General features: G+C 60.6%; 49 protein-coding genes, 1 pseudogene and 2 riboswitches (2 of these 52 only partly in view). Of the genes and pseudogenes, 10 read left to right on the top strand and 40 right to left on the bottom strand.

Annotated features, from left to right (window positions below):
- The 17 genes and pseudogenes from FN060_RS17690 to cobA all read right to left on the bottom strand — a co-directional run.
- Positions 1-789, bottom strand: partial view of a hypothetical protein gene (locus FN060_RS17690; protein ID WP_142589233.1) — the start only. Its footprint begins 2,304 nt before the window's first position; 789 of the gene's 3,093 nt are visible here — the first part of the coding sequence; its start codon is at positions 787-789; its stop codon lies beyond the left edge, outside the window.
- 23 nt (positions 790-812) lie between these two features.
- A complete protein-coding gene (locus FN060_RS17685) occupies positions 813-2,141 on the bottom strand; it encodes a nucleotide sugar dehydrogenase (protein WP_142589232.1) in 1,329 nt (442 codons plus the stop codon).
- A gap of 79 nt (positions 2,142-2,220) precedes the next feature.
- The gene (locus FN060_RS17680; protein WP_142589572.1) at positions 2,221-3,351 is read right to left on the bottom strand and encodes a DegT/DnrJ/EryC1/StrS family aminotransferase; all 1,131 of its coding nucleotides are present in this window, start codon (positions 3,349-3,351) and stop codon (positions 2,221-2,223) included.
- A gap of 11 nt (positions 3,352-3,362) precedes the next feature.
- Entirely contained in the window at positions 3,363-3,947 is a 585-nt protein-coding gene (locus FN060_RS17675) for an acyltransferase (protein ID WP_142589231.1), read from the bottom strand.
- Positions 3,940-4,893 (bottom strand): Gfo/Idh/MocA family protein, encoded by a 954-nt coding sequence (locus tag FN060_RS17670; protein ID WP_183949788.1) that lies wholly within the window; start codon positions 4,891-4,893, stop codon positions 3,940-3,942. Before FN060_RS17670 ends, FN060_RS17675 begins: the two co-directional genes overlap by 8 nt.
- 91 nt (positions 4,894-4,984) lie before the next feature.
- A complete protein-coding gene (locus tag FN060_RS17665) occupies positions 4,985-6,316 on the bottom strand; it encodes an oligosaccharide flippase family protein (protein WP_142589229.1) in 1,332 nt (443 codons plus the stop codon).
- 5 nt (positions 6,317-6,321) lie between these two features.
- Positions 6,322-7,320, bottom strand: coding sequence for a glycosyltransferase family 2 protein (locus tag FN060_RS17660; protein WP_142589228.1), 999 nt, complete (start codon positions 7,318-7,320; stop codon positions 6,322-6,324).
- A 134-nt stretch (positions 7,321-7,454) separates the two neighbouring features.
- Complete coding sequence (locus FN060_RS17655; RefSeq protein ID WP_142589227.1) at positions 7,455-8,630, bottom strand: DegT/DnrJ/EryC1/StrS family aminotransferase; 1,176 nt, start codon at positions 8,628-8,630, stop codon at positions 7,455-7,457.
- Positions 8,631-8,633: 3 nt separating this feature from the next.
- On the bottom strand, positions 8,634-9,266 hold the full coding sequence (locus FN060_RS17650; RefSeq protein ID WP_142589226.1) for an acetyltransferase: 633 nt from the start codon (positions 9,264-9,266) through the stop codon (positions 8,634-8,636).
- On the bottom strand, positions 9,266-11,431 hold the full coding sequence (locus FN060_RS23415; RefSeq protein ID WP_280514338.1) for a sugar transferase: 2,166 nt from the start codon (positions 11,429-11,431) through the stop codon (positions 9,266-9,268). Before FN060_RS23415 ends, FN060_RS17650 begins: the two co-directional genes overlap by 1 nt.
- On the bottom strand, positions 11,431-13,725 hold the full coding sequence (locus FN060_RS17640) for an ArnT family glycosyltransferase (protein ID WP_142589225.1): 2,295 nt from the start codon (positions 13,723-13,725) through the stop codon (positions 11,431-11,433). Before FN060_RS17640 ends, FN060_RS23415 begins: the two co-directional genes overlap by 1 nt.
- A gap of 285 nt (positions 13,726-14,010) precedes the next feature.
- Positions 14,011-15,924 (bottom strand): polysaccharide biosynthesis protein, encoded by a 1,914-nt coding sequence (locus FN060_RS17635; protein WP_142589224.1) that lies wholly within the window; start codon positions 15,922-15,924, stop codon positions 14,011-14,013.
- 1,440 nt (positions 15,925-17,364) lie between these two features.
- A pseudogene (locus tag FN060_RS17630) lies at positions 17,365-17,775 on the bottom strand (protein NO VEIN domain-containing protein); the annotation flags it as partial.
- A 420-nt stretch (positions 17,776-18,195) separates the two neighbouring features.
- Positions 18,196-18,510, bottom strand: a complete 315-nt coding sequence (locus FN060_RS17625; protein WP_142589222.1) for a hypothetical protein — start codon at positions 18,508-18,510, stop codon at positions 18,196-18,198.
- A 231-nt stretch (positions 18,511-18,741) separates the two neighbouring features.
- Entirely contained in the window at positions 18,742-19,461 is a 720-nt protein-coding gene (locus tag FN060_RS17620; protein ID WP_244665869.1) for an SNF2-related protein, read from the bottom strand.
- A 775-nt stretch (positions 19,462-20,236) separates the two neighbouring features.
- Positions 20,237-21,559, bottom strand: coding sequence for a cobyrinic acid a,c-diamide synthase CobB (locus FN060_RS17615; RefSeq protein ID WP_142589220.1), 1,323 nt, complete (start codon positions 21,557-21,559; stop codon positions 20,237-20,239).
- Positions 21,556-22,347, bottom strand: coding sequence for a uroporphyrinogen-III C-methyltransferase (cobA, locus tag FN060_RS17610; RefSeq protein WP_142589219.1), 792 nt, complete (start codon positions 22,345-22,347; stop codon positions 21,556-21,558). The genes FN060_RS17615 and cobA overlap by 4 nt, the downstream gene beginning before the upstream one ends.
- Positions 22,348-22,400: 53 nt before the next feature.
- On the opposite strand from cobA, the gene FN060_RS17605 reads away from it, so the two are divergent.
- Complete coding sequence (locus FN060_RS17605) at positions 22,401-23,510, top strand: cobalt-precorrin-5B (C(1))-methyltransferase (RefSeq protein ID WP_142589218.1); 1,110 nt, start codon at positions 22,401-22,403, stop codon at positions 23,508-23,510.
- Here FN060_RS17605 and cobM read toward each other — a convergent pair.
- Genes cobM through cbiE form a run of 3 tightly spaced genes read right to left on the bottom strand, consistent with a single transcriptional unit; the run spans position 23,486 to position 25,916 of the window.
- The gene (gene cobM / locus FN060_RS17600; RefSeq protein WP_142589217.1) at positions 23,486-24,268 is read right to left on the bottom strand and encodes a precorrin-4 C(11)-methyltransferase; all 783 of its coding nucleotides are present in this window, start codon (positions 24,266-24,268) and stop codon (positions 23,486-23,488) included. The genes FN060_RS17605 and cobM overlap by 25 nt on opposite strands.
- Complete coding sequence (locus FN060_RS17595) at positions 24,265-24,651, bottom strand: cobalamin biosynthesis protein (protein WP_183949784.1); 387 nt, start codon at positions 24,649-24,651, stop codon at positions 24,265-24,267. The genes cobM and FN060_RS17595 overlap by 4 nt, the downstream gene beginning before the upstream one ends.
- Positions 24,648-25,916, bottom strand: a complete 1,269-nt coding sequence (cbiE, locus tag FN060_RS17590; protein ID WP_142589215.1) for a precorrin-6y C5,15-methyltransferase (decarboxylating) subunit CbiE — start codon at positions 25,914-25,916, stop codon at positions 24,648-24,650. The genes FN060_RS17595 and cbiE overlap by 4 nt, the downstream gene beginning before the upstream one ends.
- On the opposite strand from cbiE, the gene FN060_RS17585 reads away from it, so the two are divergent.
- The gene (locus tag FN060_RS17585) at positions 25,903-26,670 is read left to right on the top strand and encodes a cobalt-precorrin-6A reductase (RefSeq protein ID WP_142589214.1); all 768 of its coding nucleotides are present in this window, start codon (positions 25,903-25,905) and stop codon (positions 26,668-26,670) included. The genes cbiE and FN060_RS17585 overlap by 14 nt on opposite strands.
- Here FN060_RS17585 and FN060_RS17580 read toward each other — a convergent pair.
- Genes FN060_RS17580 through FN060_RS17550 form a run of 7 tightly spaced genes read right to left on the bottom strand, consistent with a single transcriptional unit; the run spans position 26,634 to position 34,826 of the window.
- Entirely contained in the window at positions 26,634-27,398 is a 765-nt protein-coding gene (locus FN060_RS17580; RefSeq protein WP_142589213.1) for a precorrin-3B C(17)-methyltransferase, read from the bottom strand. The genes FN060_RS17585 and FN060_RS17580 overlap by 37 nt on opposite strands.
- On the bottom strand, positions 27,395-28,132 hold the full coding sequence (locus FN060_RS17575; RefSeq protein WP_142589212.1) for a precorrin-2 C(20)-methyltransferase: 738 nt from the start codon (positions 28,130-28,132) through the stop codon (positions 27,395-27,397). Before FN060_RS17575 ends, FN060_RS17580 begins: the two co-directional genes overlap by 4 nt.
- Complete coding sequence (locus tag FN060_RS17570) at positions 28,129-28,758, bottom strand: precorrin-8X methylmutase (RefSeq protein WP_142589211.1); 630 nt, start codon at positions 28,756-28,758, stop codon at positions 28,129-28,131. Before FN060_RS17570 ends, FN060_RS17575 begins: the two co-directional genes overlap by 4 nt.
- The gene (cobG, locus tag FN060_RS17565; RefSeq protein WP_142589210.1) at positions 28,755-30,068 is read right to left on the bottom strand and encodes a precorrin-3B synthase; all 1,314 of its coding nucleotides are present in this window, start codon (positions 30,066-30,068) and stop codon (positions 28,755-28,757) included. Before cobG ends, FN060_RS17570 begins: the two co-directional genes overlap by 4 nt.
- Complete coding sequence (gene cobN, locus FN060_RS17560) at positions 30,065-33,388, bottom strand: cobaltochelatase subunit CobN (RefSeq protein ID WP_142589209.1); 3,324 nt, start codon at positions 33,386-33,388, stop codon at positions 30,065-30,067. Before cobN ends, cobG begins: the two co-directional genes overlap by 4 nt.
- A gap of 11 nt (positions 33,389-33,399) precedes the next feature.
- The gene (cobW, locus tag FN060_RS17555) at positions 33,400-34,437 is read right to left on the bottom strand and encodes a cobalamin biosynthesis protein CobW (protein WP_142589208.1); all 1,038 of its coding nucleotides are present in this window, start codon (positions 34,435-34,437) and stop codon (positions 33,400-33,402) included.
- Positions 34,434-34,826, bottom strand: a complete 393-nt coding sequence (locus FN060_RS17550) for a DUF1636 family protein (protein ID WP_172973542.1) — start codon at positions 34,824-34,826, stop codon at positions 34,434-34,436. The genes cobW and FN060_RS17550 overlap by 4 nt, the downstream gene beginning before the upstream one ends.
- Before the next feature lie 100 nt (positions 34,827-34,926).
- A riboswitch (cobalamin riboswitch) is annotated at positions 34,927-35,130 on the bottom strand.
- Positions 35,131-35,189: 59 nt separating this feature from the next.
- A riboswitch (cobalamin riboswitch) is annotated at positions 35,190-35,380 on the top strand.
- A gap of 36 nt (positions 35,381-35,416) precedes the next feature.
- Here FN060_RS17550 and FN060_RS17545 point away from each other — a divergent pair.
- Genes FN060_RS17545 through FN060_RS17530 form a run of 4 tightly spaced genes read left to right on the top strand, consistent with a single transcriptional unit; the run spans position 35,417 to position 38,421 of the window.
- Complete coding sequence (locus FN060_RS17545; RefSeq protein WP_142589206.1) at positions 35,417-35,593, top strand: CbtB domain-containing protein; 177 nt, start codon at positions 35,417-35,419, stop codon at positions 35,591-35,593.
- A gap of 11 nt (positions 35,594-35,604) precedes the next feature.
- On the top strand, positions 35,605-36,351 hold the full coding sequence (locus FN060_RS17540; RefSeq protein WP_142589205.1) for a CbtA family protein: 747 nt from the start codon (positions 35,605-35,607) through the stop codon (positions 36,349-36,351).
- Entirely contained in the window at positions 36,348-36,962 is a 615-nt protein-coding gene (gene cobO / locus FN060_RS17535; RefSeq protein ID WP_142589204.1) for a cob(I)yrinic acid a,c-diamide adenosyltransferase, read from the top strand. Before FN060_RS17540 ends, cobO begins: the two co-directional genes overlap by 4 nt.
- A 1-nt stretch (position 36,963) precedes the next feature.
- Positions 36,964-38,421, top strand: a complete 1,458-nt coding sequence (locus tag FN060_RS17530) for a cobyric acid synthase (RefSeq protein ID WP_142589203.1) — start codon at positions 36,964-36,966, stop codon at positions 38,419-38,421.
- On the opposite strand, the gene cbiB is transcribed toward FN060_RS17530, so the two are convergent.
- The gene (gene cbiB, locus FN060_RS17525; RefSeq protein ID WP_142589202.1) at positions 38,405-39,373 is read right to left on the bottom strand and encodes an adenosylcobinamide-phosphate synthase CbiB; all 969 of its coding nucleotides are present in this window, start codon (positions 39,371-39,373) and stop codon (positions 38,405-38,407) included. The genes FN060_RS17530 and cbiB overlap by 17 nt on opposite strands.
- Before the next feature lie 25 nt (positions 39,374-39,398).
- Here cbiB and cobD point away from each other — a divergent pair, with 25 nt between their 5' ends.
- Entirely contained in the window at positions 39,399-40,400 is a 1,002-nt protein-coding gene (cobD, locus tag FN060_RS17520) for a threonine-phosphate decarboxylase CobD (RefSeq protein ID WP_244665844.1), read from the top strand.
- Here the strand turns inward: cobD and FN060_RS17515 are convergent.
- The 3 genes from FN060_RS17515 to FN060_RS17505 are packed head-to-tail and all read right to left on the bottom strand — an operon-like array spanning position 40,390 to position 44,278.
- Positions 40,390-41,391: a P1 family peptidase gene (locus FN060_RS17515; protein WP_142589200.1), complete on the bottom strand. Its 1,002-nt coding sequence runs from the start codon at positions 41,389-41,391 to the stop codon at positions 40,390-40,392. The genes cobD and FN060_RS17515 overlap by 11 nt on opposite strands.
- A 3-nt stretch (positions 41,392-41,394) precedes the next feature.
- Positions 41,395-42,936, bottom strand: coding sequence for an L-piperidine-6-carboxylate dehydrogenase (gene amaB / locus FN060_RS17510; RefSeq protein WP_142589199.1), 1,542 nt, complete (start codon positions 42,934-42,936; stop codon positions 41,395-41,397).
- A gap of 58 nt (positions 42,937-42,994) precedes the next feature.
- Complete coding sequence (locus FN060_RS17505; RefSeq protein ID WP_142589198.1) at positions 42,995-44,278, bottom strand: NAD(P)/FAD-dependent oxidoreductase; 1,284 nt, start codon at positions 44,276-44,278, stop codon at positions 42,995-42,997.
- 97 nt (positions 44,279-44,375) lie between these two features.
- Between FN060_RS17505 and FN060_RS17500 the strand changes: the two genes are divergently transcribed.
- Both FN060_RS17500 and FN060_RS17495 read left to right on the top strand, forming a co-directional pair.
- The gene (locus FN060_RS17500) at positions 44,376-45,275 is read left to right on the top strand and encodes a LysR family transcriptional regulator (protein WP_142589197.1); all 900 of its coding nucleotides are present in this window, start codon (positions 44,376-44,378) and stop codon (positions 45,273-45,275) included.
- 84 nt (positions 45,276-45,359) lie between these two features.
- On the top strand, positions 45,360-45,596 hold the full coding sequence (locus tag FN060_RS17495) for an Lrp/AsnC ligand binding domain-containing protein (RefSeq protein ID WP_142589196.1): 237 nt from the start codon (positions 45,360-45,362) through the stop codon (positions 45,594-45,596).
- A 51-nt stretch (positions 45,597-45,647) separates the two neighbouring features.
- Here FN060_RS17495 and FN060_RS17490 read toward each other — a convergent pair whose 3' ends face one another.
- The 4 genes from FN060_RS17490 to epmA form a co-directional block, all read right to left on the bottom strand.
- Positions 45,648-45,845 carry a hypothetical protein gene (locus FN060_RS17490; RefSeq protein WP_142589195.1) on the bottom strand — a complete coding sequence of 66 codons (198 nt, stop codon included), beginning with the start codon at positions 45,843-45,845 and terminating at the stop codon, positions 45,648-45,650.
- Positions 45,846-46,285: 440 nt separating this feature from the next.
- Positions 46,286-47,170 (bottom strand): formyltetrahydrofolate deformylase, encoded by an 885-nt coding sequence (purU, locus tag FN060_RS17485; RefSeq protein WP_142589194.1) that lies wholly within the window; start codon positions 47,168-47,170, stop codon positions 46,286-46,288.
- Between the two features lie 340 nt (positions 47,171-47,510).
- Positions 47,511-48,560 (bottom strand): lysine-2,3-aminomutase-like protein, encoded by a 1,050-nt coding sequence (locus FN060_RS17480; protein WP_142589193.1) that lies wholly within the window; start codon positions 48,558-48,560, stop codon positions 47,511-47,513.
- On the bottom strand, positions 48,557-49,627 hold the full coding sequence (gene epmA, locus FN060_RS17475) for an EF-P lysine aminoacylase EpmA (protein ID WP_142589192.1): 1,071 nt from the start codon (positions 49,625-49,627) through the stop codon (positions 48,557-48,559). The genes FN060_RS17480 and epmA overlap by 4 nt, the downstream gene beginning before the upstream one ends.
- Before the next feature lie 173 nt (positions 49,628-49,800).
- Between epmA and efp the strand changes: the two genes are divergently transcribed.
- Positions 49,801-50,370: an elongation factor P gene (efp, locus tag FN060_RS17470; RefSeq protein WP_142589191.1), complete on the top strand. Its 570-nt coding sequence runs from the start codon at positions 49,801-49,803 to the stop codon at positions 50,368-50,370.
- 76 nt (positions 50,371-50,446) lie between these two features.
- Here the strand turns inward: efp and FN060_RS17465 are convergent, their stop codons facing one another.
- The 5 genes from FN060_RS17465 to FN060_RS17445 all read right to left on the bottom strand — a co-directional run.
- Positions 50,447-51,898 carry an efflux transporter outer membrane subunit gene (locus FN060_RS17465; RefSeq protein WP_142589190.1) on the bottom strand — a complete coding sequence of 484 codons (1,452 nt, stop codon included), beginning with the start codon at positions 51,896-51,898 and terminating at the stop codon, positions 50,447-50,449.
- A 116-nt stretch (positions 51,899-52,014) separates the two neighbouring features.
- Positions 52,015-55,125 carry an efflux RND transporter permease subunit gene (locus FN060_RS17460; protein ID WP_142589189.1) on the bottom strand — a complete coding sequence of 1,037 codons (3,111 nt, stop codon included), beginning with the start codon at positions 55,123-55,125 and terminating at the stop codon, positions 52,015-52,017.
- Positions 55,126-55,177: 52 nt separating this feature from the next.
- Positions 55,178-56,383: an efflux RND transporter periplasmic adaptor subunit gene (locus FN060_RS17455; RefSeq protein ID WP_142589188.1), complete on the bottom strand. Its 1,206-nt coding sequence runs from the start codon at positions 56,381-56,383 to the stop codon at positions 55,178-55,180.
- 137 nt (positions 56,384-56,520) lie between these two features.
- Positions 56,521-57,123 (bottom strand): TetR family transcriptional regulator, encoded by a 603-nt coding sequence (locus FN060_RS17450; RefSeq protein ID WP_142589187.1) that lies wholly within the window; start codon positions 57,121-57,123, stop codon positions 56,521-56,523.
- Between the two features lie 32 nt (positions 57,124-57,155).
- On the bottom strand, positions 57,156-57,671 hold the 3' portion of the coding sequence (locus FN060_RS17445) for a phosphoribosylaminoimidazolesuccinocarboxamide synthase (protein WP_142589186.1). The gene runs 426 nt beyond the window's last position; the window shows 516 of its 942 coding nt (coding positions 427-942); the start codon falls outside the window, past its right edge — the gene reads right to left on this strand; it ends in the stop codon at positions 57,156-57,158.

The following is a 57,671-nucleotide window of genomic DNA, read 5'->3' as shown; positions in this document are numbered from 1 at the left end:
AACGTCCTCTTGGATGGAATAGTGCCAATACCAAGAGCCGGTCGCTTCATTCACCCGGTGTTGGTCAAGCAGTACCTGCACTGTATTGTCCGCTACTGACCGAAGGGCTTCCCGCAATTCGACATCGTCTGTTAGAAGACTGAAGCGCTGCAACTGGCCGGCCATGTAGGCAGCCGGATTGAAGGTGTCGTAGACGAGGTCGCTGTCCTGGAAGGAGTAAGGCATTAGCCCGGAAGGCGAACGTAGCCGCGGATTGGTGAACGGGCGCAGCGCTGCCGTGACTGTTTCGAAGATCTCAGCCTTGGGAGAGGTAGGGTCCCGCTCCATCCACGTCATCAGGGCATCTACTGCAATGGCGGTTGATATGGTGTAGACCGTATTGGCTGGATTCTCAGACCCATCTCCGTAGGCGTCCCACGCGATCGGCACACCCCAGCCGACTATTCCGTCCCCGTCGATATCGTCATGGTCCAGGAGCCAACGCCCCGAGACGGCGGCTAGGCTGGGGAATTCCGGCAACAAGCCGTGTCTGTTGCGCTCGACCTCCGCAAGAAGAACCTGAGCGTAGGCCTTCGGGATGTCAACTGCATCGAAACCAGGATAGTCGGCTGTTCCGAAGCCAGGCTTCTCCGGGTCGAACCGGTTGTAAAGGTCAGAGAGAAGAGGGTATCTAGAATCTTTGAATTGCACCTCTTCATCTCGGAAGCAGCCACTGACGCCCAGAAGGAATAGAATTAAAAAAAAGACGCCACCGCCTTTTGCACGGTCGGCTCTCGACCAATGACCCATTGCCCTCTCCTTCGTATGCGGCGTCAGGCCTTTACTATTTTTTTACGTAGTTCAACTGGCACGTCTCTCATCGCATTCCGCGTGTCGACGATGAGTTGGCCCTCTTGAGCCAGTTCCTGCCAGTTTACACTATCATGATCGGTCGCGATCAAGATCGCGTCGAATTCTCCGATCTTTGCGCGGTCGTATCCGAAGCTTTTGCGACCAGTCAGCGACTTGTGCTCACGAGTGGGCGGAATGACCGGGATATACGGATCAAAATAAGTTACTTCGCCGCCACGGGCCTCGAGCATCTCAAGGAGTTCAAGCGAAGGGCTTTCGCGCATGTCGTCGACGTTTTTCTTGTAGGCAATTCCGACAAGCAGGATACGTGAACCGTTGATGGTCTTACGCACGCCATTGAGTGCTTCAGCCACACGGTCCACCACATATTGCGGCATGTTCTTGTTTATTTCACCGGCCAGCTCGATAAATCGGGTATGCATACCGAATTCGCGCGCCTTCCATGTAAGATAGAAAGGATCGATCGGAATACAGTGTCCGCCGAGCCCTGGCCCAGGGTAGAACGGCATAAAACCGAACGGCTTGGTGGCTGCCGCGTCGATCACCTCCCACACGTCGATGCCCATCTTGTCGTAGATCACCTTCAACTCGTTCACGAGCGCGATGTTGACAGCCCGGAAGATGTTTTCGGTCAGCTTCACAGCCTCTGCCACCTCGGGGGACGATACCCGGACCACCTTCGTGATTACGGTCTCGTAGAGAGCGGAGACAATTTCCAGTCCCTCCGGCGTGGCAGAGCCCACGACCTTCGGGATGGTCGCGGTAGAATAGCTTTCATTGGCTGGGTCTTCACGCTCCGGCGAATAAGCCACGAAAAAGTCGACATCCACTTTCAGACCGCTTTCCTGTTCAAGAATGTCAGCTAAAAGCTCCTTCGTTGTACCAGGGTAGGTTGTGGATTCAAGAACGATCAACTGTCCTTTGCGGATATATGGCCCTATAGCACGCGCGGTTGCTTCGACGTAGCTGAGATCCGGTTCCCGATATTTGTTAAGCGGCGTCGGGACGCATATAAGCAGAGCGTCGGCTTCCGAGGCGCGGGCGAAGTCGTGCGTAGCATGAAAGCGTCCGCCATCGACCATCTCCTTGATCCGGTCGTGGGCAATGTAGTGTATCCGGCTCTTGCCGGACATCAGATCCTCATTCAAGCCTTCATTGATATCAAGGCCGAGGATCGGAAAGCCACCATTGTGGAACGACAGCGCCAACGGCAGTCCAACGTATCCCAGACCAACGATGCCAACGAGCGCTTCCTTCCTATCCACCTTGGAATGGAACATATCGCGCATGCCAGCGCGTCTCCTGGTGATTTCGGCAGTATCGTGCATGAGGTTCTCTTTGTTCAAAGGTGGGCGCGACCGATTGGTGTCAGGCTGATTTCTTCAAGGCGTCGAAGACGCCCTCGATGATGTAATCCTGCGTTTTCTCGTCGAGATAAGGGTGCATCGGAATGCTTAACACCTGGTCAGACAGCCGCTCGGTCAGCAAAAGTCCGCCAGGCTGGACGGGGTTGTCCTTGTATGCTGTCTGCATGTGCAGTGGTTTGCCGTAGTAGACCGCTGTCGGAATACCTTTCTCTGCAAGGATTTTCATCAGCCTCGCCCGGTCCTCCACAACCAGGGTGTACTGCGCCCAAGAGGAGATTGCTCCCGCGGGAACATGCGGCACTCGAATTCCGGCATGGTTGGCGAATGCCTCGCTGTAGCGGGCAGCTACCCTGTTGCGGTCTATCACTTCCTGCGGAAAGACCTCCAGCTTCGGGATCAGGATCGCCGCCTGCAACGTGTCTAGACGGGAGTTCAGTCCTACACGAACATTATCGTACTTGTCATAGCCCTTGCCATGAACCCGCAGCGACTCAAGGACGGAAGCCAGTTCGTCGTCCTGGGTGAAGATCGCCCCGCCATCTCCGTAGCAGCCGAGCGGCTTTGCCGGAAAGAAACTCGTTGTAGCAGCGTGGCCGAAGGCACCGGCCTTCACGCCGTTGCGCTCGCCGCCGAGCCCTTGTGCCCCGTCCTCAATCACCCGGAGTCCGTATTCCTCACATACTGGGAGAATGGCTTGGTAATTCGCCGGAAGACCAAACAGATCCACGGGGATCACGACCTTCGGCTGGAGTTCTCCTTGCTGAATGACGGATTTGATTGCACTCTCAAGGCAGGCTGCATCCATGTTGAACGTGAACTCATCGATTTCGACGAAGACCGGCGTTGCTCCCACCAAAGCGACCACCTCAGCCGTCGAGGCGAAGGTGAAGCTTGGCACGAATACCGCGTCACCCGGACCGATGCCCCACGCCATCAGCACGAGCTGCAGAGCATCAGTTCCGTTAGCACAGCCAAGGGCATGATTGACGCCTACGTAGTTACGCAACCCGTCTTCAAGTTCCTTCACCTCGGGTCCCATGATGTACTTGCCGTGGGACAGCACCTCATGAATGCGGCTTTTTATCTTGTCGCCGATCCTTTCTTGCTGAGCCGCAAGGTCGATAAACTGGATAGACTGAGTCATTATGAATCCTGCTTCTTTCGGAGGCCACCGGTTGCCTCGTCCAACTCATATTTTTCACCCGTTCTCGGACATGTGAGGTCTTCGCCCATTACTTCGCCTGTCTCCGAGACCCACCCGATGCGCCGTGCAGGAACCCCTGCTACCAAGGCGTAAGGCGGCACATCCTTGGTAACCACGGCACCTGCCGCGACCATGCACCATGCGCCAAGTTCGTTTCCGCACACCACCGTCGCATTGGCCCCGATCGTGGCGCCGCGGCGTACGAGGGTCGCGCCAAACTCGTCCTTCCGCTCGATTTCAGCCCGGGGGGTCAGGACATTGGTGAAGACGCACGAGGGGCCGCAGAAGACCCCCTGTTCCAGCGTCACCCCTTTATAAATGCTCACGTTGTTCTGGATCTTGCAGTTGTCGCCGACGGTGACGTTCGGGCCGATGACGACGTTCTGCCCGATGGTGACATTGCGGCCAACGACAGTGTTGCCCAGGATATGGCTGAAGTGCCAGATCTTCGAGCCGTCACCTATCTCACATGGCTCGTCCACATAGGCGGACTCATGCACAAAGTATCGCAGCTTCTCATTCATTGTTGTTCGAGCCCCTCATGAGAACCTCCAGCACAGCGATTGCCTCACGCCCGTCCGTCAGCGGACGACTACCGTCCGCGATGCAGTCGATGAAGTGACGGCACTCCTCCTTCAACGGTTCGCCCTCCTTTAGTTCTATCGGCTCCGCGTCGGCCTTATGCACATGCGGTATGCCGTCTTCTATGCGTGCTTGGTGTCGATACAACGTTACCTTGGCTTCCCAGTCCTTGGTATCGTCGAAAACCAGCATCCCCGTTTCTCCGACCACGACCAGCTTGTGCTCCTTGAATGGGTGGAGCCAGGATGCAGTCGCCCGCGCGATCGCGCCGGAGGGGAAGGAGAGGTAGAGATCCGAGAAATCCCATAGCGGTTGTAGGAAGGCGCCGCCGCGCCCTTTCACCCTGTCGGGCATCTCCCCGGCAAGAGCGAGAATCATGGAGATATCATGAGGCGAAAAGCTCCAGAGGACGTCTTCCTCAGTCCGAAGCTTGCCAAGGCTCATCCGGTGGGACGTGATGTAGCGGAGCTTCCCGATCTCGCCGCCTCTCACGATAGCCTTCACCTTCTGGAACGCCGGATGGTACTGCAGAAGGTGACCGACCATCAGAACTAGGCCGGCATTGTTCGCAGCATCGATCACGGCCTGTGCATCCGAGAGGTTGAGTGCGAGCGGCTTCTCAACATATACATGCTTGCCGGCAGCCAGCGCCTCGAGCGCCATTGCCGCGTGAAGGTGTGCCGGCGAGGCCAACATTACGCCTTTCACCGATGGTTCGGCCAAGACTTCGGGCCAACTCAGTGCCTTGACGGCGTATTCGGCGCCAAACTTCTCCGCAAGAATGCCATTGGTGTCTGAAACGGCGGCGAGTGCACCAAGCTCGGCGACATTGCGAACGATGTTCTTGCCCCAGTGGCCGCAGCCTACCACGGCCACCGAGGCAGTCATGCCATTATGTCTTGAATTGTCCATTGCGTAGCTATCTCGGTAGTCGTGCAGGTTTCTGATTCGACGTGGGCGCTTTTGGTCGCTTCTGCGTTCATGGTGGTGCAGTGTCTGTCCCGTTTGAAGATCCTCGCACTACGCCGGTCATAAGGTTCCATCCCACGAGCCGCCTACTCATTACTAGCAAGACCCAAGTTCCGCAAACGTAGCTTGCGGCCGTACCCGCGGACGCTCCTACAATGCCCCAGACGGGAATCAAAGCGGCATTGACAAGGACATTCGCCAACACAGCAACGAACTGTTGCAGGGTCTGGTAACCGGGATACCCCGAGACGAGCAAGAGATTGTCGAACGGGACCAGTCCTGAAACAACGACCAGCCCCGCAAGAAGCACAAACAGTGCCGGCAGACCTTCTAGCAGACCCTTCTCAGGGAAGACGTAGTTGCTGGCTGCCCAGTACAGGATGAGCAGGCCGACGGAAAGTGCGCCGATCAAAAGGGGCGCGAAAAGTTTGGATAGGCGCAGGATCTTGTTTGCGTCGCTCCACCTGCCGTCTCGGGTCGCTGCGACCAGCAGTGGGTTGAAGTTTACTCTCACCATAGCAAGAAGGTGATAGAGACCGTCGAGAAGCATAGCGGCAAAGCTGTATATCCCGACCGCGGTGTCGGAAAGGAACATCCCCAGCATGAGCACGTCAACTCGCGTATTGACCTCTCCGAACATTCCGGCCGCCAGGCTTTTCGAGCCGAAGCGTATGTGTTTCCGGAGCCAATCGCTGCTCAATTTCAGATGCCTGACAATGCCCAGCGCTCCTACGCGAGCGACGGCTCCGACCAGCGTGATCGTTTCAGCAATTACGAATGCGAGTGGAGCGTAGTCGAAGTCCCAGTCGCTCGCTGCGAACAGTGTCACCACCACAGTGACCACGATATAGCGGCCGGCCTGCAGCAGCGAGAATGCCTTCATGTCGCGCTGACTGTTCAGAAAGGAGATCAGTACCTTCGTCAATGGGAAGAGTGCAATGCCGAGCGCAGCGATCGATATGCTTCGGGCCGCTCGTTCGGAATCGAACATCCACTCGAAGCCCGGACCTAGCAGGAAGATCATCCCTGCCCAGAAGACCCCCATTGCGAGAGCTGGAAGACAGGCGGAGCCCAAGATCGTACCGAGCAAGTCACGGTCGTTCGAGTGATAAGCCGCGTGACGCAATACCGAATAGTGGATCCCCAGAACCGCGATCTGAGATGTCACGATGTAGATCGAATAGGCGAGGTTGAACACGCCGAGGTCAGCGGCTGTCCGGAAGTACACGACAAGGATATTGATGAGGACGCCGGAGACAGCCAGGACGACGAAGCTGCCCATCGTCCAGGCGATGTCGGTGGAGAGCTTGCTCGCGAGAATCTTAGCGATGTGCCCGCGCACCGGGTTCAAGCCTGCGGGGGAGGCAGCCGTACAACATCGCGTGCTGACAACGGCGGGTTGAGGTGCTTGTTCTCTTCGTAGTCAAACCACATCGCGAAGGCAATCGAGTTGAACCCCACCGAGAAGGTGAAAAGCCAGCTCAACAAGGTTATCTCAGGCACGCTTCCCTGCGCGACCCACAGGACGATGAGGCGAAGAAACAGGACAATGCTCATCAGGCCCGCGAGGAATCCAAAGGCGTAGAAGAACACCAAAGGGTGGAAGTTTCGAATGATGTACTTCTCCTTCAGCCTCCAGAAGAACAAGCGGACGAGGAGCGACCCAATCGTGAATATGACCTTGCGAACCTTGATCCCCGACACCTCCCCGACGTTGTAGACCGGTTCCACCGGTACGTCCTGAACCCGAAGACCCTCGACATTCAGCTTCACCAAGATGTCATTGGGCTGCCCGTAACGCTTGTACATCCGGTCCCAATCGACCGCCGCCAGGGCGCGCGCGTTGATTGCAGTATAGCCGGTCTGGGAATCGGCAACGTGCCAATACCCGGACGCGATCTTCGTGAAGAGGGAGAGAAAGGCATTTCCAAAGTAGCGTATCTTTGGGATCTTGCGGAAGGCTTCCCCCGTGACCAGCCTGTTTCCCTTCGTGTAGTCAGCCTGATCATCCACCACCGGATCGAGAAGGGAGGGCATGTCGTCGGGGTTCATCTGGGCATCACCTGCCATAACCACGGCAATGTCCACACCATTGTCGCGACTCCACTTGTAGCCCGTCGCGATAGCGCCCCCGACGCCCTGGTTGATTTCGTGGTTGATCAACACCACCCTTCGTCCGTCGTACTGCGGATGCTGCCTTACGACCGCCTCGGTGCGGTCTTTGCTGCAGTCATTGATGATGATGATGTGATCGACGAAGGCAGGGGCGGTCTCGATCACTCGACTGATCTGCGTTTCTTCGTTGTACGCAGGGACGACAACACTGATCGTCTTGTTTCTGTACATGGATTACCACCGATCAGTCCCTGCGACCTCGGGGCAGTGCGGGACAATAGAAAGAACTGGCGGACACGCTTGTTGGCGCCCAGCGGATCGTCATTCCGATGAAGCATTTCTCTACGGGTTTCAAGCGCGAATTCTCACCGCGTGGCTTTTTCCAGAACAGACTTAATGGCTGAGGTCATTCGCTCAACCTCTTCGTCGGTCAGGGTCGGGTGAGCCAGGAAGGCCAGACTTGTATCACCGAGTTCGCGTGCCACCTCCAGCCGTTCGACTGGGCGGGAGGGGGAGTCCACAAAGGCCTTCTCCAAGTATATCTCGGAGCACGTGCCATGAAGGCATACCGCGCCAGCTTCATTGATTTCGGCTGCAATCCGGTCGCGGGTCCATCCGGTTGCTAGGTTCTCCGGTCTGACAAAGGCATAAACGCGGTAATAGGCGTGGACAAAGTCGAACGTGGGCTTCGGCATCCTTATGCTGGAGAAGGCTGCAAGCGCCTCCTCTAAGGCTGAGGCTACCGAGGTCCGTCGTGCCGTCCATTCCGCCATTCGCCTGAGCTGTATCCTGCCGATCACAGCCTGCATTTCCAGCATGCGGTAGTTGGAGCCAATTGACTCATGCAGCCATCGAAAGCCGGGCGCGTGCTGCCGTTCGTATACAGCTTCCCAAGATTTTCCATGATCCTTAAAGGACCACATCCGGCTCCAAAGATCGCGACGATCAGTGGTCACCATTCCACCTTCACCGCCCGTCGTCATGATCTTGTCCTGGCAGAAGGACCACGCGCCAATGTCGCCGATGGTCCCGAGGTGCCGGCCCTTGTACATGCCGCCGTGACACTGGGCGCAATCCTCGATCACAAACAGCCCCCGCGAACGAGCAAGCTCCATGATCGGATCCATGTCACAGGCCATGCCCGCGAGGTGGACGACAATGATACCCTTGGTGCGTGGCGTGATTGCCCGCTCGATGGTCTCCGCGCTCAGCCCTTGGGTTTCCCGGTCGACATCGGCAAAAATAGGTCTTGCTCCCGCCGTGACAACTGCACTCGCTGTGGCGATAAAGGTTCGGGGCGGCACGATGACCTCGTCCTCGGGCGACGGCTGGAAAGCACGGACAGCAACCTCCAGGGCGAGGGTGCCATTTCCCAACGCAATGCCGTATTCCGCCCCAACCCATGAGGCGAACTCCTTCTCGAACGAGCGTGTCTCTTCTCCCGTCCAGTAGTTGACCCGGTTGGACAGGAGAACTCGCGAAACCGCGTCGGCCTCTTCTGGCGTAAAGCTGGGCCAGGGAGAGTATCTAGTTTTAGGCATGATCTAATCCTTGTTGAGCGGACGTGCTGGATTGCCGACTACCGTGACGCCGCTGTCCACCGAGCGGATCACCACGCTACCCGCCCCCACCATGCAGTCGGTGCCGATTTCAACGAGTTCCTTCACGGCGGCGCCGACACCTACCCAGGAGCACTCGCCGACGGTGACGCCCCCTGACATGGCGACGCCGGGGGCGATGTGAGCGCCGGGACCGATCGTGCAGTCATGATCGACGGTCGCGCCGGTATTCACGATCGCGCCGCGACGTATCACAGTTCCCACGCACACGACAGCGCCGGGCGCGATGAAGGTGCCGGGTTCGAGCACGGCGTAGGGACTGACGACAGCCTGAGGGTGAACCACGCTGACAAGAGCAGCTCCACGTGCTGCAAGTTCATCATGCAAAGCGAGCCGGCGACGATTGTGGCCGATGGCCACGATGACGCCCGCATACTCGTCCAGCCTCTCGTCAAGGCACCGAAATGTCCCTCTTACCTGCCACGGACCATGGGCGGTGCTGGTGACGGCGTCATCAAAGAAATCCACATTGTTCCAGCCGCACGCCTCGGCTGCGTCAGCAACAACCCGTCCGTGACCTCCGGCCCCAAATACTGCCAGCCGATCTTTTTTCGCCATCACTCCCTGCTACTGCCTTCGAAGCGCTTCATGCTCACCGTCTCTCCGTCCGTGACACCTTCTCGGCGCAGGACACGCGCCACTGTCATGGCAAGGATCTTGATGTCCAGCCACAGCGTCCAATTATCAACGTACCAGACGTCGTAGCCAAACCTTTCGTCCCAGCCTAGGGCGTTGCGCCCGTTAACCTGCGCCCATCCAGTTATTCCCGGACGCACTTCATGCCGCCGAGCCTGTTCTGCCGAGTAAAGTGGAAGATACTGAACGAGTAACGGACGGGGGCCCACTAGGCTCATTTCGCCGCGGACGACGTTGATGAGTTCGGGAAGCTCATCGAGGCTTGTGGCACGTAGCCAGGCGCCGAATGGCTTAAGCCGATCGGCGTCCGGCAGGAGAGCGCCGTCTTCATCCTTCTCATCGGTCATAGTTCGGAATTTTAGCATCGTGAAAACCTGTCCCCCGAGACCGGCGCGCTGCTGTCTGAACAAGATGGGGCTGCCTAGCCGTATGCGCACTAGGAGGCCTATCCCTAGAGCGGGAAGGGCGAGCATGATCATGAGCGGGACCGCGACGGCTAGGTCGAAAACGCGCTTAATCGCAACTCGATCTACCGTAGAGGCCCAGATCGCCATCAGAAACAGTGCCGCCGCACCCCCATGAGTGGTCATCACGGTTACGTAATCCGAAAGGATGAAGTTGAATCCCATTACCACCGTGAGTCCTGATGCAATCGGATAGACAGATGCCGCCATCCGTCTCGTCGTGGCGGTGAGAAAAGCATCGGTTGCCATGACTGCAAGCAGAGCAATCAGAAGCCCACTGAGGCCGAGATAGGCTGGATAGGCTAGCAGAAAACCTGTGGGAGCCGTGCTCGTGCTGGTGCGGTCACCGCCGGAAAAGACACTGCCGTACTTTTGGTAGACGAGTTCAGGCATGTTCACGCCTTCGCTCGAGAAGCGCCGGATCAACGGCATTGCCGAGACGCCAGGGGAGCCCTCCTCCTCAACATACAGGAAGTGCCATGCTGCCACCTGGATCGGGATTACTAAAGCGCGATACAGAATACCATCAACGTAAGAGTACGTCGCTTGCGGCAGGGTAGGAGAGGAGGCTGCTGGTTTAGATTCAGACTTCAGGCCGGTTCCCCCGCTAGTCCCTAGCCCCAGTTGTTCCAAGCCTGCTCCCGGGCAGCTCAGGGATAGATCCGCCGTCAAGTCGTCCAGTTTCGCTTTCGTCAAGCCAAGAGATCTATCACGCTCGTAGAGCGAGCGCACAAGTTCAGCACTCTGTGTGCAGGCATTCAGTTTCGCTGTGCATTGTCCAAAACCGTATCGACCCTCCTCATCATGTGGCCTGTCCCTCACGGATTCGAAGGTCAAAACCGCAGTGAACATAAGAGCGAAAGATGCCACCGATGCAACTGCAACACTGACAAACGATTTGTTCCAAAGGAGGCAGCACGCAGAAACGACAATGAACGACGGCAGGAGTAGACCCTTAGCGCCGCTCAATAGGCAAATAAAGACAGTGACTGCGACGATGACAATGTAAACGAGAGAGGAGATCAACCTCAGCTTGATCACCCTCGTGTAGAGCATTGCAATCGCAATGGCGATTATCGCAGGGGCAAAAGCATTGGCGAATGCGCCGAACGAGGCTGTAGCGATGTAGGAGCTGACGAATTTTATGCTGACTTCTCTTGCTAATAATGCCGAGCTTGGATCTACCACCATGGCGTAGAGGGCGGTGCATTCGGCGGGAACTTTCTGGAGATAGAGAAATATCGCCAGAACCCCGAGTGCTCCGGGAAGCAGGAGGTCGCGGTTTCTGAGGCGGGCCTTGTCGATCGGTGCACGGTCCTTCGGAGACGCGGTAAGCGCCCCAAAGGCTGTGAGAGAAAAGACGGTGATCTGGATCGTGGTGAAGAACCAATACGGATCTTCCAGCGACGCTTCCAGTTGGTCGGAGATGAGAAATAGGGGCCACTGAAAGAACAAGTGAACCAGAGCTGCTGTGATGAGAGACAGCCGGAATAGATTACTGGTCCTGAAAACAAGAACCAGCACGAACCCGAGGGAGGCAAGCAGCGCGAGTGTGAAGCTCAGGGATGTGAAGAGATCGAAATCAGGAATCGAGAGACTAAAACGATGGACGATCTGTTGCACTAGTGAACTTCCTTTAGCGGCGTGTAGCTAAGGGAGTCCACCCTGATGGAACTTTGGCCCACCGTTTCTACTGCGACGGCAATTTGGTCTGTGGACGGCCCTGTTAGGAAGCGATAGCCATATTCCCGCTCCGGCTGACGCGGACTCAGTTCGAACGTGGTTGCCTGCAGACTGTCAGGGCGGCTTGCGGGCCGGATGTCGCCATTAGTCGCAAATTGTAGGACGACAAGTTTCACGAATCCTGTTCCCGAGATTTTCAGATCCAGTGCATATTGTTGGGACGGCTCGACGGGAAGCCCGTTTGCTTCATGTGGTAGTCCGTCGCTGCCAACTCCAGTAACCGCGGTTGTCAGCCAATGGCGACGAAAAAGATCATAAGGCAGGCCTCCCGAATATGTCGAACCCTGCAACGCCTGTGTTCCTCGCGAACTCCTCGCAAAACCCTTCCGTCCCATCAGCGTGATTGATTCGCTTATCGTCCACGGCCGCGCGTCCGGCGAGATCACGACTGGAGAGCCGGGATTTAGTTGTTCGGGACCCAAACCGTATATCTGGCCTGCAACTGTCTGCGCAACGAGACGTGTCAGTGCAGGATCACGAACAATCGAGTGCAACTGACTATTGTAGAATGGCGGTAGACCGTAATCTGGCAGGTGGATGTGTGTCACCCCCAGTGCCACAAGACGCTGATAGGCGCCGGACGCGTCCGTCTCCGCGTAGAACGGCAGCAGACGCGGATCAAGGTAGCTTATCACCCTGCCCCTCCCGTAATACATGTCCGAAGGCTTCATTGACAGGACGACAGACTGATCCGTGAGGCCTGCCAAGGGTTGTCGAAGAAGGGCGTATTCGGGCGCTCGAAATAGTTTGCCTTCCAACGGAGATAAGAGGTTGCCTACCGTGATCTCATGCTTGGCTGCCTGATATGCCAGCAGGACGCTGAACTGCAGCGAAAGCAGAACGGGCAGCGCAGCCGTGAAGAGCAATCTCATGGGGAGGAGCTGTGAGAGCGAACTCGTCCTGAGCTTCTCATAGCCATGCGCGCAAAGTATCGACACGACCGGAAGGGTGACCAGGAGGTAGCGTTCGTTCTTTATCATGTGGTCGATGCCAAGAAGCAGCGACAGGAGAACCCCCGCAAGATAAGCTGACAACAGTGTCACAAGCAGCCAAAGAAGTGCTTCTGCCCGTTCGCCCCCCCGCGCGCCCTGCATGACATACTGTGCAGCGGACATGCGTCGTCTGTCCCGCAGGAATATGATCAAACCGACTGCCAAACCCCAAAAAATCAACCCGTAGGCCTCCGGCGAGAACCAGCCCTTGAGAACGCCATACTGTACTTGCGCCACGATGCTGCCGAGGCCGCGATTGATGGAGAAATATTCCTCCCAGTGGAGGTTTGGCAGGGCGAATACTGCAGGATTGTCACTTATGGGCGTTCCGAACACCTCAACGTTTCGCCAGTATGGCCAGCCACCGACAATCAAGGCCACCACGAGGAGTGCTGCAGCGGCGACGACGATGGCGCGGAAATCCCGCAGCCCCCGCTCTACCGCCACAGCTGCCATTGCGAGTGGGACAAAAAGAATTGCCTGTGAGTGAGTCCAAAGAGAAATCCCTAGGAACATTCCGACGATCGCGCCGAAAAAAAGAGACTTCGTAGATATTCCGCATACCGCAGCGACAATGAGTGTGAGACCGAGTACTGGCAAAGGGTCCAGCAGCGATTGACCCGCCCCCAGGAAGAAGAGTGGTGGCGACATGAAGATGAGAGAGGCAGCTAGACCTGTCGCCCTACTGAGTTGTGCGCCCAGCGCATAGGTGACATAAGCGCCGGATAACAAGAACCAGGGCGAGAGCAGGCGGATGAGGCCGGGTGCTTCGGCATGCCCCTGCACGATCTCGGCAATATACATCAATGCCACATAGAAGGGCGGATGGGTCCAAGGCGCATAGATGCCTGTCACATTCGTCTCTGGATTGAGGACGGGATAAGTCAGCAGATCGCGCGTCGCGTAAAGCTCCCGCGCTACCATCGCATACTCCAGTGCATCGTTCTGGGTCAGCGGCACGAAGATGGACAGGACAACAAGAACGACAGCGGCAAGAGAGATGGCGGCCGCATAACCCCACTCGACAGGTAGGAGTGGCCTCTTCTCCCAGAGTAGCTTTTGGCTAGTTCGACCATTCGTCCGGCGAATTATCACCCCGCCCACGCCAACGAAAGCAAGGAAAGAAATTGTTATCGCAAGATGTGCGCTGTGACTTGCTCCACGGAAGAAGCCCATCGCCATTACGGCACCGAGACCGAGGAGAAAGGGCCCGAGGGCGAGTCCGGTGGCTCGGGCAAGCAACGAAGTATCTGCCTGTTCGCCCCATGGAAGTGCCCTGGAAACTAACATCCCCGATAGGCTGGACAAAGCAATAAGAGCGCCAAACAGCACCAATCTGTCTAGGGGTACTTCAATCAAGATCCGACCACCATTTACATATCATGCATGACGCATTGAGCGGACAATTGCGCGACTTCACTTTGCCTCCGAAGCTCAGGGCCATTCGAGACCCGCGCTGCGGATATCTCACCCGCGATCACAGTCGGACGCGATTAGTGCGAAGAGCAGTGCCTTGGCAGTATCCTCGTCCTCCCGCTGCAACGCTCCCTCCAGTTCTCGAAGCGACGCCTCAATGTCATGGCGGCGGGCAGCGGAGTTGGAATCTGCCCGCATGATCTTCGGGTGCCGCGTGGGACGGGCGTTGCCGCGGTCATAGAAAAGCTCCTCGAACAGCTTTTCCCCAGGCCGCTTTCCGATCACCTTGACCGCAATACCACTGTCGGGATTATCGATGCCGCGCACATCGAAGCCGGCAAGCCGGATCATGTTTTCCGCCAGATCACCGATGCGGACAGGCTCCCCCATGTCCAGGAGGAAGACGTCGCCTCCCTGCGAGAGCGCACCCGCCTGCACGATCAGTTCCGCGGCTTCGGGGATCGACATGAAGTAGCGGGTCATTTCGGGGTCGGTTATCGTGACCGGCCCACCTTTCGCGATCTGCTCCTTGAAGAGCGGGACGACCGAGCCGTTAGACCCGATGACGTTCCCGAATCTGACGGCGCAGAAGGTCTGATTTGACCGCTTTGCCTGGGAGTCTTTGGCGAACTGCCGTACGACGAGTTCCGCCCATCGTTTGGTGGCGCCCATGACATTAGTGGGCCGAACAGCCTTGTCTGAAGATATCAACACGAAGCTCTTTACGTTCTCCTCCGCGGCCGCCTTGGCGACCGTGAGGGTCCCAAACACGTTGTTGCGTATGCCTTCGAGGATGTTCGCTTCAACAAGTGGGACATGCTTGTGTGCAGCGGCATGGTAAAGAACATCGACGTGATGCTTTCTAATCGTTCTCCGAACGAGGCGGTCGTCGGTTACAGAACCGAGCACCGGAATGATCAAAGGCGCGCCGGCTAACGAGAGTTCCTGTTCGATTCGGTAGAGCGCAAATTCGCTCGCTTCGAACAGAATAAGCGTCTTGGGGTTCCAGCGGGCGATAAGGCGACAGAGTTCCGAACCGATCGAACCGCCCGCACCGGTCACCATGATCGTCTTCTCACTCAGCGCCTCAGCAAGCAATCTCTTATCCGGTGGCACGAACGAACGCCCAAGCAGTTCGTCGATCTCAATTTCGCGAATCTGGTTCACGATGTAGCGTCCATCGACAAGATCTGAGATGTCAGGGAGACTGCGTACTTTCACGTGGAGCGCTGCTACTCGACCGATTACCTGCTGGCGGGCTTCAGCCGGAATGGACGACATGCTTAACACGATCTCCTTGGCGCCGTACCGCTGGATCAACGATTGCAGATCCCTAGACGGGAATACCCGATAACCGGCTATGTCTCGGCCATGAGTCGATGGGTCGTCATCAATAAGTCCGACCACGTGGCGGTTGCCATGTCCTCGAAGGGCGCGCGCCAGTTGCGCTGCGGAAGGCCCGGCTCCGTAGATGAAGATAGGCTCGGCTTGGCTTCGCATGCCGCGACCCGCGTTCAGGAACCACTTAGCAAGGAACCTCGCTCCTCCGATAAGAGCCGTTCCAAGGATGAAATACAGGAACGGTACAGAACGGGGGACAATTCCCTGACCGGCCATTTCCATCAGGAAGATGATGATCACCCAGCCCGCGGTGGCGATCAACATTGCCTTCAATATCATCCAGATGGTCGCCTCTGGCAGATAGCGCGTCACGGATCGATACAGGCCGGTTCGAGCAAATACGGGAATGGCAACTACTGGCGCGACCGCCGCGAGCGTCAGACGCTCCGTAGTGATGTCCGGTGTCCATTCGGCTAGGCGCAGAGCGTAGCTTCCCCATAGTGCGAACAGCAGTGCGAAGATGTCGAAGGCAATCATCACTGCACGCTTCCAGATGCGCGGGATGCGAATGACGCGATCGCGTAGGTTCTGAAGGAGAGCATGCTGGTTGAAGTTTTCGTTCATGTCTTCGCTATTCCACCATCGGGCGGTCTTTCTGCCTAGGTGATTGCATCTGGCTTCGCTGTAGATGCTCGAAAGAGCACTCGCTCAGTCACGCAGTTAGCGCTTTAAGGCAATAGCAGGCCGAGTTCCAGAGACGATTTTCCGGGTCGTCCACCGATTTCTAAAGCTCGTCCGCAAGCTGAGGTAAAAGCTACCAGCGCTGTCCTCAGTGCAATGGACTCTTGATGAATCTGTGTCCTCGGCTGGTTTAAGTCGCCGTTTGGTACGCGCACGGGAGAAAATTCCCGCGGTTGATCTATTGGTAGGCAGATTGATGTGAGCTTCCGGTGCGGCTGTCTCAATCAAGTTCCGGCGTCCGAAGAGACACAGGCACCTTTCTCGTCTCGGCTGCCGGGAGGATGGAGCTAACGCTTGATCTTGGCGACCTCCAGGTTCCGAGCGTCTGGCGGAGCCAATAATATTCAAAGGTCGGCCGGTTATCCGTATTCGCATAGGTTTGTGCTTCTCCGGGTACTTCAGTGAATACAGTCACGTCCAAGCTGGTTCGGGGCACAGCATCGACCTGCCGTCCGCCCGGAAGAAGCGCGCTCCATGCTGCCTTGATGTCTTTGCCGAAGCTGTCTTTAAGCCATGCGCGGAAAACCAAAGCGTTAGTGTACTCAACAGGTCATTCTCGCGGCTCAAGCGTGGCGGTGCAATGGACACAAACAGTTTCCGTAAATTCATCTTTTTCGAAAACAATAGATTGACCCTCATCTGAGGGCAAACGATCACACGTCCCCGTGCTTTCCAACTGTCGGTTCTCCCCAGAAAAACGTGTGTAATAGCGCCCTACCGGACAAGGTGCGGGTACTTGAACAGTCAGCCAAGCACGTTGAGGTGCTTCGGCTTCCCGACCTTGAGCATGAACTTGGGCTGATTGGCTGCACCGTTGGAGTGATGGCGAGCGGCGGGCGAAAGTCAGTCAGCATAAATCTTTGGATTAAAGCCTCCATCGATGTTGCCCGTCTGCTGTTTCAAGGGGGGTACTTGCTGCGCCTGTGCAGCAGCCTCTTGCCATCAATGTATCACGTGATGTAACAAGCGGTGTACAAAGAATACGCTTGTAGGCCAGAAGCTTAGGCGGCGCAGGCGTTTTTGTGGTAACTGGCGGAGAGCCCCACCCTCTCCGCCACTTGCCCCCGCGAAAGTTTTCTCCCGATCCGGCTGCGGCCGGATTTTTCCGTTGTTTTCGAGGGTTATGCGGAAGGGGCTGAGCACCGGCGCGAAAGCGGTCTCTGAGGGCTGATATTCTCCGGACCTCATCACTGCGCCGATTTGGCGAACAGCCGACACCATACTGAAAATATTGGATTCTCGTGATTATTCTGCTGAGCACTTCGACGCCAGTGTCGTTCGCAAAGTGGTACTGAGATCGACATTCGACGGCGAACCTTTATATCAAGTGAAGGGTTCTTCCGTCGCGATACATGGCAATTTACCGAGACTATTAATACGCATTGCCAGGAAAATCATGGAAGAATTCCTTGAAAGCAGAGAAGGGAATCCTGAGTGTCTCCCACGCACCAGCGCCTGCATCCTGAGGTAGGTGCGCCCAACTTGTTCAACCGTCAGTACGGCAAGCTCTTCTCTGGCCCGTGCTAGCGCCCAAAGGTGAAACCGATGAGCCACCGAGCCGATGGCAGTCTCCCACTCGTTGCGCGTCAAGTGAAATGACGCAAATTCGGTGTCTTGTTCGCTTGCTTTCACTTCAATCGTCATGCGCCTATTGTCAGAAGCCGACATACGGGAGAGCACGTCGTAGCCGTCAGATGAGCTTTCAATCGCAATCCACTTTGGCTCCACTCCGGTCCGATTTCGCTCGTGCTGAAGCGTTCACCGTTCGCCGCGCCGTCCGATTCCGGTCAGGACATCATCACGGAGTCCGCGCGCACGCGCCGCAAGCCATCCCAGAATCGAACGGTGTCCTCGTCGTCTCCATAAGCGAGACCCGACCCAACAAATACCTGACGGATGCTCGGAGGAGCCTGGAGCAATGTCTCTCGACGACCATAGGGGACTAGTTGAAGCCATGGTGGTTGTTCGACCTCAATGAAGTCGACCAGCATAGTCCGGAGACCTGCTTGAGGACTTAGGCGCGGTAAATTGCCGAGGATGATACGGAACCCAATGAAAGAGAATGCACGCCGCTTGGCGTCAACTGGTTTCGTTTAACGACCCTCAGAAGTTCGATACAGCCAAAGGCGATCCCGAGTGATAGTGGTTGCACTACTACCCTCCGAGCGCCGCTAGTAGTGCGCGCACGTCGCCTTCATCGAGGCCTCCGGCACCAAGCCCCTCGTCTGTTTCGTCCGGAACAATGGGAACCGGCGAAATTGTCAGGCCCGAGTCGTTTAGCGCGGCAGCCATCTGGCCAACTTTAAACTCCAGCCTCTGGCGAACGATTTCATCCACACTTCCATTACATTCCACAATCTCGATCGTTGTATCTTGGCCGGGAGGCAGACCAAGGCGGTGAATGCGATCTTCGGACTGAAGGTATTGGGCGGCGTCCCCGGCCGCCGCTGGATACGCGACCATAACCATGACATTGGGATCGTCATGGAATAGCCGGATCTTGCCTTCCCGAGTATCGTCATCGTTCTCACCCCCGGCATCAACACCACCGTGGAATAGACCGCATCTAAGTCTTGAAGGCTGCTAGCAATATGCTCCACGTTCTCCACGAAGGTTGACCAAATCAGCACCTTTTTTCCCTTCGCGGGCAAACTTCGCGCTCTGTGCAAGACATAGCGCATTTTGGGCCCCGGCCCTCTGCTAAAGCCATCGACAATTCGTTGGAATGGGCGAAAGCGATCTCTTGTGCCAGCAGGGCCGGGTTGGACACGAACTGGAGAACGCGTGTGACAGACCGCCCAAACCCCTGAATGCCTGCTTACTTTTGATCGTCAGCGCCTGCGTGGCTTCACGAGCCAAGGCGCTCTTCATCAATTCGTAAAGCCGCTGCTGGAGCGGATCCATCGGTAGCGTCTTCGAGACCCTGGTAACCGGAGGCAGGTTTAGCTCACTCTTATTGGTCCGGACGTAAACCCGACTGATGAGGCCAACAACAGAATCCTCATCCGCCTGAACCTCGGGGTACAGGAACCGAAACTGGGGAAGCAGGTCACTAGTCGACTGTGGCATGGGAGTGCCACTCATAACGAGCTTACTGACAGGCAAGTGGGAAAAGCTCAGAACGGCATCCGTCGAAATACTATTCTGGCCCTTGATCCGATGGCTCTCGTCCAGAAAAACATGGACCCGGCGGCCGACGAGATGGTTCGCAATGGCCTCTTTCACGCGCGCCAGTTGCTGATAACCGATGATCATTAGCCGCGGATCATCGAGCAGCTGGAGTGGGATTTTGTCGGTCTTGCGTGGCCGAAGAAACCTATGGCCAAAGGAGGGAAGGCAAGTTTCGATTTGTTCATCCCACGCTGCGAATGCGTTCTTAGGCGCAATCACAAGTAAGCGGTCACCCGGTTCGGCACGCACGGCAAAAGTGACCAGGGCTTCCGTGGTCTTCCCAGTTCCCGGGACAGAAAAGGTCGCTCCCGCAGGCAGAAGTGCCAACTTTGAAACGTTACGAAGCTGCTGGTCTGTCAAGTTACGGACGAAACCGGCCGACTTGAGCCGCGGTTTCAACTCCTCAGGCTTGATCTGGCTAGAAGCGACCGCCTAGGGCATAGCCCTCGTCCCGAGATCGCGCGAGGCGAAGGTGGTCTGCGGCCCTTTCAGACACTTGATAACCAACACCGGAAGCAAGTTTAAACCCGCGGATTAGGTCAAAGACAGCTGGCCTTAGGCCAAGGAACGACCACCAAGGGAGAGAGATCGTATCCCCGCCTTCCTGTAACGCCTCTTTCGATCCGGACAGCAGAACATCCCTGGCGATGCCCAGCCACGGCGTAGCTTTGTCTTCTGGGTACCATGAAACAACCGCACGCCGGTCGGTTTCTATGTAATCGAAAACGAGCAACTCAACCCCGCTTGCTGGCCACCCAGGCTTCGATTGCATCCAAATCGTCGCGAATGCCCTTGATCTGCAATTCGACGCCTGGATCGTGCTCTCCGCCCGCAGTCCATGTGCCACTACGTTTTGCACGTTGGCGTTGACCTTTTTCAGGGTCTTCAGGAGATAGTCCGCCTGCTTCCCTCGCCCCCCGTGGGGTGTTGGCCACATTCTCACCCCCTGCACCGAAGATGGCTAGCGCTATAGGAATGGAGACTTGTAGGCGGTGAGCACCTTGAAGTGGCCCGAGACGACCACCTAGAGAACGGTTCCCATCGCGATCGCGTGGAAGAAGCTGCCGCTGACGAGGCCGCGGCGGGTGCCGGAGGGGCCGATGGGGGTGCCGAGGCCGTCGGCGATCTGGGCGAGCGGTTCGTCGTGGCCGGGCGAAACGACCCGCGCATAGTGGAATTCATGGCCACGAATCCTGTCGCCCTTGTGTCCGAGAGGGCTGTCCGAAAGCAGCGTTGCCTGGCGGTAGCCGAGGTTCATCTTGCGCTTTGCAAAACTCGTGCCGTGGGAGAGCAGTCCCGTCATCCGATGCGTCACGCCGTCCCCATCCTCGAGCGTCTCGCCAAGCACCATATAGCCGCCGCACTCACCATGAACGGGATGTCGTTCGCCAAAGCGCGCAAGTCCGGTACGGAAGTTGTCGGCGTCGGCAAGACGGCCGGCATGGAGTTCAGGATATCCCCCCGGAAGCCAGCAAACATCGCATCCGTCTGCAGGTGCCTGGTCGGCCAGCGGCGAGAAGGGCACCAGCTCCGCACCGCAGGCTCGCCAATGGCGACCGAGGTGAGGGTAGAGAAAGGTGAAGGCTGCGTCCTGTGCCAGTGCGATGCGCTGACCTGGTGGCGGTAGGGCAAGTTCCGCGGAGCCGGTGGGTATATCGAGCGGGGCGGCCGCGGCAAGGATCGCATCCAGATCCAGCGAAGCCTCCATGGCATCCGCCAGCCTGTCAATATGGGCGTCAACCTCCGGATGCTCGTTGGCCTGAACCAGACCCAGATGGCGCTCCGGCAGCGTCAGCGACGGATCCCGGAGAACGGTGCCGACGACGGGCAGTCCAATGTCGTTGATGGCGTCTGAGCAGAGGAGACGGTGACGCTCGCTACCGGCGCGATTGAGGATGCAGGCGGCAATGCGGACCTGTGGGTCGTAGCGGGTAAATCCGCAGGCGATAGCTGCGGCCGTCCGCGACTGACCCGACACATCGAGCACGAGCAGGACGGGGATCCCGAAGAGGCCTGCGAGATCGGAGGCGGCACCAGTACGGCCTGGTTCGCTTCGTATGCCGTCAAAGAGCCCCATGGCACTTTCGATGAGCAGAAGCTCTGCGTCCTTGGCGTGTTCGCTTGCCAGGTGGCGAAGCAGTTCGGGCGCCATAGCCCAGCTGTCGAGATTGAGGCCGGGTACGCCGGTAGCTGCTTCATGAAAGCCCGGGTCGATGTAGTCCGGACCGGTCTTGATGCCGCGAACCTTGATGCCGCGGCGCGCAAAGGCCCTCAGCAGGCCGATGGTGACGCTCGTCTTGCCGGAGCCGGATCGCGGGGCGCCGATAATCAGCGCGCGCGCACTCATGAGCCGTCCCCGGAATTGAGCACGTCCCTCATGGAGACGATGTCGCCGATGACGATGAGGGCGGGTGCGGCGAAGTCCTGCCGCCGCACCTCCGCTTCCACAGTTGCAAGCGTGGCAACGAGAAGCCGTTCATCCGGTGTCGTGGCGGACATCAGGACTGCCGTCGGTGTCTCTGGCGAAAGTCCGCCTTCGATCAGCAGCCGGCTGATCTCGCCGATCATCTTCAGCCCCATATAGACGATGATCGGCTCGCCGACCCGAGCGAGCGCGCGCCAGTCCAGATCATCCGGAGTGCCGGCTGCGTGGCCGGTGGCAAGCGTAATGGAGCGACTGATGCCACGCATGGTGACGGGAATATGGGCTGACGCGAGGGCGGCGAGCGAGGATGTCAGGCCAGGCAGGATGCGGAATGGGATCCCGGCCTTCGCCAGTGCCTCTGCCTCCTCTCCGCCCCGGCCGAAGACGAAGGGGTCGCCGCCCTTCAAGCGAAGGACCCTTCGACCGGCGCGGGCAAGTTCGATGAGCATTGCGGTAATGCTCTCCTGTGTGGCCGAGGGCTTGCCGCCGCGCTTTCCGGCGAAATGCAGCTCCGCGGTTCCTGCGAGGGCGAGAACCTCGGCCGAAACCAGCGCATCGTAGACGACGCAGTCGCATTTCGCCAGCGCGTCCGCGACCTCGAGGGTCAGGTAGCGCGGATGCCCCGGCCCGGCGCCTGCGAGCCAGACATGGCCCGGTTCGAAATCGGGCGTTGCGGCGCAGGCCGAGGCGATCATGTCAGTCAAGCTCATGCGGAAACCTTTTGCCGGTGACGGTCGCGGCCGGCCCAGTTATAGAAGCGATCATGGATGTCGAAGGCAAGAACCTGCGCCGCGGCTGGACGACGGGAACCTGTGCGGCTGCGGCCAGCAAGGCTGCCTGTCAGGCGCTGCTTGGGGGCGAGTTTCCTGGGCTCGTCGAGGTGACGCTGCCGGGAGGGCAGCGGCCGGCCTTTGCGCTTGCCATGGAAGAGCGCGAAGAAGGGCTTGCTCGAGCCGGCGTGATCAAGGATGCGGGCGATGACCCTGACGTCACCCACGGCGCCCTTATCATCAGCACGGTACGAAAAGGGCGCCCCGGTTCGGGCATCACCTTCCGAGCCGGCCAAGGAGTGGGCACGATAACGCGGGCAGGCCTGCCGCTGCCGGTCGGGGAGCCCGCCATCAATCCAGTTCCCCGGAAGATGATTGCCGCGGCGATCGCTGAAGTGGCGGGACCCATGGCAGATCTGGAGGTGGAGATCTCCGTCCCCGGTGGTGAACTGCTGGCGGAAAAAACCCTGAACCCGCGGCTCGGTATCCTCGGCGGGATCTCCATCCTCGGCACGACCGGAATCGTCATTCCATTCTCCTGCGCGGCATGGATCCATTCGATCTGGCGAGGCATCGATGTCGCCCGTGCTGCAGGACTTGCCCATATTGCAGGCTCGACCGGCAATACGTCCGAGAAGGCCGTGACAGCCTATCACGGCCTGCGGGAGATCGCCCTGATCGATATGGGAGATTTTGTCGGCGGTATGCTCAAATATCTGCGCAGCCATCCGGTCGAGCGGGTGACGATCGCCGGCGGTGTCGCGAAGATGACGAAGCTCGCCCAAGGCATGCTGGATGTGCATTCCAAACGCGGCATGGCCGATCTTGCAGCCCTTGCGGAGCTCGCGAAAGATGCCGGAGCTTCCGGGGCCTTGGCGGCGCGGATCGCCGCGGCCAATACGGTAGCCGGCGCGTTCGAAGAGGCCGAAGCAGAGGGATTGGACCTCGGAGCACGGGTCGCGAGACTTGCCTGGCGAACCGCGGCCAAGGCCCTTTGTCACTCCGGCATCGCACTCGAGATCCTGGTGTTCGATCGTGAGGGCAGGCTGAAGGGAAGGACACCGTTTACGCCGACCGATCATTCCGACGCCTCTTCCTCCTGAGGCCATCCCGGGCGGAATCGACGGACGTAATCCGCATCATAAAGCCGGCTCTCGCGAAAATCCGTTGCACGCAATCCTCTGCCGACGAAGATCAGAGCCGTTCGTTCCACCGGTTCGGCTGCCAGCCTTGCTTCGATATCCTTCAGCGTGCCCTCGATGATCCTCTCTTCCGGCCATGAGGCCTTTACGACGATCGCGACCGGGCAATCCTCGCCATAATGCGGGGTGAGTTCGGCCACCACCCGATCAAGCGCCTGGATCCCGAGATGAATGGCAAGCGTGGCGCCCGTCGCGCCGAAGGCGGCGAGGGTTTCCCCTTCCGGCATCTTCGATGCGCGGCCGGAGATTCGCGTCAGGACAACGCTTTGCGCCACTTCCGGGATTGTCAGTTCCCGCCGCAGAGCGGCAGCGGCGGCGGCGAAGGAGGGCACACCCGGCGTCAATGTGTAGTCGATGCCGCGCTTCTCGAGGCGCCGGATCTGCTCCGCAACGGCACTCCAGACGGAGAGGTCGCCGGAATGGAGGCGGGCTACGTCCTGTCCTTTCCGGTGGGCCGTCAGGTACTCCGTCTCGATCTCGTCGAGGGAGAGAGAACCCGTGTCCACGATTCGTGCGTGCGGCGGGCAATAGGCCAGCAGTTCCCGCGTCATGATCGAGCCGGCATAGAGGCAGACGGGCGAGCGGGAGAGAATGTCACGTCCGCGTACAGTGATCAGATCGGCGGCACCGGGGCCAGCGCCGATGAAGTGGACTGTCATGGTACGGTTCTCGATCGAGCGAGAGCACATGTGGCGCCTGCGGCGATCACTCGGGCTACCAGCAGGGTGGCGGGACCGCCTACTCCAGCCAGGGCCGTGGCCTCGGAAAGGCTGGGGGAGGATGTTTTCGCCAGGCTGTGTCGCGAGACGGTCTGCGTCAGCGGCGCAGCTTCCCGCAGTTCATCGTCTCGGACAATATGAAGCGGCAAGTTCAGCCGTGTCGCGAGCCGCAGAATTCCCGGCTCGTCCTCCTTGATTGTCCCCGTCGCCAGGGCGTCGATCGACGACAAGTCGATCCCGGCCTTGCTGCAAGCAAGGATCAGCGCTGCCTCAACGTCGTCCGCGCTCGTTCCCCTGCGACATCCGAGCCCCGCGACGATCATCGGTTCTCTCCCGGCTTTGTCCAGATCCATTGCGTGACTGGCATGGCCGAACGCCAGCCATGCATCGTGCCAACATCACCGAGGCGACTGACCTGAAGCCTCACCAGACTGCCGCCAAGCCGGGCCTGGGCAGCCAGCAGAACCGCCTCCATCTCGCTCGTCACGGCGTTTGCCACCAACCGCCCAAGGGGTTTGAGCTGTTCGACAGCTGCATCCAGTACGCCGGGTGCGCTGCCCCCACCGCCGATGAAGATCGCGTCAGGTTTTTCGGGGTCGGCGAGCACTTCAGGTGCCTTGCCCTGCACGATCCTGAGACCGGGAACGCCGAAAGCCTGGGCGTTCCGCAGTGCGCGTTCCGCTCGAACAGGGTCAGCCTCGAATGCGATAGCGCGCATGGAGGGATCGGCGAGCATCCACTCGATGCCGATCGAACCTGAGCCGGCGCCGATGTCCCAGAGCAGTTCTCCGCGACGCGGTGCGAGCGCGGAGAGCGTCACTGCGCGGATTTCTCTCTTGGTGATCTGGCCATCATGTTCGAAGAGATCATCGTCAAGGCCAACGGTGAGCGGAAGGATACGCGCATCCGCCCGTGCCTTGACTTCGACTGCGACGAGGTTGAGGTCGTGGATATCGGAGAATGGGAATCCGAGAGCCGTGTGTGCGCGGATACGCTCGCCTGGTCCTCCCAGCGCCTCCAGTACCGTGATTGCCGAACGTTCAAAGCCGAGGCCACACAGGAGTTCGGCGACGGCCGCCGGACCGGTCCCGTCCGACGTCAGCACCAGCAGGCGCCGGCCCGGATGTAGCAGCGGCCGGATGAGGTCGTCGGGCCGACCGTGCAGCGACAGCGTCTCCACCTCCTGCAGGGCCCAGCCGAGGCGTGATGCGGCGAGCGAGAAAGCCGAGGGAGCTGGGAATGCCACGAACTCATCCGGCGCGACTTGCCGGGAGAGGGTCACGCCGACGCCGAAGAAGAAGGGATCGCCTGAGGCGAGCACGCAGACGGGCTTCCCCCTCAAAGCCAATAGGCCTTTCATGGACGCGTCGAAGGGGCTCGGCCAAGCTTGGGCTTGCCCCTTGATCAGAGGTTCTGCCAGTTGCAGATGCCTTCGCCCTCCGAAGACGACTTCGGCGGAAGCAATCGCCAGCCTGGCCTTTTCCCCCAGGCCCGCGACACCGTCCTCGCCAATGCCGACGATGGACAGCCAGGGCCTGCGCGGTGCATGGTCGGCGGGTGATTCAGGAGGCACTTTGAAACACTCCATCCTCATTCTGGGCGGTACGGGAGAAGCGCGCCGGCTTGCAGGCCGCCTTGCGGACGATCCTCGTTATACTGTCGAGCTCTCGCTTGCCGGTCGAACCCGAACTCCGATCGAGCACCCGGTTCCCGTTCGAGTGGGTGGCTTTGGCGGAGCGGAAGGTCTCGCGCAGTATCTTCGGGAGAAGAAGATCTCCATCCTGATCGACGCGACACATCCCTATGCCGCTCGAATATCGGCGAATGCGGCGGAAGCGACGAAGAGGGCAGGTGTGCCGATGATCGCGCTCCGCCGTGCCCCTTGGCAACGACAGCCGGATGATCGATGGACCGAGGTGAGCAGCATCCCCGAGGCGGTCGTATTGTTGGGCGAAGAACCGCGCAGGGTATTTTTGACCCTTGGTCGGCAGGAGCTCCTGCCGTTTGAAGCCGCGCCCCACCACCACTATCTCGTTCGTAGCGTCGATCCTGTCGAGCCGCGGCTTGCGGTTCCCTATGCCGCCTACCTGACGGAGCGCGGGCCGTTCGAGGCAGCAAGTGAGAAGGCGCTGCTGCAGGAGCATGGTATCGAGGTCATCGTGGCAAAGAATAGTGGAGGCCCCGCCAGCTACGGGAAGATCATCGCGGCCCGTGCGCTGGGCATTGACGTGATCCTGATCCGACGTCCGCGGCTTGCGGAGGTTCCGGCAGTCGACTCCGTGGAAGCGGTCCTGGATCACCTCGCTCATGCACCGCCATCCCTGTGGCTGCGCGGTGAATAGACCAAAGGCTCCTTTACGCCGCGTTCGATGAAGCGCGTCTCGCTCGTACCCACAATGATGCAGGTGGCCATGTCAGCCATCTCCGGCGCGGCATCGGTGAGGGTAACGGTCCTGATCATCTCATCCGGGCGTCCCGCAGCCCTGCCGAAGATCACCGGCACCGAGGGGGGCAGATGATGCCGAAGGAGCTTGAGGGCCGCGCCGAGCTGATGCGGGCGGGCTTTGCTGATCGGGTTGTAGAAGGCCATGACGAAGCCAGCCTTGGCGGCCGCGACGATGCGCTCTTCGATGACGTGCCAGGGCTTCAGGTTGGTCGAAAGGGATATGGCGCAGAAATCGTGTCCCAGTGGTGCGCCTGCTCTCGCAGCCACCGCGAGCATCGCGGTGACGCCGGGAATGATGGTAAGATCGATGTCCCGCCATTCCTCGGGCCCTGCTTCTAGTGCTTCGCAGACTGCCGCTGCCATGGCGAAGACGCCGGGATCACCGCCCGAAACGACGCAGACTTTCCCTCCTGCCGCGGCCATGGCGAGCGCTTCCCGCGCCCGCGCCAATTCCTCGCGGTTGTCGGATGCGTGCCGACGCTGGTCATGGCGCAGGGAAAGCCGGTCGAGGTAGGGGAAGTAACCGAAGAAATCCTCAGCCGCGGCAATGGCGGCGGCGGCTTCCGGGGTCATCTGCTCGGGGTTCCCAGGCCCCGTTCCCACCACAACGAGCGATCCGATCATGGACGTGTTTTCCAGCCGGGAACGAGGATCAGCGAGAAATATGGTGCCGGGCTTTCATCCCGTTCCTCGAGCCGGCACACCTTGCCGCTCGCCATCGTGCCGCGCTCGACATAGACGGCCTGTGACAGCTTGTCGGCCGACTGAAGGGCACGCCGGATTTTCGGAAGGTTGCGGCCAACCTTCATGATCACGGCGCCGTCCGTTCCTGCCAGCCGCTCTGCCAGTGAGCCCTCCGGCAGCGTTCCCGGCAAGATGCTGAGGATATCATCGCCCTGCACCAGCGGCAGCCCGGCGACCGACCAGCAGCCCGACATGGCAGTGACGCCGGCAACGACTTCGGTCGTATAGCGGTGCGCGAGCCGCACATGAAGATGCATGTAGGATCCGTAGAAGAGGGGATCACCCTCGCTGAGGACGGCGACATTTCGTCCTTCCTCCAGATGCCGGGCGACATCCTCCGCCGAGCGATCGAAGAAGGCGGCGATCGGCTCCTTGTAGTTTCTGTCTTCCTTATGCGTTTCCGTCGTTACCGGATAAACGAGCGGCAGTTCAATGACCCCAGGGCGGAGATGAGCGTCCACGATGGCGCGGCCATTTCCGGCGCTGCCCTTCTTGCAGAAGAAGGCGACGACATCGGCTTCCCGGAGCGCACGCACCGCCTTGAGTGTCAACAGTTCCGGATCGCCGGGACCGGTGCCCACGCCCGTCAAGCGGCCTTTCACGGTGGCTGTCAAAGCCCGGTCCTCGCGAGCGCGTTGACGGCTGCAGCTGTCATCGCAGAACCCCCCATGCGTCCGCGTACGACTGCGTAGGGAATCCCGAGAGGTGCTGCCATCAGGGCTTCCTTTGATTCTGCGGCTCCCACGAAGCCCACAGGCATGCCGATGATGGCGGCAGGCCGGGGCGCGCCGGCATCGAGCATTTCGAGCAGCCGGAACAGCGCGGTCGGCGCGTTGCCGATCGCCACCAGCGCCCCTTCCATCTCGTCCCACAGGTCCAAGGCCGCGGCCGAGCGGGTGTTGCCAATTGTCTTCGCCAGTTCGATGGTGCGGCTGTCACGAAGCGTGCAGATTACCCGATTGTCGGCGGGCAGCCGGGCCCGCGTGATGCCATGGGCAACCATCTCCGCATCACAGAAAATCGGCTTGCCGGCATGCAGTGCCCCGCGGGCCTTCGATACAAAATCCGGAGAGAAGCGGAAATGCGCAGCAGCTTCTACCAGGCCGCAGGCATGGATCATCCGGACCGCGATATCGGCTTGATCTTCGCTGAAGGACGACAGGTCGGCCTCTTCACGGATGATCGCGAAGGACTTCCTGTAGATGGCGTCGCCCTCGCGAATGTAGTCGTAGGTGGTCATGTGCGTCCTGACGTGAGGGAGAGGGCGAGTTGCTCTCTGCCGAGCCTTGCGATGCAGGCCGCCGAAGTCTCGTCCTTGAGGCGCTCCTTGCGGACGAGCGCGGCGATGCTGCGCAGTGCATTAGCGGATTCGGCGGCCGGAATGGAAGCGAATGAGGGATCAGACGCCTTGCCCACGATGAAGGAGATGTCGCTTCCGCGGCCGCATAGCGTAAGTGACGTCGCCTGGGGATGGGCACATCCCTTGGCGCAGCCGGTCACATGCAGGTTGAAGGACCTGTCGAGAAGGTCTTCGAGGTGCTCCAATGCGAGATGCGCCAGGGCATGAGTGTCGATGGCGGCAGAGGCACAGGAAGGGCTGCCAGGGCAGGCGGCAATCATGCCGCGAGGATCGGTCGACTCGGTGATGAAACCGGATCTGCCGGCAAACACCAGTATGGTTTCGCAGGCAGAACGGTCACCGAACAGGATCAGCGCGTGTCCGAAGGCCGGTCTGACGGCACGGATATGCTGCGTCTCGGCCTCGGTACATAGAGGCGCAAGCTGCATGGCGGTGGTCTGGCCGAAGGGGAGGCCGATACCGACGGCGGCTTCGTCCCCTTCAAGCAGTGTGAGACCCAAGGATGAGGGCCCGTCCTCCATCATCGCGCATGGCGACATGGCATCGGTCACAAGATCGCGGCCACGGGACGTGGGGCCGAGGCTTGAAAGCCTCTGCAACAGGCTCAGTGCCTCGTCTACGGCTTGCTGCGCCTGGAATGTTCCATGGACACGACCATCGGCTTGCGTGCCTCCTAAAAGGACCTGCCAGCCCACGTTGTTGGCCGATTTTGTCGCGACGAGCCTGACATCGGCCAGCAGTTCGGAAAGGCGCATCTGGCCGCTGCCGTCCACGACCACGGACATTTTTGGCGCGAGCCCTTTCAGACCTTGCGCTCCGGAGCGGATCGCCCCGGCCAGTGGGCGGGGGTCCGCAATTTCTGCCGGATCGAGGCCCGCCAGGGGAGGTACTTCGACCGCCAAACCCTCCCGAAGCGGCAGGTTGAGGCTTCTGATGTCGCGCTCAAACTTCCCCGCTGTTTCGGCGGTCAGGCCCCTGACCTGCAGATTCCCACGCGCGGAAATGTTGATCACGCCGTTGCCGTGTGTTTTGGAAAGGCGGCAGATCGTCCACAGTTGGGCCGGGCGGATCGGTTCGGCAAAAGATATGCGCGCCAGCAAACCGTCGCCCGTCTGCATGGGGGCGGACAATGCGGGGCAGGCTCCTCTCCGGAGGTCGCGTTTGTCAGTTTCAGCTGCGAGCAGGCTCATGACACGCGCTCCGCAAGCAGCATTTCGAGTTCCGCATCCACGGCGTTCCGACGAGGATGCCAGAGGCCGCGACGCAGGGCCGACCGGAAGCGCTCGGCCATGAAGCGGGCGCCTTTGGGGTTCTGCGACAGCAGGAAGTCGCGCACCTCCTGCCTGCCGAGGTAGGCGTCATAGAGCGCCTCGATCAGCGACTGCGGGATGGCCCGGGTCGTCTCCGCGAAGCCGATCAGGCGGTCAACGGTTTCTACCAGTTCAGCCGCACCGCGCGGCCCATGGCGCATCTGTCCCGCGATGAAGCGCGGATTGACGGCTCGGGCACGCACCACGCGCGTGATGGCTTCCGTGATCGAGCGGGCGCGGGGTCGTGCCGGATCGGTCGTGTCGAGGGCAATCACCTCGGCGTTGTTCCCCAGTGCGGCGGCGGCGGCCGCAAAGCCGCCGATAAACGCCACGTCTGCCGAGCCATCCAGAAGATCGCGTCCAGGGTCATCGCCCGTGTGAACGAGCAGGTCTGCTGCTTCCACCCGGCTCGCGAACTGTCCGCGCGCCTCCGTCGCCTCGCCGTCGGCACCCGTAAACGCGTGGCTAGTGGCATCAAGATACAGGCGGCCGAGTTCTTCCCGCTCGCTCCATGTGCCGTCGGAGAGTTTATCCTCGAGGCCGGCCCCGAAGCTTCCGGGGGCGGATCCGAAGATGCGCAGGGGCACATGGCCAAGGCGCCGCGCGTCTTCCGCCAAGGCATTGTCGCCAGGCGCCTCATCGCGGCCGGCGATCGCGCGCACTGCCGCATCCAGCAAGGCAATCAGCGCCGGAAACATGTCCCGGAAGAGACCGGAAATGCGCAACGTCACGTCGACCCGCGGACGACCGATTGCAGCAGGAGGCAGGACCTCGACCCCCGTGACACGACCGGTCGCGGCGTCATGGACAGGCCTCGTACCCATGAGCGCGAGCACCTGCGCAACCTCTTCGCCGCCGCTTCGAAGCGAGGCGCTGCCCCAGAGGTCGAAGACGAGGCTCGTCGGCCATTCCCCATGGTCCTGAAGATAGCGCCGAAGGACTTCATCTGCGGCCTTCTTGCCGAGCTCGAAGGCCGTCGGCGTCGGCAAGGTGCGGGGATCGGTAGCAAACAGGTTCCGCCCCGTTGGCATCACATCCCGGCGGCCGCGCGAGGGGGCACCGGACGGCCCGGGCCGGACATGCCGGCCGTCCAAGGCAGCGAGGAGCCCCTCCCGCTCGCTCGCCGCGCTTTCGACTCGCAGAGCGTCATCGTCCCCCGGCGCAACCGACCCAAAGACATGCTGACCGTCCTTGATGGCGAGGTCCTTCAGGTCACAGAGAAACGCGTCGATACGGGTGAGGGCGCTGTCTGGATCGTCGTCGGGGGAAATGCCCACGTCCGCTGCGATGCCGATCTCGTGGGCCTGCTCGACGATCAGCCTTGCCAGACGATCCCGACGGCGACCATCGAGCCCGTCCGCCTGACTGTACTCATCGACAAGCAGCTCAAGCTTTTTCTGATCGTCGGACAGTCCAGCATCGGTCAGGACGGGGGGCAGGTGGCCAAGGGTAACGGCTGCGATCCGACGCTTGGCAACGGCTGCCTCTCCCGGATTCGAGACGATGAAAGGATAGATGACCGGCACACCGCCGGTCACGATCTCTGGGAAGCAGTTCCGTGAAAGCGCTACATTCTTGCCCGGCAGCCATTCGAGCGTTCCGTGAGCCCCTATGTGCACGATGGCGTGAGCGCCCCAGTCATCCGCCATCCACCAGCCGAAGGCCAACAGCGCATGGCGCGGGGGGAGAGCCGGATCATGATAGTCGGCGCGGCGATCGGCATTGCGCCCGCGATCCGGCGCCAGCGCAACGGTGATGTTACCGAAGCAGGCGCCGCGAACGTGGAAGGAGTCCCCGGTGAGGTCCGGATCCTCATCGGCCGGTCCCCAGGCAGCTTCCACCGCGTCACGAGCATCGGGGGGGCAGGCGGCAAGCCGCGACCGGTAGGTTGCCAGCGAGAGCCCTCGGCCGCCTTTCTCTACCTGGTCGAGCAGATCACGCGGCGATAGGGGCAGGTCGTCGACGTGATAGCCGGCCTCCCGTTGCATGCGGAGGATCTCCAAGGCGCTTTGTGGCACATCCAGACCCACGGCATATCCGGTTCGGCCAGGGGCGCTCGGATAATCCGGCAGGATCAACACCAGCTTGCGCTCCCGTCGCGGCGTTGAGCGGAGCCTCAGAAATCGGGCGATCCGGTCCGCGACCGCTTCTATGCGTTCCAGCTCCGGGCTGTTCACCAGATTGGATGAATTGGTGCCGTGCTTGAAGGATATGGCACCGGCCAGAATCCGTCCGTCGAGTTCCGGCAGGACGACATGCATGGCAAGATCGGAAGGATTGAGCCCGCGCCGTCCCTCAAGCCAGCCGCTGCGTTGTGTGGTCGCGACGATGATCTGGAAGACCGGGACGCCGATGTGATCGAAGAGCGTGTGTCCATCGCCGTCGGTTCCGCTCGCGAAGGCGGTTGCCGCGAGAATGGCATCGGGGCGGACCGATCGAAGGGCCTGCTCCGCGAACGTGAGCGAGCCGGCATCCTTCAATCCGCCGACGAAGATCGGAAGGGGAGCAAGGCCCCGCCTCTCCAGCTCGGCGAACAGGGCATCTATCGGCGCCACATCGTCGGCGAGAAGCATGGAACGGTAGAAGATGATCGGTAGCCGCGGCGCAGTCGCCTCGCGTCCTTCCAGCAGCTCCGTGAGTTCGACAATACCCAGCCCAGGCCGGTAGAAGCCAGCCTTGGGCATTGCGGTAGCAGCAGCCGGTTCGACAGTCTGATCTGTCGCGAGGGCGACCAGTCGATGCGCGAGCACGCGCATATTGTCCGGGCCGCCCTCACGGAAGCAGGCGAGGATCGCCGTCTGCTCCTGCGAACTCACAGTTGATGCGGCCGCCAAACGATCATCCCGGACACTGCATTCGCCGGGTAGCAGAACGAGCTTCAGGTTCTTCTGGCGGGCAAGCCGGGACAGCTCCTCCACTCCGTACTGCCAGCGGTCATATCCTCCCAGAATGCGAACCAGGATGACCTTCGCCCGCGACGCCGTCTTGTCGAGCCAAAGATCGACCGACATGGGATGCCGCAGCTCGCTGAGGTTGGCCACCGACAGCGACACCATCCCCTGTCTATCCCAGCCGGCGGATAGCCCGTTTAGGTCGCTGCCGGAGAAAGACAGGACCACCACGTCTGCCGGTGACTGATCAAGGTCCACGGGTTCGATAAGGTCATCCAGAGACGACGATGTGGTGGCCAGGATATGCATCTTTCAGAGCCTCAGGCGGCAAGCATCCTTTCGATGGCGGCGCGATCCATCCCCTTTTCGCCAATAACGACGAGGCGGCTTTCGCGCTTCTCGCCAGGCGTCCAGGCACGATCGAAGTAGTGATTGACGCGCGATCCTACTGCCTGGACCTGCAGGCGCATAGGCTTGTTGGTGACATCCACGAAGCCCTTGATGCGAAGCACGTTCTCTGCCTCGGCGGTGGCTGCGATCTTGCGCGCAAGCTCTTCGGCATCCGTCACGGAAGAGAGTTCCACCACGAAGCTGTCGAAATCGTCATGCTCGTGATCGAGCTCATCGTCATGATGGGTCTTGCGGTTCTCGATGTCGTCCTCGACGGCGAGGCCGAGGCCGATCAGGACCGCCGGGTCGACGGTACCGTTGGCGCTGACGACGATCTTCACCGCCCGTGGCAGGTGCGCTGCGACGCGCTCCCTTGCGGTTGACAAGCCGTCGCTGCCGAGGAGGTCGCTCTTGGTCAGCACGATCATGTCGGCGCATGCGATCTGGTCTTCGAAGACCTCCTCGACCGGATTGTCGTGGTCGATCGAATCGTCGGCCTGCCGTTGCGCCTCCAGTGCTTCATGATCGTCGGCCACTCTGCCTTCGGCCAATGCCAGTCCATCGACGACGGCGACGACGCCGTCCACCGTCACGCGCGCCTTTACTGCCGGCCACTGGAATGCCTGGACAAGCGGCTTTGGCAGAGCAAGACCAGAGGTTTCTATAAGGATATGATCGACGCGTGGCTCGCGTGCCAGGATCTGGTCGATCGCCGGCACGAAATCATCGGCAACCGTGCAGCAGATGCAACCATTGGCCAACTCGATGATGTTTTCTTCCGGGCAGCTTTCGATGCCGCAACCCTTCAGGACGTCGCCATCAACGCCGACATCGCCGAACTCATTGACGATGATCGCCACGCGCTTGCCGTCCAGGTTCTCGAGGAGGTGGCGGATCAGGGTTGTCTTGCCCGCTCCCAGGAAGCCGGTGACGACGGTGCATGGGACTCGCTTCAGGTTGACGCTCATACGGGCATATCCTCGTGATGATGGAAGGGTGGAATGCGCGCTGACATCCCGTTGCCGCGGAGGCAGGCGGGGCGGCCGCGAAGCGGAAGGAAGCCGCGCTCGTCGTCCGCAAGCATCATGGCGCCGGTGACAATGTCCTCGACATTTTCGACGCTCAAATGACCGAATACATACGACCATCCGGTGCGGTGGGAGAAGGCGACGCTAGGGCTCTTCTGGCAGTTTGCGAGGCAGGTTACCGGCTTGACGGTCACCGGCTTGTCCGCTGTCGCTTCGTGCAGGGCTGCGATCAGGGCGACGCCCGGACGCAAGTCGCTATCAGACGCATCACGGCAGTTCGTGCATACGAAAATGGTAACATTTGCTTTGCTGGATCGGTCGTCACACAAGGCCGCGTTCCTGCCAGAATCGATATTGGTGGGGCGCGGGACGACCAGCAATACCGATCGTCGTGATGTTGCGCCTCGCCCGGAGCACCCCGCCCGGAGAAGCGTATTTTCGTCGACGGCAGGTCTCCTGGCTCTCGGGTCCTGACCTCCTGCTGCCTTCCCGGGTTTGCCCAGTGGCTCGTTTGCAGTGGCTCGCCGATTACAGTTGCGGGGGCAGCCGCGGCATTGATCCTTTGGAGGATCGCACCGCATTCCCTTTTAGCCTGTTCCGTTGCCGGACAGGACCGTCTGGAATGTCAGTAAGCCTGCTGCGGCTCTCATGTCAATGCGGCGAAGGTGATTGCCCGGGCGACCGTTTTGGCTATAGTGACCTCTGTCGCTGGTGCCTGTTCGGGCCCAGAGGGAACGTGGTGAGACAAGAGGTCAATGCCACGGCTGCCCCCGCAACTGTAAGCGGAGAGCTCGCGTCCACAAGCCACTGGGAGATCCCGGGAAGGCGGGCGTCGAGTGCATGATCCGCAAGCCAGGAGACCTGCCGGCGGCGAGTGAAGATCAACGACCCTCGGGTGGAGGGTGAAAGGACAAGATCCATGACGACCAAATCGGCTTCAAACATTGCCGTGACCTCAACTTCCAGGACGCTCTCTCTCAGCATGTCCGCCCTGCTTGGGCTGTTCGCCGTGGGGTTTGTCGGCTTTTCACACATGGACGTAGTCCACAACGCTGCTCACGATTCGCGCCATTCTCTGGCCTTTCCCTGCCACTGAGGATTTCCAACATGTCGCTGTTTCGTAACATCGTTTTCACGGCGGTGGTCGCCGGCCTTTTGTCCGGACTGCTGCTGACGGCCATGCAAAGCTTCTCCACAATTCCCCTGATCATGGAGGCCGAAACCTTCGAAGGCGCCGGCGATCCTGTTGCGGCGGGCGAAGGGATTTCTGCCACGGAACCTGCTGCCCTGGAAGCCGAGGAAGAAGCCTGGATGCCCGCCGATGGCGCCGAACGCCTCATCTATACGGCAGGCGCAAACATGCTGGCTGGCATCGGTTTCGGTCTTGTCCTTTTATCCGTTGCAGAAGCACTGGGTGGCATCAGAGGTTGGCGCCGGGGTCTCCTGTTGGGGATTGCGGGCTTCGTGACCGTCAGCCTTGCGCCTGGCCTCGGCCTGCCGCCTGAGTTGCCGGGGATGCCTGCTGCCGAACTCGGGCCGCGTCAGGTCTGGTGGATGGCAACCGTGGTTTCGACCGGCCTCGCTCTCGGCCTGCTTGTCTATACCCGATCGGCGGGACTGGCGGCGCTTGCGATTGTGCTGCTGATCGCTCCGCATCTCGTTGGGGCGCCGCTGCCGGTGAGCCACGAGACTGCCGTGCCACACGAACTGCATGCGCGTTTCGTGAACGCGGTCTATGCGACCAACCTCGTCTTCTGGGCTGTGCTCGGTGCCTCCGCCGCGCTGTTGCGTGAGAGGTTCCGGTCCGGCGAGGACGTGGTTGCGGAGCACTCCGACCGCGTGGCCGTCCGGTGAAGCCGCTCGACGATGCAACAGTCGAGCGCCATCGGGCAAAGATGGCGAACCGCAAGGCTGTTCAGGATGCGGAAGTGGCCGAGAAGACCCTGGAGAAGGGTCTTCTCATGGTTCATACCGGCCCGGGCAAGGGCAAGTCGACGGCAGCCTTCGGGCTTGCATTGCGGATGCTCGGCAATAATCGCCGGGTCGGTATCGTCCAGTTCATCAAAGGAGCCTGGTCCACGGGCGAACAGCCGGCTTTTGCGGCGTTTGGAGATCGTGTCGTTTGGCACACCATGGGCGAAGGCTTCACCTGGGAGACTCAGGATCTGAAGCGCGACATCGCCGCGGCCGAACGCGCTTGGGACAAGGTGCGGGAGCTTATGGCCGACGACAGCATCGGCCTGCTGGTCCTGGACGAACTCAACATCGCACTTCGTTATGAATATCTCGACCTGGAGAGGGTTGTGGCGGAGCTGACGGCGCGACGACCCGATCTCCATGTTGTGGTGACCGGCCGGAACGCCAAGCCCCTGCTGATGGACGCTGCAGATCTGGTGACCGAGATGACGCTGGTGAAGCACCATTTCAAAGCCGGCGTGAAGGCACAGGCTGGTATCGAGTTCTGACATGGTCGCTCGGGCGCTGATGTTCCAGGGGACAGGCTCCGACGTGGGCAAGTCTCTGGTCGTGGCGGGGCTTGCCCGCGCCTTCACGCTGCGCGGGCTGAGAGTCTTGCCGTTCAAGCCGCAGAACATGTCCAATAATGCCGCCGTCACTGAAGACGGCGGCGAGATCGGCCGTGCTCAGGCCCTGCAGGCAAGAGCAGCCGGCGTTTCTCCGAGCGTCCACATGAATCCGATTCTGCTCAAGCCGCAAAGCGAGGTGGGTGCGCAACTGGTCGTCCAGGGGCGCGTGTCGGGGAATGCAAAAGCAGCGGAGTACCAGGCGATCAAGCCGACGCTCATGCCGCGGGTGATGGAGAGTTTCGGCATCCTGAAGGAGCAGGCGGATCTCGTTCTGGTGGAGGGAGCCGGCAGTGCTTCCGAGGTCAATCTCCGCCGCAATGACATAGCGAATATGGGTTTCGCACGTGAGGCCGATGTCCCGGTCATTCTGATCGGCGACATCGACCGCGGCGGCGTGATTGCCAGTATTGCCGGCACCAAGCTCGTCCTCCCACCGGATGACGCCCGGATGATCGTGGGTTTCATCGTCAACCGCTTCCGGGGCGATCCCTCCCTGTTTGCCGATGGGATGGCCACGATCAGCAGCCTGACAGGCTGGCAAGCCATCGGCCTGCTGCCGTTCTTCGCGGATGCGGTCCGTCTGCCTGCGGAGGATGCGCTTGGGGTTCACGAGGAAAGAACAAGGAAGACAGGCGCCAAGGTCAGGATTGCCGTTCCGATCCTGCCGCATGTCTCCAACTTTGACGATCTCGACCCGCTCGAGGCGGAGCCCGATGTGGACCTGATTCGTCTGCGGCCGGACCAGACCATACCCAGCGACTGTGATCTCGTGCTGCTCGTCGGATCCAAGGCGACGATTGCGGACCTTCAGGTGCTGAAGGCGAGCGGACTAGATATCGACATTCGCGCACATGTGCGCAGGGGAGGGCGGGTACTCGGTCTGTGCGGCGGTTACCAGATGCTTGGGCGTACCATCGCCGATCCCGAGGGCGCTGAAGGCGCGCCGGATCGCGTCGAAGGGCTCGGTCTGCTTCAGGTTGACACGGTGCTTGCCGGCGACAAGAGGCTGGAGTCGGTAACGGGACGAAGCTTCGACGATGAGCCGCTACAGGGATACGAGATGCACATCGGGCGAACCACTGGGCCTGATTGCGCGCGACCCTTTGCCGAGTTCTCGGGATCGACGGAGGGAGCCATGTCCGCGGATGGTCAGGTTGTAGGCACCTACCTGCATGGGCTCTTCACAAACGACCGCCAGCGGACGGCCTGGCTGCGGCGACTCGGTGCCGAACCTGCTGGGATAGACTATGAAGCTGGCATCGATGCGATCCTGGATCGGCTTGCAGCCCACATGGAACAGCATCTCGACCTGACAGGACTGCTCAGGCTGGCCAGATAGCCAGCGCTGCCAGCCCAAAGATCGTGATCAGCAGCGCGTCAGCCACCCGGGCGAGCCGTAAAGCGCGACGGATGTCGGAGGCATCGAGGTTCGTTCGGCCACCTTCGCCCATGAAGCGGGCCTCGATCATGTGGCCGCCATAGCTTCGCGGTCCAGCAAGAGCGACGCCCAATGCTCCGGCCATCGCTGCCTCTGGCCAACCCGCGTTCGGCGAGCGGTGGTATTTAGCATCGCGTCGAATGGCAGCGATTGCGCGAGTTGGCGAGGCCCCGGGGACCAGGCAGGCCGCGACGACGAAAAGTGCGCCGCTCAAGCGCGACGCGGGGAGGTTTACCAGATCATCGAAGCGCGCCGCCGCCCAGCCGAACGCCTCATGACGGGCGGTTCGATGACCGATCATGCTGTCGGCCGTGTTGATGGCCTTGTATGCTGCGCCACCCGCAAGTCCGCCGACACCGAGCCAGAATGCCGGGGCAACGATCCCGTCGGAAAAGTTCTCTGCAAGGCTTTCAATCGCTGCGCGACAGACCGCGGGTGAGTTGAGGTTCTCCGGATCGCGCCCCACGATCATCGAGACTGATCGCCGCGCGGCGGGCAGGCCTCCCGTCTCCAGCGCCGCTGCAACAGCCTCGACATGTTGCTCCAGGCTCCGCTGGGCAGGAAGACTGGCCGCAACAAACACGACCAAAATGAAGCCAAACGGGATGGCCAGCAGCAGGCTCTCGAGCACCAGCGACAGTGAAACAACCACTGCCAGGACAATGGCGAGAGCGAAGATGCCCCACAGCCTGCGATGCGCGGGCGTATCGCCCTCCCTATTCCATCGTGCATCCAGTACTGAGAAGAGTTTGCCAATCCAAGTGACGGGATGCCCGATCAGGCGATATACCCAGTCGGGATAACCGAAGACGCGTTCTGTCAGCAGGGCTAGGAATGCGAGAGAAAGGTACATGGAGCCGATGGCAGCTGGAATTTCCTTGGGCGGTAGAATCGAGCACGGCGGCAACCTTGCACGTGCCCGTGCGCTGTTTCCCGACGCGCCCGAGCCCTGGATCGATCTCTCCACCGGCATCAACCCGAATTCCTATCCGCATTCACCCCTGCCGGCCAATGCTTTCTCGAGATTGCCGGACCCGAAGGACCTGGGAAGGCTGAAGGAAGCGGCCGCCCGTTCCTACGGCGCACCGTCCGCCGCGCATGTCGCAGCGGGACCGGGCACGCAGATCCTTCTGCCCATCGTGGCGAGACTTCTAAAGAATGGGGGTAAAGCCGCGATCCTCTCTCCGACCTATGCGGAGCATGCACGGGCGGCTAGGTTGGCGGGATACGACGTAAGGGAGGTCAACGACCCCGAAAGGCTTCTCGAGGCGGATCTTGCAGTTACCGTCAATCCCAATAACCCGACCGGGCGGATTGTCCCTCGGCTGCAGCTTCTCGAAATCGCAGCGCATTTAAGTGGGAAGGGGAGGCTTCTGGTGGTCGACGAGGCCTTTCATGATGCCTCAGAAAGCGAGAGTGTCGCGGATGCTGTGGATAGCGGAGGACTGCTGGTGCTGCGGTCTTTTGGCAAGTTCTACGGGATGGCAGGCGTCCGGCTGGGCTTTGCGATTTCGCATCCCGATCTGGTGGCGCGAATGGAGGATGAGCTTGGGCCCTGGTCGGTCTCCGGGCCGGCGCTCCACATCGGCACCGAGGCGCTAGCGGACCGAGAGTGGCGACGCGTGATGCGCGAACGGCTTCACCGGAGTGCTGTTCGCCTTGATGCGTTGTTTGAACAATGCGGAGTACCGGTGGCGGGCGGAACATCCCTGTTTCGCTTCGTTCGTCACGCCGAGGCCCAGCGGATCTTCCATGCCCTCGGGCAGGAAGGCGTCTTCGTCCGACGTTTCGAAGATCGACCGGAGGAACTGCGCCTTGGGCTTCCAGCCGACGATCAATGGGGGCGTGTGGAAACTGCTCTGGCGAAGTTCACTTATTGACGCTGCTGCCGAAGCGATCTCGCCACGACGGCTGAGCGTTCGCCACCGGCAAAGCAGTTGCCTCGAAAACCCCGCGTGCGATGGCGCGCGAGGTAACCAGCGCCGCCAGATGGAGTATTTCCATCAGGTCCCGCGCCTCCTTCACCTCTTTCTCGGCGGTTGCCGCAGAAAACACAGTGTCGCCGTCAAAGGGCAGGTGAACCGGCACGATTGCACGCGCAAGGCCATCATGCGCAGCCAGTGACAGCCGGTGGGCCTGTGCCTTGGTCAGGATTGCATCGGTGACCACCACGCCGATTGTCGTCGCCGTGATGTTGACGCCCTTGATGCGCAGTCGGTTATCGGTGGGGAAGGGCAAGCCCAGTCCGCCAAACTCGTTGTTGACCTCGTACGGCGCTGCCCAGAAATGCGGTCCATCGCCAACGGTCGCGGAACCCAATGCGTTGGTTGCGACCAGTGCCGCGACGACATGGCCGCTGGAGGTCACTGCGCTGGCGGATCCCAGCCCGCCCTTGACCGTTGCTGTCGTCGCCCCCGTGCCGGCACCCACTGTACCAAGAGGGAAAGCGCCGCCCGTTGCCGCCTTGAATGCTTCATAACCCATGTCGCGATAAGGCGAATGAAGGCCCCAGCTCTTGTCGCCGCCGTTCAGGAGGTCCATCAGGATGACCTGCGGGACGATGGGAACACGAACGTCACCGACGGGAAAGCCGCGGCCGATCTCCCGCAGGCCCGACTGGACCCCACCGGCGGCGTCGAGACCGAACGCGGAGCCGCCCGACAGGACGAAGGCATCCACTGTCTCGACCGTCATCGAAGGGTCGAGGAGCGACGTCTCCCGTCCTCCGGGAGCGCCGCCCAGGACTGTCCCCGAAGCGATCGCCGGCTTGTCGAAGACAACCGCCGTCACGCCTGAGCCGAGAACGAGATCAGTGGCGTGGCCGACGGCCACACCCTCGATATCGGTCAGGAGGTTGAGCGGTCCCGGCATGCCTCAGATGACGTCGAACTTGACGCCCTGGGCAAGCGGGAGGGTGCGCCCGTAGTTCAAGGTATTGGTTGCACGACGCATGTAGGCCTTCCAGGCGTCCGAGCCGGACTCGCGCCCGCCGCCCGTTTCCTTCTCACCTCCGAAGGCGCCGCCGATCTCGGCACCGGAGGGGCCGATGTTAACGTTGGCGATACCGCAATCGGAGCCTCGGTCGGAAAGGAAGGTTTCGGCCTCGCGCATGTCATTCGTGAAGATGGATGAGGAGAGGCCCTGCGGCACGTCGTTGTGAAGCCGCAAGGCATCCTTGAAGTCGCTGTACTTCATGACATAGAGGATTGGCGCGAAGGTTTCTTCCAGAACGGGTCCGGTCTGTGTTGGCATCTCGATGATTGCGGGACGGACATAGTATGCGTCCGCGGCGTCATCCTGATTTACCCTTTCGCCGCCGGTCACTTTGCCGCCGGCGGACTTGGCGGCATCCAGCGCCTTCTGCATCTTCTCGAACGCTGCCTTGTCGATCAGCGGTCCTACGAGGTTGCCAACTTCGAGCGGGTTGCCGATGGTGACCGACTGATAGGCCTTGGCGAGCCGCGGTACGAGCGTTTCGTAGACGCTGTCATGGACGAAAAGGCGCCGCAGCGTGGTGCAACGCTGGCCAGCCGTTCCCATGGCGGCGAAGGCGACACCCCGGAGCGTGAGGTCGAGATCTGCCGTCGGAGCGACGATGGCCGCGTTGTTGCCGCCCAGTTCGAGTAGCGAGCGCGCAAAGCGTTGCGCCAGACGCGGGCCGACCGCTCGGCCCATGGCCGTGGAACCGGTTGCGGAAACCAGCGGTACCTTCTCATGGTCTACCAGCACCTCGCCGATCTCCCGTCCACCGATCAGCAAGGTGGAAAGGTTCTTCGGAGCCGTATTGCCTTCGGCGACGTAGCGGGAAAGGGCCCGTTCGAAGATCGCCTGGGTTGCCAGTGCGGTCAGCGGTGTCTTCTCGGAGGGTTTCCAGACCGTTGCATTGCCGCAGACGAGCGCCAGCGCCGCGTTCCAGGACCAGACCGCGACCGGGAAGTTGAAGGCGGAGATGATGCCGATGGCGCCAAGCGGGTGCCATGTTTCCATCATGCGGTGATCGGCCCGCTCGGTCGCGATCGTCAGGCCGTAAAGCTGGCGGGACAGACCGACCGCAAAGTCGCAGATGTCGATCATTTCCTGAACTTCGCCCAGACCTTCCGAGGTGATCTTGCCGACTTCGATGGACACCAGACGGCCAAGGGCTTCCTTGGAAGCACGCAATTCCTCGCCCAGAAGGCGGACCAGTTCGCCCCGCTTCGGCGCCGGCACGAGGCGCCACTCGAGGAAGGCCGCATGCGCTTTTTCGATGGCTGCAGCGGCATCCGTGGCCGTGATCTCCGGAAGCCTGCCGATCTCCCGACCGGTGATCGGGGAGCGAACAGCAAGGGTCCCACCGGTATAGCTTTCGGACTTGATGCCGAGTTCGCTGAAGATCCTCTTTACGTCCTGGGCGAGATCGAGATTGGCAAGCGTCATGTCAGTCCTTCCGGATGTCGAATTGCGGTCAATGTACTGATCGGCGGCGCTTCTGCAATCAGAAGCGCTCACCAGCCAGGTGCGCGACCTGCGCACCGAGTTCGTAATAGGCCTCCTTGACCGAGCGGACCGCCGGTAACTTCGGATCGATGATCGGCAGCGGCAGATCCTTCTCGGCAACGCGGCCGAGGATGTGCTCCGCAAGGATCTTGCCGAAGGTCGTGCCGGGGGAGATGCCGCGACCGTTATAGCCGCAGAAGCCGAGAACATTCGGCGCGAACTTGTGGAGGCGGGGCAGGGCGTTATGGGTCATTCCGATCATGCCATACCATTCGGCCTCGAAGGGGATATCGGCAATCTGCGGGAAGATCCGGCGGATGGATCGGCGAGCCCATGCCTTGTGAATGGATGTTCCGGTGCCGCGCAAGGCGCCGACGCTGCCGAAGACCAGCCGGCCCGCCTGGTCCATGCGAAACGAGGAGAGGATTTCCCTGGTGTCCCAGCACCCTTCGCGGCCGCGCAGGATCAGCTGTTGCTGTTCCCGGGGCAGCGGAGTGGTGGCGAGATTGAAGTAGGGGAGATAGACCTGCTCCTTGCGGATGACTTCCCACGGGCCGGAACTATAGGCTTCGCTGGCGACGATAACCCAATCCGCCCTGACCTCACCCCGAGCGGTGCGCAGGACGTGGGCGCCGCTCTGTTCCTGATGATCAAGTACCGCACTCTTGCTGTAAAGCCTGGCACCCGCGTCGATGGCGGCCCGTGCTAACCCGCGGGCATAGGCAAGGGGCTGCAGGGTGCCGGCCCGCATGTCCAGCATGGAGCCAGCATAGGCAGCGGACCCCACTCGGCGTTCGGTCTCCGCGGCATCCAACAGGGAGACCGGTGCACCGCGCTTCTGCCATTGCGCCGCCCGTTCCGCGAGTTCCTTCAGCCCCTCGTCTCCGACAGCGAGATGCAGGGTCCCATTGCGCTCGAGCTCGCAAGAAATGTTGTGACGGTCGATGAGATCGCGCACGAGGTAGGGACCGTTACCGAGCAGTTCCAGCAAACGCTCTCCGTACTGCGGTCCCAGTTCCTTCGGAAAATCGTCCGGCATGACCCACATGCCGGCATTGATCAGGCCGACATTGCGCCCGGCTCCCCCGAAGCCGAATTCCTGAGCCTCCAGAAGCACAACATCCGTCCCGGCTTCGGCAAGATGCAGCGCCGCGGACAGCCCTGTGTATCCGCCGCCGACGATCACGACCTGAGCGGTTACGCCTTCCCGCAGCATTTCTGTGGAGGGTGCTGGTGGTGCAGTCATTTCCCACAGTCCGTGGGAGCGCGGGTCATTGAGCATTGCAAAGGTTCCGGATGAATTCCAAATGGACTTTACAGAGGCGGCACCAGGGTGAATATCGACAGTTTCTCAATAGGTCATTCAACGGAGGAATGACGTGCTGCCGCCCAGGCGATTTCTGCCCTCGTTCTCTCTGCTGGCTGCCTTCGAGGCTGCTGCCCGCACCGGCAGCATCACTGCGGCTGCCAACGAGCTTGGCCTTACCCAGAGCGCCGTCAGCCGTCAGATATCATCCCTTGAAAAGCAACTGGGGGTCCCGCTTTTCCGACGGGAGCGGCAGACGATCAGATTAACCTTGGCCGGTGACGGATATGCCCGCGAAATACGGGAGGCGCTTCGGCGCATTTCCACTGCCTCCCTAAACCTGCGGGCCCATCCGAAAGGGGGCGTCATCAATATCGCTGTCCTTCCGCTGTTCGGCGCCCGCTGGCTCGCGCCTCGGTTGGGCCGTTTTCTGGACCGTAATCCGGAAGTGGCGGTCAACCTGATCAGCCGCCTTGAGCCCTTCGATTTTCGCTTCGACTCGATAGATGCTGCCATCCATTTCGGCGAGGGGCGTTGGCCAGGAGCGGAACTGACCTTTCTGATGAAGGAGCAGGCGGTGGCGGTGTGCAGTGCCGACTTCCAGGCGCGCTTCGGACTGCGGCGCCCTGCAGATCTTCTGGAGGTGCCCTTGCTGCATCTGAGTAGCCGTCCCGACGCCTGGGAGAACTGGTTCGGGAGTGAGGGTGTTGGGTTTAATCAGCTTCACGGGATGCTGTTCGATCAGTACATGACCATAGTCGAGGCGGCGGCAGCCGGAATGGGGGCTGCACTTCTTCCGTCATTCCTGATCGCGCCCGAGCTCGATACGGGCCGTCTGGTGATGGCGACGGATGCAAGACCCCAGGAGACGGGGAGTTATTATCTCGCCCATCCTGCCGAGCGGGCTGATTATCCGCCATTTGCCTCGTTCAAAACATGGCTCTTGAACGAGGCCGGCGGGGAGGGGGCGTAGGCCCGGGTTGAAGTGGACGAAGGCATGGGCCAATAGTTGATCAAAAGCGTGCCCTCGCGGCCGCGGCAACCGATAGGACAGAACATGAAGCCGATCTTCGTTCAGCTCAGATGCAAGCCAGGAAAGACGTATGAGGTGGCAGACGCTATCTACAAGACCGAACTGGTGTCCGAACTCTATTCAACCAGCGGTGACTGGGATTTGCTGCTCAAGATCTACATCAAGGACGGTGACGAGGTCGGGCGCTTCGTCAACGAGAAGATCGCAGCAATTCCGGGGATAGAACGATCTTTGACGACGCTCACCTTCACGGCGTTCTAGAAGAAGCGACGCCGCCCGATCTCCGGGAGGGCGTCGCGAGTGAAGCAGGCGCTAGACATGGATTGCCGCGTCGGCATTGCGGGCGCGCACCAAATCCCGGATGGCCAAGCGGACCTCGTCCGCTGATGTGAACCGGCGTTCGTCGAGATCGATGACGTGGAACTTGACGGCGATGAACTTCAGCCTGTCTTCGTCCGGAACGACGATCCCTACCGGCTCGCCACCGTATTCAATAACTTGCTTCTGCATGAGCAGACTCCTCTGTGGCTGTCGGCGACAGCTCTGACGAATGAATTTTTCTGGAAAGGGTGATCCGGATCGTTACATTCGACAGCACATGAGAGACGCAAGCTCCGTGCCATTCACTTTGAACGCTACCTGACGAAAGGTGGCGACGCGCGTCATATCAAACATGTCACTCTCCCTAAGTGGTTGCGTTTCTGCGGGCGAATGCAAATCGCCAACAATCCGGACGCTAACCCGGATTGGATTCATCGGCAACGAAAATCACCTTAGAGAGGATATTTTTCTTTCCGATGACAGAACTACGGCGGGAATGAGGATTCTATTGCGCATCCACCGCGGCACTGCCAGAAATAGATAAGGCCACAGGACGCGCCTGCAAGGCTTGCGGGAGGATAAATGTCAGTTCCGCCCGCAGGTCTCCTGCTGCTGCTCCGTGTGCCTTATCAACCCATCCGCTCTGATGCGTAGCTTCCGGGGCTTGGCGGAAATACGATCGTGCGGTTACCGTTCAGGAACACCCGGCGGTGGATGTGGGCATGAATTGCGCGGGCAAGAACCTGGCTCTCCACATCCCGGCCGAGGGAGACGTAATCATCCGGGCTTTGCGCATGGGTGATGCGCACGGTTTCCTGTTCGATGATGGGGCCTTCGTCGAGATCGGCGGTGACATAATGCGCCGTCGCGCCGATCAGCTTCACGCCGCGCTGGTAGGCCTGCTTATAGGGGTTCGCACCCTTGAAGCTTGGCAGGAATGAGTGGTGTATGTTGATAATCTTGCCCGACATCTTCGCGCACAACTGGTCGGAGAGGACCTGCATGTAGCGGGCGAGAACGATGAGTTCGGTGCCGGTCTGCTCGACCAGTTCCAGGAGTTGCGCTTCTGCCTGCGGCTTGTTCTCCTTTGTCACCTTGATGTGGTGGAAGGGGATGTCGTGATTGACCACGACCTTCTGATAATCGAAGTGGTTGGAAACCACGCCCACGATGTCGATGGGCAGCGCGCCAATCTTCCATCGATAGAGTAGATCATTGAGGCAGTGACCGAAGCGCGACACCATCAAAAGGACCTTCATCCGGTCGGAGGCGTCGTAGATTTCCCAGTCCATTCCAAACCGAGCGGCGACGGGTTTAAATCCCTCCACCAGTTGGGGATGAGTTGCTTCCTCCTCGGAGATGAAGGAAATGCGCATGAAGAACTTGCCGGTATCGAGGTCGTCGAACTGCGAGGAATCTATGATGTTGCAGCCCTTTTCCGCCAGGAATCCTGAGATGGCGGCAACGACGCCACGGGTCGAATCGCAGGTTACGGTCAGGACATAGCTCGTCATAGAATTCTCTCCGACATCCCAGTAAGGGAATTGTATACATCAATGTGGCGCCCGATCAATTCCACTGCCTCGAATCAGGTGTGGCCGCATGCGCCCAAGCACGGAGCATACTAGGGTCTCAGCTTTTGGCCGTGAAGGTTCCCGATTGGTAACGCTGGACGGCCTCCTGAAAATATTTGTCTTATCCCGGGGAAGCGTCCGGAGGTGGCGGCCCCGCAGCGACCATTGCTTCGCGATAAAGCGAGTTTATGCCGTTGTTCGAAGGCGCTCACCGAGAAGAGGATATGCGCAGTTAACGTCGTCGGTCTGAGGTATGTATACAACTGGGTTTGGTAGCTACTCAGGGATTCGGCGGGTAAACGTGCTCCGCGCCTGAGAAGTCGGTCACTCGATAGGCTCCTTCTTCGGCGCGGATCGCACATTCGCCGATCGGCGCCTTTCCGTGGCCGCCGGGGATGTCGAGCACATAGGTCGGCTGACAAAGGCCGGATAGCCGTCCGCGGAGGGCGGCCAGAATGCGCTGCCCTTCGGCAATATCGAGGCGAAAATGGCTCGTGCCGGAGGCGAGGTCTGGATGATGCAAGTAGTAGGGTTTGACGCGCGTCTCGATGAAGGCCCGCATGAGGTCCGCCAGAAGCGCTGGGTCATCGTTGACGCCCTTGAGGAGGACGGTCTGGCTGACCATCGCGATACCCCGATCGATCAGCCGCGCACAGGCGGAGCGAGCCGCTTCCGTCAGCTCCCGGGGATGGTTTGCATGAAGAGCGATGTAGGCGGTCTTGCCACTGGCCATGAGGGCGTCGATGAGATCCTCGTTCACCGCCCAGGGGTCGACGACAGGCACCCTCGTGTGGAACCGCACTATCTTCACATGCGGGATGGTGGACAGGCCCTGCATGATCTCTCGCAGCCGGCGGGGGGACAATACAAGGGGATCGCCGCCGGTAAGGATGACCTCCCAGATCTCGCGGCGGGAGCGGATATAGGCGAGAGCAGCCTCCAGTTCCTCGGGTGTCATCATGCCATCGCCGTGCGGCCCGACCATTTCCCTTCGGAAGCAGAAGCGGCAATAGACCGGACAGACATGCACCGCCTTCAGTAGCACGCGGTCCGGGTAGCGGTGCACCAACCCTCTTACCGGGGTGTGAGTATGGTCTCCGATCGGATCGGCGCGTTCTTCCGGCGTGGTTTCGAGTTCGCGGGCACTGGGGACGAACTGCCGGGCAATCGGATCATCCGGATCGGCAGGATCGATCAGCTTCGCCACATCCGGAGTGATTGCCAGTGCGTACCGTCGCGTAACCTCTTCGATGTCTTCTAGTTGGGCGGGACCGGCGAGTCCTGCTTCAACAATATCTTCCGCCGACTTGAGTGTGGTGGATCGTGTCATTGTGGTGGTTCCGCCACTGGAGCCCACATCACCTGGTCGATCCGACTCGCGCCTGTCGCAAGCATCACGAGGCGGTCGAACCCCAAGGCGGCACCGCTTGCTTGCGGCATGCCCTTCAAAGCCACCAGAAAGTCCTCATCTATCGGATAGCTGTCTCCGTAGATACGCGCCTTCTCGGCCATCTCATGCTCGAAGCGTCGACGTTGCTCGGTGGCATCGGTGAGTTCGCCGAAGGCATTTGCGAGTTCAACGCCGCACGCGTAAAGTTCGAAGCGCTCGGCAACCCGCAGATCATTCGGCGAAGGTCGCGCAAGCGCTGCCTCGGCCGCGGGATACTCGCAGAGGATCGTGGGCCGCTCCAAGCCAAGGTTCGGCTCGATCTTCGCCACAAGGACGCGGCTGAAGAGATCGGACCAGGTATCGTCATCGGCAAACCGGATACCCGCCTGGGCGAGCCCGTTGGCTAGTTGTTCGCGGTCGGTCTGCCCATCGTCTGTGATGGAGGCGAGAAGATCGATACCTGCAAAGCGGTGGAAAGCCTCCGCCAGCGTGATGCGCTCCGGTTCCGCAAAGGGATCTATACTGGCGCCTCGATAGCTGAAGCGGCGCGTCCCGGCTGCCTCTGCTGCCAATGCCAGCAGATCGGCGCAGTCGTCCATCAGTCTCCGGTAGTCCGCATCAACGCGGTACCACTCCAGCATGGTGAACTCCGGGTGGTGAAGCGGACCGCGTTCGCGATTGCGATAGACGTGGGCGAAGCAGAAGATTCGCCGTTCCCCAGCGGTCAGCAGCTTCTTGCATGCAAATTCGGGAGACGTGTGCAGATAGAGGGGAGACGCTTGCCCGTCGATCGTCACCGCCTCTGTCACAAAGGCATGAAGATGCGTCTCGTTTCCTGGCGAGACCTGAAGCGTGGCGGGGTCGACCTCAATAAAGTCCTCGCCGTGAAAGTGTCCACGCAGGCTGGCCTGTATGCGATTGCGCGCCAGGAGGAACGGGCGACGGTCGGCATGCACCTGCGGCTCCCACCAGGGAGAGCGACCGGATGTGGAACCTGAGCGGGGCATGCGATGATCCTGATCGTCAGCTTTTATGGGGTGCCTTGCCGGCCGAGGCTTCCTATTTGGCGGTTTTTGAGCTAGGTGCGCCGAGAAAGTCTTATCCGTCCGCCGGATCGGCCTGTCGGTCCTCTACGACGCATCTCCGGCGGTGACAAGCCGGCAGCTAAAAGGGAATACTCATGGTCAAGGTCATCGCTTCCTCCGTCCGCAAGGGCAACGTCCTCGATGTGGACGGCAAGCTTTATGTGGTGCTCACGGCGCAGAACTTCCACCCGGGCAAGGGCACGCCCGTCACCCAGGTGGACATGCGCCGCATCGTCGACGGGGTGAAGGTTTCCGAGCGCTGGCGTACGACCGAGCAGGTCGAGCGCGCCTTCGTGGAAGACGTCAACTTCCAGTTCCTCTACGAGGATGGCGAGGGCTTCCACTTCATGAATCCGGAGAGCTACGACCAGGTGGTCGTCGATGTCGAGACGATGGGTGATCAGAAGGCTTATCTCCAGGAAGGCATGACCTGCATCCTGTCCATCCACGAAGGCCTGCCACTGGCCGTGGAGCTGCCGCGGCACGTGACGCTGGAGATCACGGAGACGGAGCCGGTGGTGAAGGGGCAGACCGCTTCATCGTCCTACAAGCCTGCCATGCTCTCGAACGGGCTTCGCACCATGGTGCCGCCGCACATCAACGCCGGCACCCGCGTCGTGATCGCCACGGAAGACAATTCCTACGTCGAGCGCGCCAAGGACTGAGCGACAGCCCACCAGTGAAAAGAAAAACCTCCGGCGCGGGAGCGCCGGAGGTTTTTTGTTGCCTAAGATGCTTCCGTTATTTCGTCGGCATGGCGGTGGCTGAGGCAACTACGGCCGCAGCTGGCGCGCCATAGGCATAGCCGCCGCCCATTGCGACGTTCAAGGCGACGAAATCCTGCGCCATCTGCTGGACGGCCTGTGCGAGATTGGCCTGGGCCGTCGAAACCTGCCGCTGTGCATCGAGTACGTCAAGCAGCGACGAGGCGCCATCGCGATAGCTGGCCGTCGCCAGGTCAAGCGCCTCCTCGTAGGAGCGGACGGTATTGCGAAGGGCATCCACCGTCCGCGCGTCGCGCGCTACGGCGGCGAGCGCGTTCTCGACCTCCTCGACCGCCCCGAGCACGGTTTCCTTCCAAGCGAGGTAGGACTCGCGTGCGGAGGATTCGGCGCTGCTCAAGTTGGCTTTGAGTGCGCCGCCGTCGAAGATCGGCAGAGAGAGGCCGGGTCCGAACGACCAGCTCAGGATCCCGCTTTCCGAGCCGCCCGCGATGCGGGTGTAGGAGGGACGGATCGAGCCGCCCAGGGTGATCGCCGGATAGAGCTGCGCCTCCGCGACGCCGATCTCGGCGACCGCCGCTGCCAGCTGCCGCTCGGCAGCGCGGATGTCCGGACGGTTGCGGATCAGATCAGCAGGAACGCCGGCGCTGACCTTGAAACGTGCCACGGGCTGACGGGCACCCTTCTGCAGTTCGGGAAGAAGGGAAGAGGCGGGAACACCAAGCAGGGTGGCAACCCTGTGGGCCGCCCGTCGGAACTGCGTTTCCAGGTTGGGCAACTCTGCCAGCGTGCTGTTCACCAGGCCTTCCGACTGTACGACGTCAAGGCGCGAGGCGGCTCCGGCCTCCAATTGCAGACGGGTCAGGTCGAGAGTCTCACGGCGCGAAGAAAGGTTCTGGCGCGCCAGCGCGATCCGCTCCTGATAATAGCGCACGTCGATATAGGCCGATACCAGCTGCGACAACAGTGTCAGCCGGGCGACATCGACGCTTGCATATGCAGCGTCCAACTGAGCCAGTGCGCTCTGCTTGGAACGCTTGTAGCGGCCGAAGAGGTCGAGGAACCAGGAGGCGTCCAGCGAACCGGCGACAGTCGTCTGCGCGGAAGTCGATGAGGGGCTTAGAGGGCCGCCGATGTCCTCGGTTCCACTCCGCTCCGCCTGCGCACCGAAATCAAGCGAGGGCAGGGCTCCTGCTCCGGCCTGGACAACGCCTGCCCGAGCCTGATTGATTCGCTCGAGCGCTTGCAGAACGTCAAGGTTCTGCGCGAGACCCTGATCTACATAACCATTGAGCCGGCTGTCGCTGAAGGCCGTCCACCAGGCTACCGTGGAAACGTCACCATTGCTGGTCCTCGAGCCCTCGGCATACTTCGCGGGGAGGGCGATTTCCGGTGGACTGTGCTCAGGACCAACAACGCAGCCGGAGAGGAGGAGCAAGGCGAGCGGAGCCGCTGCGTGGATCAATCTCATAATCTTTGTCCCAAATGCCCTATCAGAAAAAGAATGCGACGGCACCGTCTAAGCCGACTCCCCGTCTGGACCGAAAGCCCGCTCGCGAGGACACGCTACTCATTCGTTAACGGATGTCACGATGTCATCTCGCCTTTTTCACGCTTTGATAACCGCCTGACCACAACAAAGAAGGACGGAACGAAGAAAATTCCGAGCAGTGTTGCAGAAAGCATACCCCCCAGAACACCGATACCGATGGCGTTCTGCGCCGCAGAACCGGCGCCGGTCGCGATGGCCAGGGGCACGACGCCCAGGATGAACGCGAGCGACGTCATGATGATCGGGCGCAGGCGAAGACGGGCTGCTTCAAGCGTCGCCTCGATCAGGCCCTTGCCCTGCTCTTGCCGGTCCTTTGCGAATTCAACGATCAGGATCGCGTTCTTCGCCGCAAGGCCGATGGTCGTGAGCAGCCCTACCTTGAAGTAGACATCATTCGCCTGGCCAAAGAGATAGGCAGCCCCCAAAGCTCCCAGCACGCCGACCGGAACAGCGAGTATCACCGAGAAGGGCACCGACCAGCTCTCATAGAGCGCTGCAAGGCAAAGGAAGACGATCAGCACCGACAGCGCGTAGAGAAGTGGCGCCTGCGAGCCCGACAACCGCTCCTGATAAGAAATGCCCTGCCACGCAACCGAATAACCTCCGGGAAGCCCGGCCGTCAGCCGCTCCATTTCGTCCATCGCCTGACCTGTGCTCACGCCGGGGCCAGCAGCGCCCTCAAGGGAAATCGCGCTGGTGCCGTTGTAGCGGGCAAGCTGCGGTGTGCCGCCTACCCATTGGACGGTGCTGAACGAAGAGAACGGCACCATCTCGCCTGCGCTGTTTCGCGCGTACCAGTATTTCAGGTCGTCCGGCTGCATCCTGAACGGAGCGTCCGCCTGCACGTAGACCGGCTTCAGTTCGTTGTTGAGCGTGAAGTCGTTGACGTCGCGCCCGGCAAAGATGGTGGCGAGCATCGAGTTGACTGTCGCGAGATCAACCCCCATCGCCCCGAGCTTTTCCTGGTCGAGCAGGATCTTGAGCTGGGTCTCCGAACGCTGGCTGTTGGTGCGTAGCGAGCTGATGTTCGGATTTGTCGTCGCCGTCTGCATCAGTTCCTGCGAGACGGCAGTGAGTGCATCGTTGCCGTTGCCCCCGCTATCCACAAGATACATGGAGAAGCCGCTCGACGTCCCGAGACCCTGGATCGCAGGCGGAAGGAGCGCAAAGACCTGTGCGTCACGCAGCGTGAAGAAATAACCGCTTGCGCGCTGCACGATCTCCGCCGCTGACTGGCCAGGGCCCGTCCGCTGATCGAAGTCGGTCAGTTTCGTAAATACGATCGCGTTGTTCTGGCCACTGCCGCCGAAGCTGAAACCGAGAACGCCGAAGACGTCAGACACATTCTCTTTTTCCTGTTCAAGAAAATATTGCTCGACCTGCTTGACGACCGCGTCGGTCCTCGCCGTCGTTGAGCCGGCCGGCGTCTGGACGATGGTCAGCAGGACGCCCTGGTCTTCCTGCGGCAGGAAGGACGTCGGCAGGCGGCTGAAGAGCCAGGTGCAGCCGGCAACGACGAGAGCGAAGACCACCACGACCCGCAGGGGACGCTTGAGAAGGTACCCGATGGTCGAGACATAGCCCTTGGTGGAGCGGTCGAAGCCACGGTTGAACCATGCGCCGATGCCGCGACCCTTCTTGTGATGGTCGATCGGCTTCAGCATGGTCGCGCAAAGGGCCGGGGTCAGAACGATGGCAACGACGGCGGAGAGCAGCATTGCGGACACGATCGTGACCGAGAACTGGCGGTAGATGATGCCGGTGGAGCCGCCGAAGAAGGCCATGGGAATGAACACGGCCGTGAGGACGAGGGCGATGCCGATGATCGCCCCGGTGATCTCGCCCATGGATTTCTCCGTCGCCTCCAGCGGCGGCAGCCCTTCTTCGTCCATGATGCGTTCGACGTTTTCAACAACAACGATTGCGTCGTCCACCAGAAGGCCGATCGCCAGCACCATGGCGAACATGGTGAGCGTGTTGATTGAGTAGCCGGTGAGGGCCAGGATGCCGAAGGTACCAAGCAGCACCACTGGGACGGCGATCATCGGGATCAGCGTCGCGCGAAGGTTCTGGAGGAAGATAAGAAGCACGACGAAGACGAGAATGATCGCCTCGATCAGAGTGTGCACGACCTTCTCGATGGAGAGTTCGACGAAGGGGGTCGTATCGTAGGGGTAGGTGATTTCCACGCCTTCGGGCAGGGTAGGAGCGATCTCCGACAGGGCAACCTTCACACGATCGGCGGTATCCAGCGCGTTCGCGCCCGTCGCCAGATTGACGGCGAAACCGGTGGAAGGAAGGCCGTTCTGCCGCGAGCTCGAACCATAGCTTTCCTGCCCAATCTCGACACGTGCGACGTCGCTCAACCGTACCGTCGCCCCGTCCTGCTCGACCTTGAGGATGATCGACTCGAAGTCGTCTACGGTCGTGAGCTGGCTCTGGGCGGTCATGGTAACAGTCAGCTGCTGGCCCGCCACGGACGGCTGGCCGCCGAGGGAGCCCACCGACACCTGCGTATTCTGCGCCTGAATGGCGGATGTCACATCCGTGGGGGTAAGCTGATACTTCTGCAGCTTCAGCGGATCCAACCAGACGCGCATGGCATAGCCGGAGCCGAAGATGTCGATGCTGCCGACTCCTTCAAGCCGCTTGATCTGGTCTTCGATGCTGGTCGTGAATACATCCCCGAGATCCACGGAACTGCGCTTGCCGTCGGTGGACACGAGGGCGCCGACCATCAGGATGCTCGACGTCGAGCGCGTCACAGAGATTCCCGCCTGCTGAACAACGTCGGGAAGCTGCGATTGAACAAGCTGCAGCTTGTTCTGCACCTGCACCTGGGCGATCTCCGGATCGACCGTGGTGCCGAAGGTCAAGGTGATCGAGGCGCTTCCAGTGCTGGATGACGACGTCATGTACGTCAGGTCATCGAGGCCCGTCATGCCGTCCTCGATGATGCTGGTGACCGATTTCTCGACGGTCTCCGCACTTGCGCCCGTATAGAAGGCGCTGACGCGAACGGTGGTCGGGGCGATGTCCGGATACTGCGAGATCGACAGCGTCGAGATCGCGAGCGCGCCGCCGAGCATGATGACGATTGCGATGACCCAGGCAAATACGGGCCGCCGGATAAAATACTTGGCCATTTGAAAATCCCTTGGCGCTGGGCTTACGGCATCTCTGGAAGGATGAGGATTGTCACTGGGCGGCGGGTTCGGCGGCCGCGTCCGTCGGCGCGGTCACAACGAGACCATTTTCATCCACGGTGGCCTCGACGGGTGCAACCGTGGCGCCATCGCCGATCCATTGAAACCCGTCGACGATCAGACGGTCGCCTTCGGCGACACCATCGGTGACCAGCCAGTTATTGCCAGAAACCTGGCTCACCGGAAATACGCGGGTTTCCACCTTGTTGTCGTTCGTCGCGAACTTCGCAGAAAGCTCCCCCCGCGCATTGCGCGTGGCAGCTCTCTGCGGGATCAGGTATCCGGCTTCCGTGCCGAGAGTGACCTCCGCCCGTACATACATGCCGGGTAGAATGATCTCGTCAGGGTTTGGAAAAACCGCACGGATCTGGTAGGTCCCGGTTGTCTCGCTGACCGCCATTTCCGACATGTCGAGCTTGCCTGTGTGGGGATAGATGGTTCCATCCTCGAGCTTAAGGGTCATCTCGGCCTCGCTAGGATCGCCGGTCAGGCGTCCCGATGCCATTGCCGTGCGGAGCTCCAGGAGGTTGGTGCTGGATTCGGTGAGGTCTATGTAAATCGGATCGAGCTGGCGAAGCGTGGTTAAGGCATCAGTCTGGTTCGCCGTGACGATGTTGCCGATGCTCACGTTCGAGATGCTCGTCACGCCATCGAAGGGTGCACGGATCTTTGTGAGGTCGAGATTGATCTCCGCAGTCCGCAGTGCCGCCTTGGCCTGGGCAACGTCCGCCTCTGCCTGGAGCAGCGTGACGCGAGCGTTCTCGAATTCGATCTGGGTTGCACCGCTGTTCACCAGTCGCTCATAGCGAGCAAGGTTGGCCTGGGCGCTCGGAATCGAAGCCTCGGCCTTGGCGACGGAAGCGCGAGCCTCTGCAAGCGCCGCGCTGTACGTATCGTCCTCGATCTGGAAGAGCAGGTCGCCGGCCTTGACCACGCTTCCTTCCTTGAAGGCGATCTCGCGGATGGCGCCCGTGACACGCGGGCGGATGCCAGTTTCCTGGAAGGCCGCAGCCCGGCCCGGCAGAATGCGGGTGATGGGAAAATCCCCCTTCTCCATCGTCACAACGCTGACGGGGGTCGGAGGCCGCTCCTGCGCCGCGCTCCCTGCTGCAGGTGCGCTGCCTGACTGGTCTGCATCGCTGCAGGCTGTCAGGGCAAGCGACAGAAATAGAGGAAGGAGAAAACTACGTCTGTTCATCAGCGTCATCCAAAGACTGCGGCAATGTAATGTGGGCGGACCTCAGCCGCAAGAAACTGGCGGCCATGGTAAAATATGAGTGGCTTGAAAGCGGTTCAGGAAGATCCTGTTCTGGAAGTGACGTATATTGGAAAACGTCACTTTGCAAGCGGACTTTGCAATGCGGCATTGACGAGCCCTGCTATGCCCGCACAGCGGGCCTTCAGTTCCTCTTCGGTCGCTTCGGCGAGGAATACCGGGTGCAGAACGCTTGCGAAAGCCGCGCTGACATGCTGGGTCACGGCGTCGAGATCGTCGCAACGATAGACGCCGCTCTTAATCCCGGCGCTGATCACATCCCGAAAGAGTTCCTCGATGAGATCACGGTAGCGCTGGCCGCTGGCGAGATCGGTCTTCGGCATCAGGAAGATCAGTTCAAGGAAGAACGGGTTGTCGCGAATATCTTGGAGATGCGCCTCCATCAGTTTGCAGACGACCAGCGGCAGTCGCTCCGGTGCGGGCGCCGGATCATCGAAGCTGCCGAAGCGATCGACCATGCGGCGGACATGACGGTCGCATATCGCGTCCACGAGCGCCCCCTTCGTGTGGAAGTGCTTGAAGACGTTTGCGGGGGACATGCCCAACTGCTGAGCTATGTCCGCAATAGACGATTTGGCAATGCCCTGCTTCCTGAAAAGCACTTCCGCAGTTGCCAGGATGTCCTCTCGTGTCTCTTCCGCTTTACGTCTCGGTCTGCGCAATCGGTCCTCTTCTCGCTGAACGCGGGGCTGTCTTAGAAATAGGGCTGCAGGTTCTGCCGGATACGGTCGAGGATCGTCGCACCGCTCAGGTCAGGCTGGAAGCTTAGTCCGGTTATCTTCTCGTAGGCGCTCCGGTAGACGCTGGCTGTCGCCTCGATGAGCGTATCCGGGATGGTCGGTATCTCATCGGCATAAGGATCGCAGCGTTCCGCGACCCAGGCTCGCACGAAATCCTTGTCAAAGCTTTCGGGACGATCGCCGGAAGCAAATCTCTGCGGATAGCTTTCCGCCATCCAGTAGCGGCTGCTGTCGGGCGTGTGGATTTCATCCGCGAGGATGATCGTGCCGTCGGCATCAACGCCGAATTCGTATTTGGTGTCCGCCAGGATCAGTCCCTGTTTCGCGGCAAGGTCCTGGCCCCGTTTGAAAAGCGACAGGGCATATGTGGACAATGTCTCCCATTGCGATTGCGTCAGCAGTTCTTGCTCGAGGATCTGTCGGGGCGTCAGCGGCTCGTCATGGCCGCCGTCGAAGGCCTTGCTCGTCGG

The sequence above is a fragment of the Pseudorhizobium halotolerans genome (assembly GCF_902153235.2).
GTDB lineage: Bacteria > Pseudomonadota > Alphaproteobacteria > Rhizobiales > Rhizobiaceae > Neorhizobium > Neorhizobium flavum.
This window is presented reverse-complemented; position numbering and strand designations above follow the sequence as displayed.

Bases quoted from the DNA above. Each gene is read 5' to 3' on its own strand.
- FN060_RS17685 (WP_142589232.1), bottom strand. From the start codon at position 2,141: ATGCGCGATATGTTCCATTCCAAGGTGGATAGGAAGGAAGCGCTCGTT.
- FN060_RS17460 (WP_142589189.1), bottom strand. From the start codon at position 55,125: ATGGCCAAGTATTTTATCCGGCGGCCCGTATTTGCCTGGGTCATCGCA.
- FN060_RS17670 (WP_183949788.1), bottom strand. From the start codon at position 4,893: ATGACTGCCTCGGTGGCCGTGGTAGGCTGCGGCCACTGGGGCAAGAAC.
- FN060_RS17480 (WP_142589193.1), bottom strand. From the start codon at position 48,560: ATGACACGATCCACCACACTCAAGTCGGCGGAAGATATTGTTGAAGCA.
- amaB (WP_142589199.1), bottom strand. From the start codon at position 42,936: ATGACGCTTGCCAATCTCGATCTCGCCCAGGACGTAAAGAGGATCTTC.
- FN060_RS17490 (WP_142589195.1), bottom strand. From the start codon at position 45,845: ATGCAGAAGCAAGTTATTGAATACGGTGGCGAGCCGGTAGGGATCGTC.
- FN060_RS17540 (WP_142589205.1), top strand. From the start codon at position 35,605: ATGTCGCTGTTTCGTAACATCGTTTTCACGGCGGTGGTCGCCGGCCTT.
- cobN (WP_142589209.1), bottom strand. From the start codon at position 33,388: ATGCATATCCTGGCCACCACATCGTCGTCTCTGGATGACCTTATCGAA.
- FN060_RS17605 (WP_142589218.1), top strand. From the start codon at position 22,401: ATGGATGTCGAAGGCAAGAACCTGCGCCGCGGCTGGACGACGGGAACC.
- cobM (WP_142589217.1), bottom strand. From the start codon at position 24,268: ATGACAGTCCACTTCATCGGCGCTGGCCCCGGTGCCGCCGATCTGATC.
- FN060_RS17505 (WP_142589198.1), bottom strand. From the start codon at position 44,278: ATGCTCAATGACCCGCGCTCCCACGGACTGTGGGAAATGACTGCACCA.
- FN060_RS17615 (WP_142589220.1), bottom strand. From the start codon at position 21,559: ATGAGTGCGCGCGCGCTGATTATCGGCGCCCCGCGATCCGGCTCCGGC.
- FN060_RS17465 (WP_142589190.1), bottom strand. From the start codon at position 51,898: ATGAGATTGATCCACGCAGCGGCTCCGCTCGCCTTGCTCCTCCTCTCC.
- cbiE (WP_142589215.1), bottom strand. From the start codon at position 25,916: ATGGAGTGTTTCAAAGTGCCTCCTGAATCACCCGCCGACCATGCACCG.
- FN060_RS17595 (WP_183949784.1), bottom strand. From the start codon at position 24,651: ATGATCGTCGCGGGGCTCGGATGTCGCAGGGGAACGAGCGCGGACGAC.
- FN060_RS17580 (WP_142589213.1), bottom strand. From the start codon at position 27,398: ATGATCGGATCGCTCGTTGTGGTGGGAACGGGGCCTGGGAACCCCGAG.
- FN060_RS17545 (WP_142589206.1), top strand. From the start codon at position 35,417: ATGACGACCAAATCGGCTTCAAACATTGCCGTGACCTCAACTTCCAGG.
- FN060_RS17455 (WP_142589188.1), bottom strand. From the start codon at position 56,383: ATGAACAGACGTAGTTTTCTCCTTCCTCTATTTCTGTCGCTTGCCCTG.
- purU (WP_142589194.1), bottom strand. From the start codon at position 47,170: ATGACGAGCTATGTCCTGACCGTAACCTGCGATTCGACCCGTGGCGTC.
- FN060_RS17635 (WP_142589224.1), bottom strand. From the start codon at position 15,924: ATGAACGAAAACTTCAACCAGCATGCTCTCCTTCAGAACCTACGCGAT.
- FN060_RS17530 (WP_142589203.1), top strand. From the start codon at position 36,964: ATGGTCGCTCGGGCGCTGATGTTCCAGGGGACAGGCTCCGACGTGGGC.
- FN060_RS17495 (WP_142589196.1), top strand. From the start codon at position 45,360: ATGAAGCCGATCTTCGTTCAGCTCAGATGCAAGCCAGGAAAGACGTAT.
- cbiB (WP_142589202.1), bottom strand. From the start codon at position 39,373: ATGTACCTTTCTCTCGCATTCCTAGCCCTGCTGACAGAACGCGTCTTC.
- cobG (WP_142589210.1), bottom strand. From the start codon at position 30,068: ATGAGCCTGCTCGCAGCTGAAACTGACAAACGCGACCTCCGGAGAGGA.
- efp (WP_142589191.1), top strand. From the start codon at position 49,801: ATGGTCAAGGTCATCGCTTCCTCCGTCCGCAAGGGCAACGTCCTCGAT.
- FN060_RS17660 (WP_142589228.1), bottom strand. From the start codon at position 7,320: ATGTACAGAAACAAGACGATCAGTGTTGTCGTCCCTGCGTACAACGAA.
- FN060_RS17655 (WP_142589227.1), bottom strand. From the start codon at position 8,630: ATGCCTAAAACTAGATACTCTCCCTGGCCCAGCTTTACGCCAGAAGAG.
- FN060_RS17515 (WP_142589200.1), bottom strand. From the start codon at position 41,391: ATGCCGGGACCGCTCAACCTCCTGACCGATATCGAGGGTGTGGCCGTC.
- FN060_RS17570 (WP_142589211.1), bottom strand. From the start codon at position 28,758: ATGACCACCTACGACTACATTCGCGAGGGCGACGCCATCTACAGGAAG.
- FN060_RS17625 (WP_142589222.1), bottom strand. From the start codon at position 18,510: ATGGTTATGGTCGCGTATCCAGCGGCGGCCGGGGACGCCGCCCAATAC.
- epmA (WP_142589192.1), bottom strand. From the start codon at position 49,627: ATGCCCCGCTCAGGTTCCACATCCGGTCGCTCTCCCTGGTGGGAGCCG.
- FN060_RS17640 (WP_142589225.1), bottom strand. From the start codon at position 13,725: ATGGCGATGGGCTTCTTCCGTGGAGCAAGTCACAGCGCACATCTTGCG.
- FN060_RS17675 (WP_142589231.1), bottom strand. From the start codon at position 3,947: ATGAATGAGAAGCTGCGATACTTTGTGCATGAGTCCGCCTATGTGGAC.
- cobA (WP_142589219.1), bottom strand. From the start codon at position 22,347: ATGAGCTTGACTGACATGATCGCCTCGGCCTGCGCCGCAACGCCCGAT.
- cobW (WP_142589208.1), bottom strand. From the start codon at position 34,437: ATGAGCGTCAACCTGAAGCGAGTCCCATGCACCGTCGTCACCGGCTTC.
- FN060_RS17650 (WP_142589226.1), bottom strand. From the start codon at position 9,266: ATGGCGAAAAAAGATCGGCTGGCAGTATTTGGGGCCGGAGGTCACGGA.